General features: G+C 41.0%; 51 protein-coding genes (1 of these 51 only partly in view). 22 read left to right on the top strand and 29 right to left on the bottom strand.

The genetic code is table 11. From position 1 onward, the window contains the following. Window positions 1-595, bottom strand: partial view of a DUF1574 family protein gene (locus tag FD725_RS00730; protein ID WP_179046363.1) — the 5' end (the start) only. It extends 2,381 nt beyond the left edge of the window; the window shows 595 of its 2,976 coding nt (coding positions 1-595); the start codon lies at window positions 593-595; its stop codon lies beyond the left edge, outside the window. A 216-nt stretch (window positions 596-811) separates the two neighbouring features. On the opposite strand from FD725_RS00730, the gene FD725_RS00725 reads away from it, so the two are divergent. Beyond that, window positions 812-1,051: a hypothetical protein gene (locus FD725_RS00725; protein WP_179046362.1), complete on the top strand. Its 240-nt coding sequence runs from the start codon at window positions 812-814 to the stop codon at window positions 1,049-1,051. A gap of 314 nt (window positions 1,052-1,365) precedes the next feature. Further along, window positions 1,366-4,446 carry a phosphoenolpyruvate carboxylase gene (gene ppc, locus FD725_RS00720; protein WP_179046361.1) on the top strand — a complete coding sequence of 1,027 codons (3,081 nt, stop codon included), beginning with the start codon at window positions 1,366-1,368 and terminating at the stop codon, window positions 4,444-4,446. A gap of 260 nt (window positions 4,447-4,706) precedes the next feature. Here ppc and FD725_RS00715 read toward each other — a convergent pair whose 3' ends face one another. The 3 genes from FD725_RS00715 to egtC all read right to left on the bottom strand — a co-directional run bounded on the left by FD725_RS00715 (window position 4,707) and on the right by egtC (window position 7,537). Further along, window positions 4,707-5,360: a hypothetical protein gene (locus FD725_RS00715; protein WP_179046360.1), complete on the bottom strand. Its 654-nt coding sequence runs from the start codon at window positions 5,358-5,360 to the stop codon at window positions 4,707-4,709. A 157-nt stretch (window positions 5,361-5,517) separates the two neighbouring features. Continuing rightward, entirely contained in the window at window positions 5,518-6,774 is a 1,257-nt protein-coding gene (egtB, locus tag FD725_RS00710) for an ergothioneine biosynthesis protein EgtB (RefSeq protein WP_179046359.1), read from the bottom strand. Further along, window positions 6,749-7,537, bottom strand: a complete 789-nt coding sequence (egtC, locus tag FD725_RS00705) for an ergothioneine biosynthesis protein EgtC (RefSeq protein ID WP_179046358.1) — start codon at window positions 7,535-7,537, stop codon at window positions 6,749-6,751. Before egtC ends, egtB begins: the two co-directional genes overlap by 26 nt. Window positions 7,538-7,866: 329 nt before the next feature. Between egtC and FD725_RS00700 the strand changes: the two genes are divergently transcribed. Next, a complete protein-coding gene (locus FD725_RS00700) occupies window positions 7,867-8,661 on the top strand; it encodes a DNA polymerase beta superfamily protein (protein WP_256871820.1) in 795 nt (264 codons plus the stop codon). A 200-nt stretch (window positions 8,662-8,861) separates the two neighbouring features. Here FD725_RS00700 and FD725_RS00695 read toward each other — a convergent pair whose 3' ends face one another. The 4 genes from FD725_RS00695 to FD725_RS00680 form a co-directional block, all read right to left on the bottom strand. Next, window positions 8,862-10,883, bottom strand: coding sequence for a response regulator (locus tag FD725_RS00695; protein WP_179046356.1), 2,022 nt, complete (start codon window positions 10,881-10,883; stop codon window positions 8,862-8,864). A 4-nt stretch (window positions 10,884-10,887) separates the two neighbouring features. Beyond that, entirely contained in the window at window positions 10,888-11,460 is a 573-nt protein-coding gene (locus FD725_RS00690) for a chemotaxis protein CheB (protein ID WP_179046355.1), read from the bottom strand. Beyond that, window positions 11,460-12,290: a protein-glutamate O-methyltransferase CheR gene (locus FD725_RS00685; RefSeq protein WP_179046354.1), complete on the bottom strand. Its 831-nt coding sequence runs from the start codon at window positions 12,288-12,290 to the stop codon at window positions 11,460-11,462. The genes FD725_RS00690 and FD725_RS00685 overlap by 1 nt, the downstream gene beginning before the upstream one ends. Before the next feature lie 419 nt (window positions 12,291-12,709). After that, window positions 12,710-13,147, bottom strand: coding sequence for a hypothetical protein (locus FD725_RS00680; protein ID WP_179046353.1), 438 nt, complete (start codon window positions 13,145-13,147; stop codon window positions 12,710-12,712). Between the two features lie 198 nt (window positions 13,148-13,345). On the opposite strand from FD725_RS00680, the gene FD725_RS32230 reads away from it, so the two are divergent. The 3 genes from FD725_RS32230 to FD725_RS00670 all read left to right on the top strand — a co-directional run bounded on the left by FD725_RS32230 (window position 13,346) and on the right by FD725_RS00670 (window position 16,137). Continuing rightward, window positions 13,346-13,468 carry a hypothetical protein gene (locus FD725_RS32230; RefSeq protein WP_256871819.1) on the top strand — a complete coding sequence of 41 codons (123 nt, stop codon included), beginning with the start codon at window positions 13,346-13,348 and terminating at the stop codon, window positions 13,466-13,468. 101 nt (window positions 13,469-13,569) lie between these two features. After that, complete coding sequence (locus FD725_RS00675; protein ID WP_179046352.1) at window positions 13,570-13,896, top strand: hypothetical protein; 327 nt, start codon at window positions 13,570-13,572, stop codon at window positions 13,894-13,896. Window positions 13,897-13,953: 57 nt separating this feature from the next. Beyond that, window positions 13,954-16,137: a pentapeptide repeat-containing protein gene (locus tag FD725_RS00670; RefSeq protein ID WP_179046351.1), complete on the top strand. Its 2,184-nt coding sequence runs from the start codon at window positions 13,954-13,956 to the stop codon at window positions 16,135-16,137. 300 nt (window positions 16,138-16,437) lie between these two features. Here the strand turns inward: FD725_RS00670 and FD725_RS00665 are convergent, their stop codons facing one another. The 3 genes from FD725_RS00665 to psaC form a co-directional block, all read right to left on the bottom strand. Next, on the bottom strand, window positions 16,438-16,845 hold the full coding sequence (locus FD725_RS00665; protein WP_179046350.1) for an endonuclease domain-containing protein: 408 nt from the start codon (window positions 16,843-16,845) through the stop codon (window positions 16,438-16,440). A gap of 316 nt (window positions 16,846-17,161) precedes the next feature. After that, window positions 17,162-19,063 (bottom strand): glutamine--fructose-6-phosphate transaminase (isomerizing), encoded by a 1,902-nt coding sequence (gene glmS / locus FD725_RS00660; protein ID WP_179046349.1) that lies wholly within the window; start codon window positions 19,061-19,063, stop codon window positions 17,162-17,164. 239 nt (window positions 19,064-19,302) lie between these two features. Next, on the bottom strand, window positions 19,303-19,548 hold the full coding sequence (psaC, locus tag FD725_RS00655) for a photosystem I iron-sulfur center protein PsaC (protein WP_012411495.1): 246 nt from the start codon (window positions 19,546-19,548) through the stop codon (window positions 19,303-19,305). Window positions 19,549-19,957: 409 nt separating this feature from the next. On the opposite strand from psaC, the gene FD725_RS00650 reads away from it, so the two are divergent. Then, a complete protein-coding gene (locus FD725_RS00650) occupies window positions 19,958-20,317 on the top strand; it encodes a DUF6464 family protein (protein ID WP_179046348.1) in 360 nt (119 codons plus the stop codon). 26 nt (window positions 20,318-20,343) lie between these two features. On the opposite strand, the gene fmt is transcribed toward FD725_RS00650, so the two are convergent. Further along, window positions 20,344-21,345 (bottom strand): methionyl-tRNA formyltransferase, encoded by a 1,002-nt coding sequence (fmt, locus tag FD725_RS00645; RefSeq protein WP_179046347.1) that lies wholly within the window; start codon window positions 21,343-21,345, stop codon window positions 20,344-20,346. A gap of 883 nt (window positions 21,346-22,228) precedes the next feature. Between fmt and FD725_RS00640 the strand changes: the two genes are divergently transcribed. Together FD725_RS00640 and FD725_RS00635 are read left to right on the top strand one after the other, a co-directional pair. After that, entirely contained in the window at window positions 22,229-23,521 is a 1,293-nt protein-coding gene (locus FD725_RS00640) for a hypothetical protein (protein ID WP_179046346.1), read from the top strand. Between the two features lie 122 nt (window positions 23,522-23,643). After that, window positions 23,644-24,147: an MAPEG family protein gene (locus FD725_RS00635; protein ID WP_179046345.1), complete on the top strand. Its 504-nt coding sequence runs from the start codon at window positions 23,644-23,646 to the stop codon at window positions 24,145-24,147. A gap of 35 nt (window positions 24,148-24,182) precedes the next feature. On the opposite strand, the gene minE is transcribed toward FD725_RS00635, so the two are convergent. From minE to FD725_RS00595, 8 genes are all read right to left on the bottom strand, one after another. After that, window positions 24,183-24,482 carry a cell division topological specificity factor MinE gene (gene minE, locus FD725_RS00630; protein ID WP_179046344.1) on the bottom strand — a complete coding sequence of 100 codons (300 nt, stop codon included), beginning with the start codon at window positions 24,480-24,482 and terminating at the stop codon, window positions 24,183-24,185. A gap of 33 nt (window positions 24,483-24,515) precedes the next feature. Then, a complete protein-coding gene (minD, locus tag FD725_RS00625; RefSeq protein ID WP_179046343.1) occupies window positions 24,516-25,322 on the bottom strand; it encodes a septum site-determining protein MinD in 807 nt (268 codons plus the stop codon). Window positions 25,323-25,366: 44 nt separating this feature from the next. Further along, the gene (minC, locus tag FD725_RS00620; RefSeq protein WP_179046342.1) at window positions 25,367-26,437 is read right to left on the bottom strand and encodes a septum site-determining protein MinC; all 1,071 of its coding nucleotides are present in this window, start codon (window positions 26,435-26,437) and stop codon (window positions 25,367-25,369) included. A gap of 80 nt (window positions 26,438-26,517) precedes the next feature. Next, window positions 26,518-27,843 (bottom strand): four-carbon acid sugar kinase family protein, encoded by a 1,326-nt coding sequence (locus FD725_RS00615; RefSeq protein ID WP_179046341.1) that lies wholly within the window; start codon window positions 27,841-27,843, stop codon window positions 26,518-26,520. Beyond that, complete coding sequence (locus FD725_RS00610; RefSeq protein ID WP_179046340.1) at window positions 27,840-28,505, bottom strand: hypothetical protein; 666 nt, start codon at window positions 28,503-28,505, stop codon at window positions 27,840-27,842. Before FD725_RS00610 ends, FD725_RS00615 begins: the two co-directional genes overlap by 4 nt. Before the next feature lie 327 nt (window positions 28,506-28,832). Continuing rightward, complete coding sequence (locus FD725_RS00605; protein ID WP_218653145.1) at window positions 28,833-29,792, bottom strand: EndoU domain-containing protein; 960 nt, start codon at window positions 29,790-29,792, stop codon at window positions 28,833-28,835. Window positions 29,793-30,055: 263 nt separating this feature from the next. Then, complete coding sequence (locus FD725_RS00600; RefSeq protein WP_179046338.1) at window positions 30,056-30,454, bottom strand: hypothetical protein; 399 nt, start codon at window positions 30,452-30,454, stop codon at window positions 30,056-30,058. Between the two features lie 116 nt (window positions 30,455-30,570). Next, complete coding sequence (locus tag FD725_RS00595; protein ID WP_179046337.1) at window positions 30,571-31,389, bottom strand: DUF3598 family protein; 819 nt, start codon at window positions 31,387-31,389, stop codon at window positions 30,571-30,573. 153 nt (window positions 31,390-31,542) lie between these two features. Between FD725_RS00595 and FD725_RS00590 the strand changes: the two genes are divergently transcribed. Together FD725_RS00590 and FD725_RS00585 are read left to right on the top strand one after the other, a co-directional pair. Further along, a complete protein-coding gene (locus FD725_RS00590) occupies window positions 31,543-31,830 on the top strand; it encodes a DUF1778 domain-containing protein (RefSeq protein WP_179046336.1) in 288 nt (95 codons plus the stop codon). Further along, a complete protein-coding gene (locus FD725_RS00585; RefSeq protein WP_179046335.1) occupies window positions 31,817-32,314 on the top strand; it encodes a GNAT family N-acetyltransferase in 498 nt (165 codons plus the stop codon). The genes FD725_RS00590 and FD725_RS00585 overlap by 14 nt, the downstream gene beginning before the upstream one ends. A 178-nt stretch (window positions 32,315-32,492) precedes the next feature. Here FD725_RS00585 and FD725_RS00580 read toward each other — a convergent pair whose 3' ends face one another. The 3 genes from FD725_RS00580 to FD725_RS00570 all read right to left on the bottom strand — a co-directional run bounded on the left by FD725_RS00580 (window position 32,493) and on the right by FD725_RS00570 (window position 35,461). Further along, complete coding sequence (locus tag FD725_RS00580) at window positions 32,493-32,870, bottom strand: PEP-CTERM sorting domain-containing protein (RefSeq protein WP_179046334.1); 378 nt, start codon at window positions 32,868-32,870, stop codon at window positions 32,493-32,495. A 170-nt stretch (window positions 32,871-33,040) separates the two neighbouring features. Beyond that, complete coding sequence (locus FD725_RS00575; protein WP_179046333.1) at window positions 33,041-33,943, bottom strand: ABC transporter permease; 903 nt, start codon at window positions 33,941-33,943, stop codon at window positions 33,041-33,043. 132 nt (window positions 33,944-34,075) lie between these two features. Next, entirely contained in the window at window positions 34,076-35,461 is a 1,386-nt protein-coding gene (locus FD725_RS00570) for a PP2C family protein-serine/threonine phosphatase (protein WP_179051370.1), read from the bottom strand. Window positions 35,462-36,330: 869 nt separating this feature from the next. Here FD725_RS00570 and FD725_RS00565 point away from each other — a divergent pair. Next, a complete protein-coding gene (locus FD725_RS00565; RefSeq protein ID WP_179046332.1) occupies window positions 36,331-37,263 on the top strand; it encodes a phosphodiester glycosidase family protein in 933 nt (310 codons plus the stop codon). A 79-nt stretch (window positions 37,264-37,342) separates the two neighbouring features. Here FD725_RS00565 and FD725_RS00560 read toward each other — a convergent pair whose 3' ends face one another. Then, on the bottom strand, window positions 37,343-37,939 hold the full coding sequence (locus FD725_RS00560) for a glyoxalase-like domain protein (RefSeq protein ID WP_179046331.1): 597 nt from the start codon (window positions 37,937-37,939) through the stop codon (window positions 37,343-37,345). A gap of 197 nt (window positions 37,940-38,136) precedes the next feature. Here FD725_RS00560 and FD725_RS00555 point away from each other — a divergent pair, with 197 nt between their 5' ends. Further along, window positions 38,137-38,766, top strand: a complete 630-nt coding sequence (locus FD725_RS00555) for a sigma-70 family RNA polymerase sigma factor (RefSeq protein WP_179046330.1) — start codon at window positions 38,137-38,139, stop codon at window positions 38,764-38,766. A gap of 98 nt (window positions 38,767-38,864) precedes the next feature. Further along, window positions 38,865-39,980: a lipopolysaccharide assembly protein LapB gene (locus FD725_RS00550; RefSeq protein WP_179046329.1), complete on the top strand. Its 1,116-nt coding sequence runs from the start codon at window positions 38,865-38,867 to the stop codon at window positions 39,978-39,980. A 101-nt stretch (window positions 39,981-40,081) separates the two neighbouring features. On the opposite strand, the gene FD725_RS00545 is transcribed toward FD725_RS00550, so the two are convergent. The 3 genes from FD725_RS00545 to FD725_RS00535 form a co-directional block, all read right to left on the bottom strand. Next, window positions 40,082-40,894 carry a hypothetical protein gene (locus FD725_RS00545; protein WP_179046328.1) on the bottom strand — a complete coding sequence of 271 codons (813 nt, stop codon included), beginning with the start codon at window positions 40,892-40,894 and terminating at the stop codon, window positions 40,082-40,084. A gap of 413 nt (window positions 40,895-41,307) precedes the next feature. Beyond that, the gene (locus tag FD725_RS00540; RefSeq protein ID WP_179046327.1) at window positions 41,308-41,787 is read right to left on the bottom strand and encodes a DUF2267 domain-containing protein; all 480 of its coding nucleotides are present in this window, start codon (window positions 41,785-41,787) and stop codon (window positions 41,308-41,310) included. 203 nt (window positions 41,788-41,990) lie between these two features. Continuing rightward, window positions 41,991-43,388: a cell wall metabolism sensor histidine kinase WalK gene (locus tag FD725_RS00535; RefSeq protein WP_179046326.1), complete on the bottom strand. Its 1,398-nt coding sequence runs from the start codon at window positions 43,386-43,388 to the stop codon at window positions 41,991-41,993. Window positions 43,389-44,306: 918 nt separating this feature from the next. On the opposite strand from FD725_RS00535, the gene FD725_RS00530 reads away from it, so the two are divergent. The 7 genes from FD725_RS00530 to FD725_RS00500 all read left to right on the top strand — a co-directional run bounded on the left by FD725_RS00530 (window position 44,307) and on the right by FD725_RS00500 (window position 56,058). Further along, window positions 44,307-47,066, top strand: a complete 2,760-nt coding sequence (locus FD725_RS00530; protein ID WP_179046325.1) for an S-layer family protein — start codon at window positions 44,307-44,309, stop codon at window positions 47,064-47,066. Window positions 47,067-47,248: 182 nt separating this feature from the next. After that, complete coding sequence (locus FD725_RS00525) at window positions 47,249-47,857, top strand: hypothetical protein (protein ID WP_179046324.1); 609 nt, start codon at window positions 47,249-47,251, stop codon at window positions 47,855-47,857. Window positions 47,858-48,090: 233 nt separating this feature from the next. Continuing rightward, entirely contained in the window at window positions 48,091-48,654 is a 564-nt protein-coding gene (locus FD725_RS00520) for a hypothetical protein (RefSeq protein ID WP_179046323.1), read from the top strand. A 47-nt stretch (window positions 48,655-48,701) separates the two neighbouring features. Continuing rightward, window positions 48,702-49,658: a molecular chaperone gene (locus FD725_RS00515; RefSeq protein WP_256871818.1), complete on the top strand. Its 957-nt coding sequence runs from the start codon at window positions 48,702-48,704 to the stop codon at window positions 49,656-49,658. Window positions 49,659-49,755: 97 nt separating this feature from the next. Then, the gene (locus tag FD725_RS00510) at window positions 49,756-52,902 is read left to right on the top strand and encodes a carboxypeptidase regulatory-like domain-containing protein (protein ID WP_179046322.1); all 3,147 of its coding nucleotides are present in this window, start codon (window positions 49,756-49,758) and stop codon (window positions 52,900-52,902) included. Between the two features lie 369 nt (window positions 52,903-53,271). Continuing rightward, the gene (gene ppk1 / locus FD725_RS00505) at window positions 53,272-55,488 is read left to right on the top strand and encodes a polyphosphate kinase 1 (protein WP_179046321.1); all 2,217 of its coding nucleotides are present in this window, start codon (window positions 53,272-53,274) and stop codon (window positions 55,486-55,488) included. Between the two features lie 153 nt (window positions 55,489-55,641). Further along, complete coding sequence (locus FD725_RS00500) at window positions 55,642-56,058, top strand: response regulator transcription factor (RefSeq protein WP_179046320.1); 417 nt, start codon at window positions 55,642-55,644, stop codon at window positions 56,056-56,058. Window positions 56,059-56,199: 141 nt separating this feature from the next. Here the strand turns inward: FD725_RS00500 and FD725_RS32225 are convergent, their stop codons facing one another. Continuing rightward, window positions 56,200-56,382 (bottom strand): hypothetical protein, encoded by a 183-nt coding sequence (locus FD725_RS32225; RefSeq protein WP_256871817.1) that lies wholly within the window; start codon window positions 56,380-56,382, stop codon window positions 56,200-56,202. Between the two features lie 174 nt (window positions 56,383-56,556). Here FD725_RS32225 and FD725_RS00490 point away from each other — a divergent pair, with 174 nt between their 5' ends. Beyond that, window positions 56,557-57,105, top strand: a complete 549-nt coding sequence (locus FD725_RS00490) for a DUF2854 domain-containing protein (protein ID WP_179046319.1) — start codon at window positions 56,557-56,559, stop codon at window positions 57,103-57,105. Window positions 57,106-57,181: 76 nt separating this feature from the next. Here the strand turns inward: FD725_RS00490 and FD725_RS00485 are convergent, their stop codons facing one another. Continuing rightward, entirely contained in the window at window positions 57,182-57,442 is a 261-nt protein-coding gene (locus FD725_RS00485) for a chlororespiratory reduction protein 7 (protein ID WP_179046318.1), read from the bottom strand. Window positions 57,443-57,671: the final 229 nt, after the last annotated feature.

Raw genomic sequence — 57,671 nt, 5'->3', positions numbered from 1 at the left:
GCAATCGCTGGGCTACTGGTTCAGCTAATAAGGAAGGATCAGGACTATAGGCAGATTGACAAAATATCCACAAGCGATTTTGTACTGTCGGATCACTCTCACTGGCTTGGTGTTGCTTAACCTTGACCTCTACCGCCACACCCATAGCGCTGAGAGTTTCGCTCAGATAACGGGCAATGGCGTGAGGATCTCCCCGCCTAGCCAAACTCTCATTAGAGATGATCATCGCCCCACCAGGGGATTTTTCTGCATCTGCTAGTAAGGCTTGTTCTACCTGTTCCAGATGACGATCCAACTGATTCAGATGGACTTTGTGACACCACTGGGGACGATATTCTCCCTTCTTTCGCCCGTAAACCAATACTTGATATATTGAGGGTTGTTCGTTGCTGGTGAGGACATCTAAATCTGTTTGCTGGAGGGCATGAAGCAAATCAGAGAGAGTGCGCCAACGTTGGGGACATTCTTGCCCTTCACAAAGAATATGCAGGTCATTTCCCCTTAATCGGACTTTTACCCCAAAAGAATTTATTCCTGTTGCTTGGCTGACCCATTGCAACAAGGATTGTTGGCTATCTCGAATTAATGTTTTCATGGGCAGTTAACTTTACAGGAAGCGAATGTTTGGGGGTAGTGCCTAGGCTTGTAAACTAGAACCATAGGTCTATCACATTTTGCAGTTTTTTGTTAACAATTTCGTTACCTTTTGGGCTTGCTAAATGGGACAAGATAGTCGTATACAGTTGCAAGGCATACAGATTTTGAGTTTTGCGTTTTATTCTACTCGTTAGCCAATCACTAAGGACAAGCAATGCCTCCTATTACTCAACAGTCAAACTCTAGTCCGGGTCTGAATCTAGGTTTGTTTAGCATTCCCCAATCTCTCCTCTTAGAAATAGGTACAGCGTCTATACTACTGCTGCTCACCACCGGAAAAACTACACTAAAAGCCCTGGAATCCTTGGGGCAAGCCAGTGAGGAGGTATTTCGAGGCGATCGCTTGCCTATTTTACCCTTCCCCGAAAATCACGAATCAGGTAGTCAAAGTTAAAAAAAATACTTACAAAAAAATCATCAGGTAAATACCAAGAACATGATTTACCAAAAATAATAGGACTTACGCAGTGTCACCAAATTTTCTGGCTTTTTTGTCAATAGTCAACAGTCCACAAAAACTTGATTTTGAACGCCAGTCCGCACAACGGGGGAAACCCCCGCAAGCGTCTGGCTCCCATTGACCATTGACCATTGACCATTGACCATTGACCATTGACTATTGACCACCCTCAAAAGGATTTCTTGGTTGAGTGAGTAAGTCCTAAATAAGACTTTTAAACAGCAATTGGCTTTACAAGAGAAGCAAATATGAGTTCTATTTTATACTCTCTATCTGAATCTGCTAATTTCTACCCGGCATCGGAATTATTTTTGCGTCATCGCCTCCAAATAGTAGAAGAATTGTGGGAGTCGGTGCTAAGGCAAGAATGCGGTCAAAATATGGTGGATTTGTTACGGCAGTTGCGTGATTTGTGTTCACCAGAAGGACAAACTACCAAAGATCAAGCTACTTCTGCCGTTAAATTAATTGAACAATTGAATATTAACGAAGCAATCCGAGCAGCACGGGCTTTTGCGCTATATTTTCAGCTGATCAACATCATAGAGCAAGAATACGAACAAAAACAGCAACTAACTCGCTATTCGGAACTAGAAGCAGAATTAGCTAATCCTAACAAGCCCGAAAATATTACCTCTTCTTCCAACCACAACGAAGATGATGTCATTTTCAATAGAGGAGTCGGCACAGATTTACTAGCAAGAAACTGGACTAATAGAAGCCAAGATAAACAAAAAGGGACATTTGCGGCTTTATTTCCCCTGTTATTTAAGTTGAATGTCCCACCCCAGCAAATTCAACGCCTGATTTCTCAGTTAGATGTCCGCCTAGTATTTACAGCCCACCCCACAGAAATTGTCCGCCACACCATCCGCGATAAACAAAGACAAGTAGTAGACTTGCTGCAACAACTAGATGAGGTGGAAAATCATGCCAATAATGGGGGCGGCTATCCTTGGGAAGCGACAGAAATTCGGGAAAAATTACTGGAAGAAATTCGCCTGTGGTGGCGGACAGATGAACTGCACCAATTTAAGCCCACAGTCTTAGATGAAGTAGACTACGCTTTACACTACTTCCAAGAAGTTTTATTTGATGGTATTCCCCAACTGTATAAGCGCTTCAAATATGCCCTGAATCAAACCTTTTCTTGGCTAGAACCACCCAGCAAAAACTTTTGTTCCTTCGGTTCTTGGGTAGGTTCAGACAGGGATGGAAATCCATCAGTGACACCGGAGATTACTTGGCAGACAGCTTGCTATCAGCGCAAAATGGTGTTAGGAAGATACATCGAATCAGTGAAAAAGCTGATTGAACTGCTGAGTATTTCGATGCACTGGAGTGATGTCTTACCAGATTTGCTGGAATCTCTGGAGTTAGATCAATCCCAGTTAAGTGAAGTATACGACGCACTAGCACTGAGATATCGTCAAGAACCATACCGTCTCAAACTAGCTTACGTACTCAGACGACTGGAAAATACTCGCGATCGCAATTTATCTTTGTACAAGGGTGAAACTCCCACCAACGAAGATAGCCCCATGTATCGTTCCGGGGCAGACTTTTTAGTGGAACTGCGGTTAATTCAACGCAACTTGACGGAAACTGGGTTAAGTTGCCGGGAATTGGATAATTTAATCTGTCAGGTGGAAATTTTTGACTTTAACTTGACACAACTAGATATCCGTCAAGAATCATCCCGACATTCAGATGCCTTAAACGAGATTCTCGAATACCTACAATTATTGCCCCAACCTTACAACGATTTATCAGAAGCACAGCGAGTTGCTTGGTTGACAGGCGAACTACAAACCCGTCGTCCCTTAATTTCGGCAGAGTTGCCATTCTCCGACAAAACTAATGATGTCATTAAAACCTTCCGCGTAGTGCGATCGCTCCAACAAGAATTTGGGGTCGATATCTGTAAAACCTACATCATTAGTATGTGTCGTCAAGTCAGCGACGTACTTGAGGTGTTGCTTCTAGCCAAAGAAGCCAGACTTTTTGATCCAGCGATCGCCGTCGGCACAATTCAAGTAGTACCATTATTTGAAACCGTCGAAGACTTACAACGCTCCCGCAGCGTTATGCGCGAATTATTTGAACTCCCCCTATACCGCGCCCTATTAGCAGGCGGTTATGCAGCCATTAACGGTAGCCCAGAAAACCTCCCCCCCTCTCCCCATCTCCCCCTCCCCCCCTCCTCTTCCTCACTCACTCCCAACCTCCAAGAAGTCATGCTGGGCTACTCCGACAGCAACAAAGACTCTGGCTTCTTAAGTAGCAACTGGGAAATTCATAAAGCCCAAAAATCTCTCCAGAAAATTGCGGAAACCTACGGTGTAAATTTGCGCATTTTCCACGGACGCGGCGGTTCTGTGGGTAGGGGTGGTGGCCCCGCCCACGAGGCGATTTTGGCCCAACCAGGACACAGCATCAACGGGCGGATTAAAATTACCGAACAAGGAGAAGTGTTAGCTTCCAAATACTCCTTGCTAGATTTAGCCCTGTATAATTTGGAAACCATCACCACCGCCGTCATTCAAGCTAGCCTCCTGCGGACAGGGTTTGATGATATCGAACCTTGGAACGAAATTATGGAAGAACTAGCCGCGCGATCGCGTCAACATTATCGTGGTTTAATTTACGAACAACCAGATTTTATCGACTTTTTCCACGAAGTCACCCCCATCGAAGAAATTAGCCAACTGCAAATTAGTTCTCGTCCCGCCCGTCGTCCTTCTGGGAAGAAAGACTTAAGCAGTCTCCGGGCTATTCCCTGGGTATTTAGCTGGACACAAACCCGATTCTTGCTGCCTTCATGGTACGGTGTGGGTACAGCTTTGCAAGAATTTTTCAATGAAGAACCAGAAGAACACTTAAAATTAATGCGCTACTTTTATGTCAAGTGGCCATTCTTTAAGATGGTAATTTCCAAAGTAGAAATGACTCTGGCAAAAGTAGATATGCAAATGGCACGTCACTACGTCCAAGAACTATCTAACCCCGAAGACAAACCCCGCTTTGAAAAAGTCTTTGAGCAAATCGCCAGTGAATTCTACCTTACCAGAGATTTAGTCCTAAAAATTACTGATCACACTCGGCTCTTGGACGGTGATCCTGTACTACAACGTTCCGTACAATTACGCAACGGCACAATTGTCCCGCTAGGATTTATCCAAGTTTCCCTACTCAAGCGCTTACGCCAGTCCAAAAATAATACAGCCACCTCTGGCGTGATTCACTCCCGTTATAGCAAAGGTGAATTACTCCGTGGCGCACTGTTAACCATTAATGGTATTGCCGCAGGGATGAGAAATACTGGTTGATTTGTCAGTTGTTAGTAGAGACGTTGCAGTGCAACATCTCTACATTCATTTTCCCAGATGAATACTGAGATATTTGCAAAACTAACGTGAGTTCGACGGAGCTAAAAAATAGCAGGAGATAGAGCAGGCAAGTCTTTTGGTTGAATATCATTTTAAGGTAAATAAGTATAAGCAGCCAAGCCTGCTATCAAATTAACCTTTGGCAAATCCTTACATAGCAGGCTTTTTGCCTTTTTCACTCCGTTGAACTCACGTTAAAATTAGTTAAGTTCACCACAATTTTCTACCAAGACTAATCTACCTTCTTTGTGTGCTTGCCTGAGTGCGATCGCTTCTGCTACGATTTTTTGCACACTCAATCCTTCCTCATCCATCATTCTTTGCAGCGTTATCCCAGTTTCCTCTGTCGCCTCATGAATTGGAGGAATTTGGCAATATCTGCCACCATGCTTGAGTCGTCGCCAAATACTTGGCTTTTTCTGTTCTGTCGCTTTTGGGGTACGTTGTTTTTGGATGAGAGAGCGTACAGTCTCTTGGTTAATTACACTGATATCCAAGAGCCTATCTATAACTTTTTGATACTGATTACTTCTTTCAGCTAGTTGATATATGGTTCTTGGTTCAACTTGAGCAAAATCTTCTGGTGCAAACTTCCCAAAGGTTGACGCAATCTTTAAATATTTCTTTTCTTCACCTTGCCAACCTTGTGCAAAAAGTAGTTTTTTATACTCTTTTGTTGAGAGAGTTTGTTTCTGTTCGGCTAACCAAAAAGCATGATGCAAAATTGTCTTGGAAACATCAGCCAGCGTTTGAAAAGAAAAATCTGCCGACGCATCTGATTGTTCTCTCAAATATGGTTCAAATTTGTGTGAGTTAACTTGGGGGGCAGTCACACCCTTAATTGGTGTCATCATAGTCATCATCTCACAGTAAGGTTGTTGGGCTGATGCTTGTTGGGATGTTTCTCAACAAGGTTTGATAGCCAAGACTAAATATTTTCTTGGTACAATTGTACTATAAAATTCTCCAAAATATCCAACATGACAAAACTTTACTAGTGGCGTGTCTAGACTATCCTTTAGCACAGCGAAACCCAGCAAAAATTTGCCGTACTTGGGGATAATACCAATTACGAAAGCTAGAACGTAGTACCCAAGGACGTGTTGCCCAACTACCGCCTTTGAGGACTCGATGTTGTTGGTCGAAATAAACTTGCGAGTAACCTTTATATGGATAGCTGTGAAAACCTTTGTAGCCAGCAAACCAAGAGGCTGTCCATTCCCAGACGTTACCTAGAGTATCGTATAAACCATAAGCACTTTGTCCAGATGGGTAAGCATCAACTGGGGTAGTTTTGTTAAATAGCCTGGCGATCGCATCATAATTACAATATTGATGTGATGGTATATCTTCACCCCAAGGATATGTACGCCGACAATTAGCTGCTACATCCCAACTGGCAGCTTTTTCCCATTCCGCTTCTGTTGGTAGACGTTTACCGACAAACCGCGAGTACGCTTCTGCTTCGTACCAACTGACACCACAAACAGGGTGATTATCTCTAAGATTTTGCCAGTAAAGTGGCTGGGTTACTTGTTCAGTTTGTCGCCATTGCCATCCCTGTAATGACCACCACTCAGGGTTTTGATAACCCCCAGCTTCTATAAATATGCGATATTGTCCACAGGTGACAGGGTAGCGGTCAATCCAGTAAGTATCCAAGTAGACTCTGTGTAGAAGACGTTCATTGTCTAACGCATCTATTGAGTTGTTCCCCAACTCAAACTCACCTGCGGGAATTTTGATCATTTCTCCCACACTTACAGGAGATATCAAACTATCCACATCTAACTGTTGACTATTGACTCTTGACTCTTGACTCTTGACCAATTCCAATATCATGCAGATAATTTCAAAATGTTGGCTTTCGTGTTGAATCAAAAAACGCCAAAGTCTCTCTTGTGGTTCTATATCTCCTACTTCTAAGTATTTGAGGACTTTTTCTCTAACTGTATTTAGGTAATAGAGAGTTTCTACTAAATTTGGTAAATGAATACGCTGTGATTTAGGTAAACCATCGGCTGCAAATAACTGACGATATTGAGGAAATAAACAAGACAAACCAGCAAGATGTTCTAAGACCCACAGCGATTCTATGTAAGCAATATGTCCCAAATGCCAACCTACAGGACTAAAATCAGGATGAGGTTGACTACAAAATGTACTCGCATCCATACCTGCAAATAAAGCTAGGGTTTTGGTGCGACATTCCTCAAAAGCGAAATAGATAAACTCTCTCAAACTAGATTCTGTCAACTTGGATATCACCGTTTTCTCCTACACTGATGATGCTATTTTCTGGGCAAGCTTGCCAATTACCTAAAAATAATGGTTCAGAGGCAATGATGACAGAATTAGGAAAATTTAAATCATCTTTTAGCCAGTACAATGATGGTGGTGATGAAGATGTAGCAAATCGGGAGGCAATGAGGCGATCGCCATCACTAAATATGATGTTTGCAGAAGCGTCAACTTGATGCCGTTTTGCCATCTCCGACAACATTAATAGAGTGGTGCGTAAAACTGATTCTAATGGTCGATGTTTATTACTGTAAATTTGTGATAGCAGCAACGCAAAAATATGTTCAGAGTCAGTGCTACCACTGATTTGTTCATACAAATCTGGCATTAAGACGCTGCGGATTTTTCTATGTAAGGTTTTGCGAAAATTTTCAATTCGTCCATTGTGAATAAACAACGACTTTTGGTAGTGAAACGGCTGACAATTAGCAAAATCTAAGGCTTGTCCTGGTGTGGCACTACGAACATAAGCAAGGATACACTGAGATTCAATATAACGGCTCAGACTTGGTAAATTAACATCATTCCAAATTGGTAAGGTATTTTTGTAAGTAAAAGGCTCAGTCTTTTGGTGATTGTGATACCAACCAACACCAAAACCATCAGCATTGACTACCCCAGAAGTCATCTCACGGGGTTGGTAACTTTGAACAATTAATGAATGTTCCGGTTTATACAAAAGTTTTTCTAAAGAAACAGGTGAACCAAGGTAGGCAAGTAAACGGCACATAGTTGAAGAATTTGCTCCTAGTCGCTGTGTAGCATAAACAGTGTTACTGATAATTTGCTGAATTTTACATAAATTTTTGCTATCTTCAAAATACTTGAAGAAGAATTCAGAACTCAGAATTCAGGAGTCAGAATCAATGAGTCGGGGATTCAGACCGCGACTCATTGAAGACCACCAAATCTACGATTTGGAGAGGGTTTTAGACTCATTTATACTCCTTCTCTGCGAGAGGCTACGCCAACGGAGAAGCAAGCTACATCCGCCAGTCGCACAGAATTTATGCTGAATTCTGGCTCCTGACTCCTGAATTCTGTTCGATAATGTTCTACGTGTCTCAACGTAACATAAATTTATATTTTCATAACATGGAAATTCCCGGTTCTCTGAACAAAATTATTGGTCAACAAAAATACCCACTTTTATTTGCAAGTATTAGTGGTTCACACTTATATGGCTTTCCATCATCCGATTCAGACTATGATTTGCGGGGAGTGCATATTTTGCCATTAAAAGAAGTTTTGGGATTGGATACTGGGATGGAAACTTTAGAAAAATCTCAAGTATACGAATTTTTAGAAATTGATTTAGTAACTCACGATATCAAGAAATTCTTTTTAATGCTGCTGAAAAAGAATGGTTATGTATTAGAACAAGTTTATTCACCCTTAATCATAGCAGCTACGCCAGAATACGAAGAATTAAAATCAATTGCCCACGGTTGTATTACTCGTTATCATAGCCATCATTACTTTGGTTTTGCAGAAACACAATGGAAACTTTTTGAAAAGGAACATCCGCATCGACTTAAGCCATTGCTTTATATTTATCGGGTTTTATTGACAGGTATTTATTTGATGCAAACAGGAGTAGTTGAAGCAAATCTAATTAAGTTGAATGAAATTTTTAATTTACCATATCTTCCTGAATTAATATATCAAAAGCAAGTAGGATTAGAGCATTCTACTTTATCAGATATAAATATAGATTTTCATCGTCGAGAATATCAAATATTACGTAATAAGTTACAAGAATTTTATGAGGTGAGTCAACTACCCGAAGTACCGACAGCAAAGAATGCTTTACATGATTTACTCATCAGATTAAGGTTAAAACACTCTATTTAGGGCTTGCAGAAAAAGTCCTTTCGTGGAGGTAGGGAACAGGTAACAGGTAACAGGTAACAGATAACAGTTTTTTCCGATTAAGTACAATTTTTTAGAACCCAAAAATTGAAGCATATTTGTGAACCCGCCCCTACCGTTTTGTGAGAAATGTGGGTTTCCTCCCCTGCCTCCCCTGTTCACCAAAGTGATTGTATATTTTTTTAGTTGGCAGTCCCTAACTGGAGAAGATTGGCGACTACAGAGATTAATTGATGGGGATCAACTGGTTTAGATAGATAATGTTGGAATCCAGATTCGATCATTTTCAGACGATCTTCTGCTTGTGAATATGCAGTCAGAGCGATCGCTGGAATTTTTCCTCCTTGTTCTGGTGTTAAAGAACGCAATTTGCGAATCAGTGTATAACCATCTTGTTCTGACATACCGATGTCACTGACAATAATATCTGGTTGCAATTCTTCAATTACTGCCAAGGCTGCTTCCACTGAGGCTGTGGTAGAAGCAACTGCGCCATATTCTTCAAATAAGAAGGCGAGAAAATTGCGGGTGTCGGTTTCATCGTCAACGATGAGAATTTTGCAGCCGACGAAGAAAGAAGATTGAGACTCAGATTGTGCTGATGGCACTGGTGCTGTTTCTTGTGGCATGAGGGGTAGTCTGACAGTAAAGGTAGAACCTTTACCTGAACCTTGACTTTCTGCTAAAATTATGCCTTTGTGCAATTCTACCAGATGCCTGACGATCGCCAATCCTAATCCTAAGCCACTGTGCGATCGCGTTGTGGTGCTGTCTGCTTGTCGGAAGCGCTCAAAGACTTTAGGGAGAAATTCTGGCTCAATGCCGATGCCAGTATCAATAATTTGAATTTGGGCGTAGTTAAGATGATTGGTAGCGGTATCTGCTGGTTGAATAATTTCTAAGCGGACTTCTACCTTACCTTCCTTTGGTGTGAACTTAATGGCGTTCGTTAAGAGATTCCAGACAATTTGCTGTAACCGTGTGGGATCTCCACAAACTGAACCCAGAGAAGCATCAAGCGCGTTGCTGATTGTAATACTTTTGGCTTCTGCCAGGGGACGCACTGCATCAAGAGCCGCTTCTATGACAGTGATTAAATTGACAGCAGATAAATTCAGCCTGAGTTGACCACGAATAATCCGTGATACATCCAAAATATCCTCAATTAGTTGTACTTGGGAAGTCGCATTGCGTTCAATTGCTTCTAAGGCTCTAGCTGTAGATTTTTCGTCTAGTTTTTTAGCACGGAGGATTTTTGACCAACCCAACATGGAAGTGAGGGGTGTGCGGAGTTCATGGGAGAGAACAGCTAAAAACTCATCTTTCATCCGGTTCGCCGTCTCAGCTTCTTGTCTGGCAGTTTGTTCTCGAATGACTTGCGCGCGGATTTCTTCAGCTTGCTTGCGGGTCGTGATATCTGCTAGCGTACCGACATAGCCTAACAATTCACCCTGACTAGAAAGCATGGGTGAAGAGTTAACTTGCACCCAACGGATACTGCCATCAGCAGTTTGAAAGCGGAATTCTTGTGAGTAGTCGCCACCCTGGGCAATATAATCAGACCAACTAGCGATCGCACTTGCTTGATCTTCTGGATGTACTGATTCTAACCATCTTGTTTGTAAACTCTCGGCGGCACTCAAACTACAAATCGCTTGATAACGGGGATTTGTGTAAGTACAACGTCCTTGGGTATCAGTTTCAAAAATACCCAGAGGTGAACAAGTACTCAGAGAACGAAAACGCTCTTCACTTTGCCTGAGTTCAGCATTGATTGCTGCTAATTGTGCTGCTTGCTGTTGGATAGCTTGAGTTTTCCGAAAAAGTTCGACAAATACTGTAACTTTAGAAATAAGAGTATTAGCATCTATGGGTTTGAGCAGATAATCAACTGCCCCTAAAGCGTAACCCTTAAATAGCATTTGGTCACTGGTACTAAAAGCAGTGAGAAAGATGATTGGTGTTTGCCGGGATCTTCCTCGATTACGAATCAGAGTTGCAGTTTCAAAGCCATCTATCCCTGGCATTTGCACATCTAACAAAATCACTGCAAAATCCTGATGCAACAGACAGCGCAAAGCCTCCTCCCCAGAAGTTGCTCTGACTAAATTTGCGCCTAGTCGCTCCAAAATAGCCTCTAGTGCCAGTAAATTTTCCACTTTATCATCCACCAAAAGGATGTTTACATTGGTTTCTGGCTGCATGAATTCAGTTCCGTATAGAATAACAAAGATTTATTAATAGGGGAGAAATTTCTGAGAGTGACAAAATCCAGTCTACTGCAACAACCGATATAGCTGCGCCTGGCATAATTCCACAGGCAGCAGTAGTAGGATCTTGCACAACAGTGACACCTCCTCTAGCTTTGACTTTTTTTAGTCCGGCGCTACCATCTTGATTTGCCCCAGTCAATATTACACCAATGACCTGTGACCCATAGACATCTGCTGCTGATTCAAACAGTACATCAATAGAGGGTCTGGCGAAGGAAACAGGTTGCTCAGTCGAGAGGGAAAAATAACCAGGTTCAACCAGTAAATGATAATCGGCTGGCGCTAAGTAAATTTGTCCTGGTGAGATTTCGTCTTTATCTTCTACTTCTCGAATAGGCAATAAAGCATATTCTTGCAGTAATGCTCTCAGGGTATCGTCAGATTCCTTGTGCCGATGTTGCACAATTGCCACTGGTACTGGAAAATCAACAGATAAGTCTTTGAGAAGATGTTGCAATGCGGATAACCCTCCTAAAGAAGTGCCAATAACTACAATCTCAAAAGACATTAGTTGAGCCTCCGGTAGAGTTTCTCGCCTTTAGCTATTTCCTCATAGTACTGCTCATAAGGAGTGAATCTGATGGATTCTTGCTTGCCTAAACCCAAGATACCAAAGTTACACAGACTGTTATAAAAGAGCGTGTGTACTCGCTTTTGTAGTACTTGATTGAAGTATATGAGGACGTTACGGCAAAAGATGACGTTAAACTCATTAAAAGAACTATCCGTGGCTAAATTGTGTTGAGCAAAGATAATGTTTTCTCGTAGGGAAGTCCGAAAAATTGCATGATCATAAGCTGCGGTGTAATATTCGGAAAAAGACTGTTTACCTCCTGCTCTTAAATAAAGTTGGGTGTAGTCCTGCATCATTTTTAGCGGAAAAATCCCACTTTTGGCATTTTGTAATACTTTCTCATTAGTGTCGGTTGCATATATCCGACAACGGTGGTAAATATTTTCTTCCTGTAGGAGGATGGCCATTGAGTAAACTTCTTCGCCTGTTGAACAGCCAGCGTGCCAGATGCGGATAAAGGGGTAAGTTCGCAGTAAGGAAATTACCTGATTTCGGAAAGCTAAATAAAAGCTGGGATCACGAAACATGGATGTGACATTGACTGTCAAACTCAGTAAAAATCTTTCTAAACAAGTGCGATCATGTAGTAATTGTTCTTGCAATGCAGAAACATTCTCTAAACCCTCCAAGCGCATAAAACTCTGAAGACGACGTTTAAGAGAAGACAAGGCATAATTGCGGAAGTCATAACCGTAGTACTGGTATATTCCTTCTAATAGCAACTTGATTTCAATGTCTTCTAGGTTGGGTTTGGGGAGAATCATAAATACAGCGTTTCTGGGTTGAATGAAGTACACCTTAATCAAGTTTTTTTGGACTATTGACTATTGACTATTGACTATTGACAAAAAAGCCAGAAAATTTAGTGACACCGCATAAGTCCTAACTTAATGGAAATTAATTTTGTTTATTTACTTATGACCTGAACTAATTAAATAATTATTGACTCAAATATCTTGATTAATAACTTGATGACACACAAATTTTTGTTTTTTTGATGCGGGGGGTTGGGAAAAAACAGCAAAAACCCCCTGAATATCAGAGGGTAAGAGTTCTAGGAGGGCGTTTTATGTTTATTTATCAGCCAATAGTATAAGATTTATGCAGCTTAACAGAGTTTAACACTCAAGGCGATCGCCTACTGGTGTGGCCAGGCTAAAAAATCCCCATTCCCCAATCCCTTTCATTTTTTTGGCTGTTGTTGCGAAATGGAAAGGCTATAGTTATACTGATTTGGAGATAAATCACCTATAAACAACAGATATCTGCCAGGCTGCCAATAACCGGACAGTTCCGCCTTACCCCCAGAATAGCTATCTGCCATAACACAGAACCGTCCACCAGAGCCATTGATTAATAGTGTCGGTTTACCTGGGCTTTCCACCGTTAAGCGTAAGTAAGGTAGTGCCTCTTTAACTTCGAGAATTTGATTGGGGGTAGCAGCAACATTCCCACAATTGCTTTTAACTGTACCTCCAGACCTACCGCTTAAGACCAATGGATCTGAGGATAATTTACTGTTAATTTGGACGGGTGGTGTTTGTGCCAAACTAGCTTGAGTAAACGTCAAAAACATCGCTAAAGCTGCGGGAACAACTTTAAATAGATTAAGTGTGTTCATATTATTTATTTAATGCTCCCGATGATATCTAGAGCGATATTGAGGATGAATAGTCTGAGTTAAGAGACGTTGAGAGTCAGTTGATGTTCCTGAAGGCGTTGTATAAAATTTTATAAACTGGATTAATTATTTTATCCCTAAATATTAAAGATTAAATAAAGTATCTCATTATTGAGGTAACTATATTGAAAATAGACCATGAATGCAGAGGAAGGAGGTTTTCTCACTCACCAGCCCAAAGCAGTGGTTAGACTTGTAGTTATCTTTCCCTTGGAGATACTTTGCGAAGCCGCAGGTTACCGGACTGGCGTTCAAAATTAAGATATTGGGAATATTAACTATTGACAAAAATCTCTCACACTGCGTAAGTCTTAAATAAATGTCTCGTGATTGTTGAGTGTTTTAGCTGAGATAAAAAATTGATGAATCCTCAACCAGAAGATGATTTACAGCGTCGCCTCCAACAACTAGAGGCACAGATGAATGCCCAGCATTCAGAAACAGAGCAAAATCCCCAAACAAGTAGGCTTAATTTCCCTGCCCACGTCCAGAAATGGCAACTCTGGTTTAATGGCTTATCCGGAACAAATAAGCTCATAATATCGGGTGTGGCAGTATTATTGGGCATAACCATCGCCCAAATGGTGATGAAACTTGTGACCTTGGTGATTAGTCTGGCGCTGCTCGCTGGGTTAGTGTATCTTGGATACAAATTTTTCCTATCTGGCAACTGGAAAAATCAGCAATAGTCCTTATTTTAAGCACGCCGACATCGGCAAAAGAATAAATTTAAAGGGAACTCTGTAATGACCACGCCAATTGTTAAAAAAAGTAATAATCAACCAAATCACACTAAAAATCCAGCAAAAACCAATTCACTACCCTTAGCGACAAGGCGCTTGGCTGCTTGGGCAGCAGAAATGGCCATAGTAGTTACTAGTGGCTTGGTTCCTTACGGTATTGGTGTATATGTAAATTCTCTGGGTAACGTCAATCGTGTACCGCTTCATCCTGTATTAGTAGTCACAGAAAGAGCGATCGCCAGACCTCTAGCACTGCCCGCTAACTATGGTATTCGTAATGTAGCTTGGCCGACTAATTTCTTGTGGATGTTAGCCTTGTTAGCACCCACAACTCTGTCCTGGTGGCAATTATACCTACTGGGAAAAACAGGTAGTACCCTTCCTAAGCGTTGGTTTGGGGTCAAAGTAGTGAACGAAGAAGGCACAGCACCGGGTTTAGCCACCGTAGTCGTGCGGGAAGGCATCGGGCGCTGGACTGTACCTATGTCCATTGCTTATATTCTCTGGCGCTACAGTTTTGCTTTTCCTAACTTGGGATTATTTACATCATTGGCAGTATTAATGGTTTTAGGTGAGGGTTTAGCCTTACCAGCTCGCCGGGGACGTAAAGCATTGCACGATTGGTTGGCAGGTACTTATGTGGTAGATAGTCATCGGCCTGTGCCATCCCCAGATGTCGCCGCCAGTGGACGAGGTTTATCTGCTACTAGCCATGAAATTGAAGGTAATGTAGCCGCTTCAGCCACAATGGCCATGGGTTACACTCCATCAGAAGTTAGCAATACCAATAACGGCAGTTTGCTGTCCTTGTGGCGACGGATGCAGCAAAACCCCAGCCTGACAGTTTTTGGTGTGGCTATTACCAGTATGACGGCTGTGCTGGCAACGCTGATTGGTACGCAAATTTACATCCAAACTCAGCAAGGTCACAGAGAATCACAAAAAATCAATAGTGAGCAGTTTTTGGCATTGGTCAAACAATTGAGTCCTGAATCTGCCGCCAGTGTAACAGAGCGCCAAAGCACAATTTTGGCTTTAGGTAGCCTCAAGGATTCCCAGTCCATCCAGTTTTTAACAGATTTGCTGGTGAATGAAACTAACCCCATCCTATTAGATACCATCCAACAAGCACTGACAAGTGTGGGAACTGAAGCCATCCCCGAATTAAAAAATAAAAATCAGTTCCTGGCTGGTGAATTAGAGGCTGTGAGCAGTGCATCCTCAGAACGAGAAGTCCGGCAAAAACGATTACAAATTAATCAACAGACAATTAACAAAATTCTCAGTGTTTATGGGGGCAAAACCCAAGGACTTGACCTCAGTCGCACCCAACTAGGACAAAGTGGTACTCCTGGTAGTTCCTTCTTTAACTTGGTTTTAGACAATGCTGATTTATCAGGAGTTAAATTTAAATCTGCCAATCTTAACCAAGCCAGTTTTAAGGGCAGCCGTTTTCGTAGTCCTGGTGATGATGGACGTTTGGATACATATGATGATGCGATCGCTGACCTAAGTCAAGCCCAGATGAAACAAGCTAATTTCACTGACGCTAACCTCAGTCGTGTAGTGATGAGTGGCAGTGATTTAAGTCGCGCTACCCTCAACAGAGCTAATTTAGCCAATGCGCGTTTAGTTGGTGCAAACCTCAGCAGCGCCCAATTAGTCGGAGCTGATTTGCGGGATGCACTGCTAGAAAATGCTAGCCTAACTGGAGCCGATTTAGGTGATGCCAAGTTGAACGAAGCTAACCTATATGGGGCGCGTCTTGGTAGAGTAATAGCGATCGGTACTCAATTATCATTTGCTAATTTAACTAAAACTGATTGGCAAGGTTCAGATTTATCCGGCGCTGATTTAGAAAGAGCTAATCTCAGCAATGCTGACCTCAGTGCTGCCCGGCTGACAGGTGCGATTTTACGCTCTGCCCAGTTAGAAAATACTAACCTCCGCAATGCCGACCTCAGTCTTGTAGACTTACGCGGAGCAAATGTCGCCGGTGCTGATTTCAAAGATACAATTCTGACTCCCAATAAACAAGATCCTGCCGATCAATTCGTCCAAACTCCGGATTTAGGCGCAGTATCCGCCGTAGTTAAAGGTGTGGATTTTTCCCAAGCCAAAAACTTAGATGCTAGACAACTAGCTTACATTTGTACTCAGGGTGGTCTTCATCCCCGTTGTCCGTAAAGGATAAAAGCACAATAAGAATGTATTTCCCTAAGAGGTTGTTTGAAAAGTCTGTTTCTTTGTCATGTTGAATGCAGCGTAGCGGAATGAAACATCTCGGTATGTGCCACAAAACCTAGATTCTTCCTGACGCTCCGCTCCAGTCAGAATGACATTTTTATACCTACTGAAACTTTTCAAACACCCTCTAAGGAACCTATTTTCATAATATCAATCAGGGAGTTTCAAAAGAGCATTCAGTGGTTTTGTTCCGTCATCCTCTAACCCCTTCTCCCCAACATGAGAAGAAGGGGAACTAAATTACCCCCCTCTCCCGATGACGGGAGAGGGGTTGGGGGTGAGGGTTATTACAGCTTCAAGAATTTGCTCTAAAATTTTTTCCAATTGTTGCATAACTTCTTCATTCTGAAAACGCACAACTGTATAACCGTAAGCTTCTAAATATTTTGTTCTCTCTGCATCATAGTCTGCCTGATAATTATGAATTGCCCCATCTACTTCAATGACTAGTTTGCAAGCTGGACAGTAAAAATCAAGAATAAAACGTCCAACGGGGTGCTGACGGCGGAACTTGAAACCACCTAGTTTACCTCCTCTTAAAGCTTGCCAGAGTTGCTTTTCAGCAGGCGTGAGTTTTTGGCGTAGTTGTATAGCTGCGGCTTCTATTTCCGGTGTGGTTCCTCGGATTCTGGGGGATGATTTGGGCATGAAATTTTGAAGTTTGATTTGGGGTGTGTCTAGGTTATTTTGCCTTGATATCCTATGTTTTCCCTCACCCCCAGCCCCTCTCCCAGGTTTGAGAGAGGGGAGTAAGAGGTTTGGAGAGGGGTTTTTTAGTTCCGTCGAACTCCTAAGAAAACGTATTTTTTCTTTTGCCCTTCCCGCAGCTGCGTCTCTGTTGGAGACTCACGTTAATTTATCAGATACATCAATATTTATATTACTTAGCCACAAAAATAGCTTCTGCAAGTAATATATCTTGTTCAGAAGCCATTATCTCAAATCAAAGCTGTATGTTTTTGTACTACTCAACAGTTACTGATTTTGCCAAATTTCTCGGCTGATCAACATCTAAACCGCGACGGGCAGCAATGTGATATGCCAAGAGTTGCAAAGGCACGACTGTGAGGATGGGCGAGAGTAATTCATCTACCGATGATACAGGAAGTAAATCGTTAAAGATTTCTGCGGCTTCGCCATCACTGACTGGTGTAATACCTATTAACCGGGAATCTCTGGCTTTGGCTTCTTGAGAGTTGGAAATCACCTTTTCGTAAACACTACCAGGATATGCGATCGCCACCACCGGCACTTTTGCATCTAACAGTGCGATGGGGCCATGTTTCATTTCTCCTGCTGGATAACCTTCAGCGTGAATGTAGCTGATTTCTTTGAGTTTTAAAGCTCCTTCCAAAGCAATGGGAAAGTTAATGCCTCTACCCAAAAAGATGAAGTCTTGAGTTTCCGCAAATTCGTGAGCTAGGTGTTCTGTCAATTTTTCCTGACGTTCTAAGGTAGCTTCGATTTCTTTAGGAATCTGCCGTAAACCTTGGATAATATCTGCTAGTTTATCTGGGGCTATTGTCTGACGATGATAGGCTAAATCTAAAGCTAGGGCATAAAACGCCATGAGTTGAGCGCTAAAAGTTTTTGTTGCCGCTACTCCAATTTCAATACCAGCCAAAGTATTAATAATATGGGTGACAAGATGACCAAGACTGCTTTCTGGGCGATTGGTAATCCCCAAAAGTCGCGCCTGATATTTTGGTTCTTTCCCCTGGCGGCGTTCTTTTTCCATCGCCAAGGCTGCCAAAGTATCCGCAGTTTCCCCTGATTGAGTCACACCAATAACTAATGTATTCGGTGTCAGGGGGGATGGTGCATAGCGGTACTCAGAAGCATAGTGTACTTGAGTGGAAATACCTGCTAACTGTTCCAGTAAATACTTCCCGACTAAGGCGGCGTGCCAACTTGTACCACAAGCAACAATATGAATTTGTGCTAAATCTGCGTAAAATTCTGCACCTAAGCCCAAATTAACTGGTGATAGGAAAGATTCATCAGAACTAGCATCGGGATTAAAGTATGCTTCCAAGCTAGCTCTTACCACTCCTGGTTGCTCATAAATTTCTTTGAGCATAAAGTGTTTGAATCCCTGCTTCTCTACCATTGTAGGATGCAAATTGAGCATCCGGGGTTGTTTTTTTAATCTGTCCCCAGCAAAGTTATAAATCTCCACTCCCAAGGGTGTCAGACGGGCTATCTCGCCATTCTCTAGGGGTAATACGGCACGGGTATAGGCCACAATCGCTGGCGTATCTGAGGCGCAAAAGAACTCGCCTTGTCCAAATCCGATCACCAATGGTGCTTGCTGACGCACGACAATCAATTCGTCGGGATAATCAGCAGAAATGACAGCGATCGCAAATGCTCCTTGTAAGTGGTTAGCAGCTTGGCGAATTGCTTCTAGGAAGGGGGAAGGGGAGGTAGCAAGAGGGTGAGAAGGAGGATGTTTGAGAAATTCGGCTATGAGGTGAGGAATGACTTCTGTATCTGTTTCCGAACGAAATTCATGTCCTTTGTGTTTGAGTTCTTCTCTTAACTCGCGGTAGTTTTCGATAATGCCATTCTGAACCACAGCAATCCGCATAGCTGTATCCATATGGGGATGGGCATTATACTCTTCTGGTTTACCATGAGTTGCCCAGCGTGTATGACCAATGCCAATTTGAGCAGGTGTAGCCAATTGTTCCAGTTTAGAACGCAGGTTGTGAAGTTTCCCTTTAGCCCTGACACAATTTACTTCCCCTTCCCAAACTGTCGCCACCCCAGCTGAATCATAACCACGATACTCTAATTTTTCTAACCCAGCCAATAAAATTTCTGTCGCTGCTTGAGTGCCAATATACCCAACAATGCCGCACATGGCTCACACCACCCTTTGTTCAGGATAATTAATCCAGTATAGTTGTTAACCCAAATGTCGTGTTATGGGCAAGAAAAAAGGAGCAGTTGCTCCTTTGTCCACTAGGTATTGTTATAAATTTCTAGCTTTACACTAAAAAACTATGTTGTAGGGTGGGCAGTGAGCCTACCCTACGCAGCTAAAGATGCTTGCTATCAGACAGTTAATGGTGGGCTAATCAGGAATTACAGGTTAATTCCTTAGTAAGCTAGACCCATGCTGCGAGTTGTTTCTGCACCTAGATAAACCCGGATGCTTAAAAAGTCAGTCGGGCAAGCAGTTTCACAACGCTTGCAACCTACACAGTCTTCTGTACGAGGTGAAGAGGCGATTTGAGCAGCTTTGCAGCCATCCCAGGGAACCATCTCCAGAACGTCGGTGGGGCAAGCGCGGACACATTGAGTGCAACCAATGCAGGTATCGTAGATTTTTACGGTATGAGACATTGAAAAAACGGCTCCTTTCCAGTGTTCTTTTCTGTAAAAGAATCATAATCAAGGCATAGTTTACCGCAGTCGCTTATACGCCGTAAGTAAAAGGCTACATAACTTCAAACAATGTAATAGGCACTAGGAAAAATTTGCTTTTGGGTGATCTCTCTCTTCCCCTCTAAATCAGCAACATCCGAGCCGCGTAATTACTCGGCAAACTCTTTTTAGTTCCAGCAAATTTGTAAAGATACGTGAAGTGGTCATCGCTAATTGAGAGGAAATTCTCAGCCAACCTTGAGACTTCTTAGGCGATCGCTCTCGAATAGTCGAATATCGTAAATCATTAATTATAAGCTGAATCGAGTGAGCTAAATTAAGCTCCTGCGATACTATTTTTATAATGTAAATCACATCACATAAACTTATGGAACCAGACTCTCTACCAACCGAGGTGATTCTGACGCATCCGCGTCGTTCCCTCGGTAAAGTCCAGCTTGATTGGACACCCCAACCAGGCAACTATCTCGATTTTGAGGGAAAAACCTACGCAGTCTTAGAACGCCGCCATCGCTATCAATTTAAATCCGGGCGTTACCGTTTGTACAATATAGCCCTTTACGTCCAGTCTGCCCAGATACCATCAGAAAAAAGTTTAGTAGCTGGGCGTTGGGTAGTTGGCGATGCCAGTTGTAAATATAATGCCAATTCGGAAATTATTCGCTGTGCCGTGAATCCCACTGGCCCCTGTAAGGCTTGCCGTTTTTACGAAAATTCACAAGCGTAGCGCATTCCGAATTACGAATTCCACTACTAGCTGCCATTACCAAAAACTTCTCCTATGCCCAGGCGTGTACCATTGACAAAATCCCAGCCTGACTGGGGACGTTTACCTGGTAATTGTACTTCTCTTAAGAGTAACAGTCCCTCACCGGTTTGAGCGATCGCCCCCACTCCCTTAACTATGCTGACTACCTCCCCTGGACTACCCGATATGTTTGCTAAATCAGGCAATTTTTGATATATTTTCTCTAATTCTGGCGGTAGCTCCTCTCGGTCAGCATCAAGGGGAATAGTGGCTGTAATCTTTAGGGGTTGGTTGCGAAAAGTAGCGTAGCAATTCGGGTAAAATCCTCTGATCTGGTTGTGTAGTTTAATAGCGCTTTTTGACCAGTCTAAGCCGTAATCTTGCTTTTGAATTAGAGACGCATAGGTTGCTGCTTGATGATCTTGAGGCACTGGTTGAATTTCTCCACGTTGTAATTTCAGCAGAGTTTCTATTAATAAATCTCCACCAATCACAGATAGCCTCTGGGCTAAATCATCGGCGTTATCTAGCAAGCCAATAGGTGTAGTCGCCTTTAATAACATTGCCCCAGTATCCATCCCTGCATCCATTAACATTGAGGTGATCCCCGTTTCTGTTTCCCCGTTATACAGACACCATTGAATAGGCGCAGCACCCCGATACTTGGGCAAAATTGAGCCATGAACATTGACACACCCCAACTTTGGCATCTGCAAAATTTTCTGTGACAAAATCTGTCCATAGGCAACAACAACAAACACATCTGCGTCTAATTTTTTCAGTTGAGTGAGGGTAGGAGTATCTTTTTTGATGCGTTCTGGTTGCCATACTGGTAAATTGTGAGCGATCGCTACTGTTTTTACTGGCGAAGGTGTCATTTTATTCCCACGTTCTCGGCGTTTATCAGGTTGAGTGACAACTGCTAAAACCTCAAAATCCGGGTAAAGTAGCAATTTTTCTAATGTGGGAATAGCAAATTCGGGTGTGCCAAAAAATACAACTTTCATTAATTTTTAGTTGTTAGTTATTAGTTAATAGTCAATGGTAAGCTGTTGTGCCGAAAATTTACATTCCGTAAGTGCATCTACAAATCACTGTTAATTAAGTACTAACAATTGATAACTAAATTCACGGTGGCAAAACTGAAATTTTCTTGATAAACTGGTAGCTAAATTAGTCAGCAGTTAAACAGGTATCAACTGTATCTGCGGCTGGTTAACTCAAGTAGTTTAGCGACATCTACCCATAAAACTTTAATCACTACTTTTTCTAGCTATTCGGCTAAGATGGTAGTTGTGTTTTTTCCAAATGCGGCTTTCTGTAAACGATAAAAACTTATTAGCGATTTCTATCTGTAGGTAGATGCTAATGATGTTTTTCGAGTAATATGTATTGTGCGTCAGCTTTCCAACTTTCAAAGTAACGCCTCAATTAAATTCATATCAGGATTTGCTCTGTTGTAGGGGGATACGAACACAACGGTCTTTGTGACTAAGATGTTACTGATATTACCTCTCACAGTTCATAAATCGTGATCTACCTCTGGAATATCAAAAAACGTATCTCAACGGATACCTTTATAGCTCTTAAAACAAGACTAAATTTTCTCTTTTAGTTGAGTTATCAGAGCATCAAGTATTGCTCTTGAGTATTAATACGGCAGTAAATCTGCTGATTTTTGTGTTGACAAATTTCTGATAAAAATAGTAGTCAAAATGACGAGGTGTAAACAATGAAACTGTATTTTTGTAAAAATCTGCAAATTTAAAAAAACTATCTGATTAATTTCGTTAAATCTTAAAGTTTCCTGTTATACCTGTAATCAACACTGCTTTCTTGTCACCTAGACTTTGCTCCTCACCCAGCAATTGCCCCTCTGGAGAGTCCCCCATGCTTAAATCCTTCTTCCTGTCAGGATGGTTCCGCACACAACCATTTATTAATTACGTTGTTGTTGCCATAGTTATTGCGCCTTTGGTAGCAGCATCAGGTCATTCTAGTTCAGCAAAGCAGTCGCCAGTGATAGCAAAAACTGCTGTTGAATCGGAAAGTTCTGACTCTGTGTCACAGGAAGTAGCTGTTGTTAATCAGCCAGATTTAGCTGGAATTGTTACAGCAAGTCAAACCAACTCCACCGCGAAAGCAGTAGAAACCATCCCGCAACAAAACGTAGTTGCACAGAACACTCAAATATCATCAGCAGATAATCTAGAGTCTTTATTAGCTAAAGAATACTCTCGGTCTAATAGCAGTAAGTATCATGTTGATCCCTTGGCAGCAGTTGAACTAGCGCCAGATTTAGAGATCCCCAGAAATCAAAAATTAAAAATTGCTGATCTGCCATCACAAAAAGATCAAGAAATACTCAGACAAGTTTCTCAAGCCTACTCATTGATTGCCACTCAAGTTGCACCAAGTTTGCAAGAAACACAACCCAATTCCACTCCAGAGGTAGCGGGTGAACAACCTAATTCAGAATCAGCAGCACAAGTAGATCCCATCGGTAGTCCCCATCCAATTCCTTGGCAATGGATTGTGGCTACTCAAGAGACGATTGGTGCTAGAGGGATGTCTGGTGTACGTTATTATCGCAGTGTTCCCGTGATTTCTCCTGATGGGAAGTACGCTGTTTATAGCAGGGTACAAATTGAAGTTAAGCCCGATATGTACAACAGCAAAGTTAATAGTGTGCTGTTTGTCGAAGACAGGGAAACTAAGAAATTGCGGGTCATGGCGACAACTAACGTAACTAGCGATCCCCTACTCAACAAGCAAGCAGGAATACAAGAACAAAGCGATGGAGATGGGCAAATAGGGGTATTAGTGCCTGTAAGTTGGTCGGAAAAAAGCGATCGCTTTTTAGCACGTAAGTTTGAAGGAGTATTTAATACAGGAGATTCGACAGATAGAGCCGTAATTTGGGATCGGCAAAAAAATCAAACCAACACAGTTGCGCCTGCGTCAGATGATGAGCATGAAAAGATTGCTGTGTTATTGGGTTGGAGTAAAAATGAACCAGATCATGTCCTATTCCGTGCTGGGGAACTAGGGGAAGAAGATTGGCCTTTGGTTAAGGTTGCTGTTGATGGCAAGACTGTAACTACAACAAATACAGATCAGCCTGTGACGTTTGGCGAAAAACTCACACAAGTGTGGGCAGGGCCACAAGTCGCTTCTCGTTGAGTTGATGAAATATCTTCTAAACTCCCTTTATCAATAGTTTTTGATGATGGGAGTTTTTTGCTGAATGGATTTAATCATCGTATGATGCCAACAGAAGTTCCGCAGTATGAAAATAAGTCGAAATGGTGCAAAATTACATACCTATATCTACCCTATTCATTGGCATAAACGGTATCACTGCCTTTGCTCTTTCCTATATTGCGACGATGGAACGGGTAAAAACTAGAGTTTGGCATGGCGAATCCCCAGAAGATGTAGCAACACAGCCAGATCCACTGGCAAATCCTAATGCTTGGGCAGCTACAGTTGAGAAAATGAGTCAAAAAATCACCGCAACAAGCGATGATGGCTTACTCCAACGCAAGGTGCGCGCTCACGGCAACTTTGCGGAGTATGTGCCACATGGATTACTATTTGTACTGGTGTTGGAACTAATGCAGGCAGAAAGTTGGCTTCTTTGGCTACTAGCAATTACCTTGACAGTTGCCCGCGTTGCTCATGCTTGGGGTGTAATTACAACTTACGGCCCTTCTGTTGGTAGAGCAACGGGTTTTTTTCTGACTTGGTTTGTTTATATCGTTGGTAGTTTGGCGTGCGTATATTATGGTTTTCAGGGCATTGCCTAAAACCTGTTTACTTGATGATCCAGAAGATGTTTCTGTCACTGTGATGTATCGCTACCTTCCAACAGAGGTGTTACACCTTTGACTCGACGGATGGGTAGATTGGCAATCAAGGCGGTTGTCCGTTGATTGCTTTCTAGGGCAAATTCTAGACCATCTGTTTCTACTTCTACATAGCGACAGACAATATCTAAAATTTCTTTACGCATTTTTTCCAGAGTCTGGGGATCTAAGTCGGCACGGTCATGAGCAATCACCAGTTGCAGGCGACGTTTGACTTGAGTGCGACTGTTATCGGGGGTACGTAGAAAAAGTTTTTCTATGAGTTCGAGAATCATTGCAAATTACGTGTGCGGAGACTGGAGAATAGGTTACACAATCTTAGTCCATAACAACTTTCGCAGACGAGCGAAAATATTGTCGTGGGGTGCGTCAAGGTCTAAAAATTCGACTGTTTCTCCTTCCAATCTCCGAGCAATGTTTTCAAAAGCTAGGGCAGCGATGGAGGGGGTATCTCCTAAAACTAATGGTTCGCCGCGATTGGTGGAGACGATGACACGTTCATCATCAGGCAGTACCCCGATTAAAGGGATCGCTAGAAGTTCTTGAACATCTTGGACAGACATCATATCATTTGCCCGTACCATTGCGGGTCTGATGCGGTTAATGATTAAATGCACGCGCTTGACACCTTGAGCTTCCAGTAAGCCGACCACCCGATCAGCATCTCGCACAGCCGAGATTTCTGGTGTGGTAACGATGAGGGCTTCTTTGGCTGGGGCGATCGCATTTTTAAAGCCATTTTCAATCCCCGCCGGGCTATCGATGATGATGTACTGATATTTTTGTGCCAGTGCATTCACCAATAACTTCATCTGTTCGGGGGTGACTGCGTCTTTAGTCCGGTTTTGAGCTGCTGGTAGCAGTACTAAATTGGGTTGACGCTTGTCCTTGACTAAGGCTTGTTCTAAACGACATTCTCTAGAGAGAACTTCTACTGCTGTGTAGACGATACGGTTTTCTAGTCCTAGTAGCAAATCTAAGTTTCTCAGACCAAAATCCGCATCTACTAGGGCAATTTGCCGTCCCATTTTGGCTAAAGCCATGCCCAAGTTTGCCGAAACTGTAGTTTTACCCACGCCTCCTTTGCCGGAGGTAATTACAATAATACGAGTCATGTTAAGAATATGCCGGATTGGGGTTAAACAAATATATTAAATATTTATGGTGCTTGATTGATCCTAGTTAATTGGTTTCTAGAAAAATCGATGGCTTTGACGATGCGAATTCCTTGGGGCGTAATATGTGCCACTTCAGGAAAAAATTGCATTGGGGATTTTTCAGGCGCTCTAGCTACAGCATCAGCGATGCGTAGTTGGGTTGGCTCCATTTGCAGTGCCATAATCAGACAATCACGATTGCCTCCAGCACCAGCATGAGCAATTCCCCGTAAGCGACCCCAGACTAAGATATCTCCATCTGCCACTACGATACCACCTGGATTGATATCTCCCAATAAAATTACTGTACCGGGGTGACGAATTTCTACACCAGAACGAATTGTGCTTTCTAGATAAAGAGCATCGGCTTGGGCTTTAGCCGTGGTTTTTGGTTCAGAATTGAGGACTGTTTCTGGTTGGAGTTGTTTAACAGAGTAACCCGATGTGACAGCCGCGATCGCTGTTTGTCGGCGACTGGTGGCGACGGATTTTAGCTGGAGTTGCACCTCGCTAAAGGCTTCTGCCAGTTGTTGTAATTGTCTACCATCGAGGAGGCGATCGTAGGCTATGAGGTGAACTGCGGCATTGCGGGTGCGGAGGCGATCGCCTGCATTCAACCGCAATTTTAATTGTTGCCAAATCTCTGACCAAGCAAATTCTGAAGCTGGTAATTGTAACTCTGTTGGTAAAATTACCAACAGTCGCCCAGACTCGCTTCTCAACTGGACTTGGATATCATTCTTGACTTTATGTCTTCCTGCTGACTCTAAAGAATCGACACTCAACAAATCAGTATTTGGTTCTAAATCTAAGTCAGTGCTATTTGACTCCACATTCACTGGCGTAGTTGCTAACTCTTGTAAACTGCCAGAGTGTTGATCCCCATTTGTCGATTCAGCGTTCGCCTGTAAATAAAGCAGCACCGAATTTAACTCGGCATCGGGAATAATCGAGTTAGAATCTGCTTCAATCAAGGCAGAGTTTGACTCTTGAGCAGCAACAGTAGAAGGAGATTCTGCATCAGGATGTGCAGAATTTGACCCTAAATTGGGGATGGCAGAATCAGAAGTCATGCAGTACCAGCCAAAAGACAAGAGACAGACCCGGTAATTAACAATATTAGACTAGTTGCTAATTGCAACAACATCCTCACTTAAGTATTTTTGGTTAATCTTTGATAAATTTTTCCCAAGGCATCAGCATCACCGACATTGCCAGGGAATAGGACTACTGGTAATTTGGGAAACTGGGGATGGTCTGGGGGTGTGATCACCATCGAACAACCAGGTAAAATTTGACCAAGTAGCCGAGCTGAAGTCAAAGCTAGACCCGTACTCAACACATCGTTAGAAGTAATGCCACCTTTGCTAATGAGGAATCCGATATCAGATGGTAAGTTGCGAACAACGTCCATTAATAAGCGAGAAACCCTGATGCCAAAATCTAACCGTGTTTTAACATCATTAAATATGAGTTCTTGACGACTGGTGTAAACTACTGGTGTTTTGCCATTGTGATGTATGGTTTTCACATCCTCTGTGATTTCACTGAGTATTTGAGCATCTATATCGGGCTGATCACTAAGCAGTCTGCCTACATTGACTTCTACACCTACCGTCCCAGCAACTTCTAGCAATGCCGCTAGTTGTTGTGTTGTCTTTTTGACATGGGAACCGACTATAACTGCACCGGGTTTTCCTTGGCGCACATATTCAGCCATATTTTCGGCAGCGATCGCTTGGGGAGGTAGGGCTGCTAAAGCGGTTAAGATACTAGCAGCACTGCGGAATAAAAAGCGTTTACCTTGACTAGCGGCTGCTAACACATCGACAGCAAAGCGATTGAGATCGGTTTGAGTTTCCCCATCAACGACAGCGCACTGATTACCAGTCAACTTGAGTAAGCGTTCTAAACTCCCGTGGCGAATATCCGCGAGTAAAAACCTTTCTACTGACTCTGCCTTAATACTACCTTGAGTTTTTTCTTCCACATACTTGGGTAAGTAACTGTGATGGTAAGCAAAAACAGAATCACGGGCAAATTCAGTTTCATGAACTGGGGTGGGGACACCATCGATCATCAGGTAATGAATGCTATCGCGGGTAATGCGTCCCCCCTCAAAAAATGCCGGGACGAGGAAATGAGCATCAAATGAACCTAATTCTTGAGCGATCGCATCAGTTTCGATAGGGTAATGTCCCCGCAATGTAGAATCAGAACGGCTGACAACCAGAAAGTCAGTTATACCTTCAGCCGCTAGTGCCAATTTCAAGTTCTGACACACTTCTTTAGTTACAGATGTAGCTGACTCTGGCGGTAAAGCCCTGGTATTAGTCAAAATAAAGAAAATAGGCGAATCATCCCGCAACCCCAAGCGTAAAGTCTCCACATCCCACCGCATCAACAGCAAACAGCTATGGACTGTTTGAGAACCTGTCGGGTCATCATCCAAGACAATTATTTTGGGTTTGTTGCTCATAGAGATGATTGTAATTTTTGTACTTCTACTTGTACATCAAGAGCAATCTGCCATGATTGATGCAAAATTTGCGAGTATTCGCCAGCTTGACTACTTTCTTTTAAAGTTTGAATATTTGTGAAATTATTGACAAATAACTCTTGTTGATTACCAAGCAGTTTCTTATTATCTCGCAAAACTCGCTCACATTTGAGAGCTTGGACTAAATCTTTTCGCAGCAGTTGTAGAGAAGTGATAACTTTGTCTCTATCATGGAGACTATGATCTAAATTGCCAGAGATAGCCAATTGATCATTCACATCCACCGCAATAACCAAAGTGTGATATTGATCAACTGCATCTAAGAGCTTTTTTAGTAATTTTGGACTCGTGAGTCGCCGCCAAAGCGATCGCCCAATCAGGAGTGCGATCGCCACGACAATGAATAAAATTATACCTAAAGGAATTGCCGAACTCATAACAGGCAAAATAATCAAACCATAAACCAAGCCAACAATCACCGCAGCGATTACGAATACTAGTGATATCTCATTTTGCCAAAATTTTACTCGCTGTTGCCGATCTGCCATCACAGCAGGACGAAAGACTTGATTGGGAGACACCCCAGTCAAGCGTCTCAGTTCTCCCTGACTAATTTCCAAACCTATTAAATCTGGTTGCACAACTGGATACTCCTTTGCAAGTGGGAGTTGTGTATTTATTTTAAAGGGGAAATGCTAAGTTAGAACAATTTACCTCTCAACTATATCTACTCAAAGCTCTATATATAAACCTCATCTATGTTGAAACATAGAGTTTTTTACAAGATATATTTATGTATGTTGGGTGGAGTGACCATATATACAATTTAATAGTGATTATTACTTTTTAGCATTAAAGACAACTCGCTATAGCAATACTCAAAAAAATTGCGCCCCTAAATGTTTTGTAGAAGCGCAAGCTTATAATATCTGTAGAAATTGGTAACACCAATGACCCATTATCAAAACTTAGGAATTACATTCACCATTCCTATTAAAATCAGGTGTGGCATCGGGGAAGAAGGTACGAATTGCACCGTTTTTAGCAACGAAAACGTTAGCAAATGTTTTCCCATCATCAGTAATAGTGAGAGTGCAACCTTTGCTTGTGGATTCTGTGTTGGGGTTGTCCTTGTAAGCCTTGGCAGCGATCGCTAAAATATCTTCAGCGTTGAGTGTATAACCGTATCCCTTGATGGGTGCTTTGACGATGCGATCGCCTACTTTCATCTCTACACCCAATGTATAAATAGCACCGTCTTCAACTTCGGCACGGTTATCTGCATTGGGTAAGCGTCCGGCGACACCTTTTTGTTGTAAATCTAAATAACGTCCAACGAAGTGTAATCCACCGATGTTATTTTGTCCTGGTTCACCGCAGAAGACATGATCGAAGCCGTGAGCATTAAACCAAATATCCGTTAAATCATCGATAAAATCATCATCAGCAGTGCGTCCATCTACAAGAGAATTGCCAACTGTTTCTCGAATATTGGTGAGAACATCGGGAAATTCTCGGAGTTTTTCTTTAAAACTATCAGGACTGACAACTGTTCCCACTTCCCCACAAATTTGATTCATTGCTTTATCAAAATCGTTAAGCTGAGGAGGTAGGGGAGTTAAGTCTTTTCTACCACCAACTTTGACATTAACAGGATTGTTGATGTTGTCAAAGAAGGGGAGAAATCGGGAACTAACTGTATTTGTAGGACGACTTACAGGCTGGGGTGTATTTGCTGTGATGATGGTATTGCTGAGTTGACCACAACTCAATGCTACCCAACGACTACCGACATCAGGAACTTTGATGTACGCATGGGTGGGATTTGGCTGTTTATTAAGGGCGATCGCTTCATAAGTTTGGTCAACATTCAAATCTACAGGATTTCTGCCACTGATGGAAGTTGTTGCTTCACAGGGTTGGTTCAATTTGAATGTTCCTGTATAGGTGGAAAATGCCCATACTGGACTGGGTGAAAAACTCAGAAAAAGTACCCCAGTCAGAATTATTAGACACAGGGTACGACTGAATTTGCTGACAAAATTTGCAGTTGCTGTTTTGCTCAGAAGATTAAACATGATTAGCAGATTTAAGTTTAATTGTAGCCAGCCAACAAATTATATTCCTTGATGTTTATGAGCAAGTAAAAAATAACTTATGCAATTGATGAATTCATAAATTGTAATTACTCTTAAACATCACCACAATATTTAGTCGCAATTAATCGATTATTTCTGTATACTAGTACTCTGCCATAACCAGCATCTTTGATAGCAGCATACAAATAATTATTATTTTTAAATCTGTAAACTATTTCTCCGTTTTGATTACGTTTGGATGTACCACCATTAATTAAGAGATCAGGACGTTGGAGTGTCGTAGGAATATTGTATGCTGCATAACGTAGTTTGCCACTGTTCAGTTGTGAAACTTCAATATACACACCTTCAGCACTACAGCTAAATATGGGTGTCGTGGCGAGTGCGGAGGCTGGGTTTCCTAATGTGGCTGTGAGGATAGAAGCAGTTCCTGTGGCTGTTGCGAGAATTCCCCAAAGGGATTTTGTAACTTTGGTGGTTAAGTTTTTCATTGTTGTTTCCTTTAAGTTTGGATGTGTTTTATCTACAAACTTAAATTGTGGTTTTTCGGATTTGGGGTGAGTAGAGATTTGTTTTTTTAACGCAGAGGAAAGAGGAGGGAGGGAATTTAATAAGTTTTAATGCGATGTTCTTGTACTAGAGTTAGGCTGACCCATTCGCCTTTGTCGTTGTAGCTGCGAATCATGCGTTGGCGTAAGTTGGGTTGAATTAACCAACCAACCTCTAAAATTAGGCTTTGGCGTAGCTGTACTTTTAGGGGAGAAGTTGCAGAAGCACCATTGGGTAGCAATAATACTTGTATTTGCTTTTGGGGGTCTTGGTCAAAGAGAATGATAGAGTTTTGGACTGTGGCTGTTGAGGTGATTGTGTGTCCGGCAAAATTTAGGCTTTGAATTAAGCGATCGCTCTCATCTAGGTGTAATGTGAGATTTGTGGGAATAATATCGGGCGATCGCCAATCAGGATATATTGTTGTCGCTTCACCTTCCCACTCACCTAATAAATCATCTATTTGCAAGGGTGGGTTTTCTGTTAGTTGTGTTCCTGCTAAATGTTCTCTAATTAAGGTTAGTTTATCTAATTGACCATTTTTATCAAATAGTTGCACAAGGCGGAGGCGGCGGTTATCGTGAATTAAGCCCAGTTCTGCACCAAATTCTGTAAAAGGTGCAAGCTGAATCGAACCTTGGGAAAAAGCACCGTTTTCAAAAAATAAGACGTTCCGTCCTAGAGAACTATATTCTAAAACTAAATCTTGTTGGTTTTGGCGACTGACAACCTGACGGATTGTTTGGTTGTGGTTCAAGCCTTCTAAGGAAACAACACTTTTGACATCATCGAGTAGTTTACCCTGGGGTGAAAATCGAGTGAAGGAACCTTGCCATTCACCAAGGTTCTGCAATAAACATTCCCATTGTGATTTCATAGCATTTATTCATATTGAATCCTGAGTAGGATATCAGTTAGATGACAGGTGTATTGACTTCAAGACGAAAAACTTAAGGTTAGTTCCAGGATTTATGGTGTCATTTTGACACCACTAAGCTAAAATATAGGAGAATATGACACTTTGTTTTCCATGTCTAACAGTCACGAAAATACCGTTCGGATAACTGCCAGAATTCCTGTCAATATTCAAGAAACTCTAAAAATAGCGGCAGAATTATCGGGTGCTACCTTGAATCAATTTATGATTCAAGCGGCGTTGAAAGAAGCAAAAAAAGTGATAGAAGATGAACGAGTAATTCTTTTGTCACAAAATGATGCTGATCTAGTATTTAGCCTAATTGAAAATCCTCCTGTACTGAATGCAGAATTAAAAGCAGCCTTGAAAAAGCACAAGGAATTTTTCAGTGAGAGCTATTGAATTGCTGGGTAAGCAACATGACCGAGATCGCTTTGATTGTGGCAATGAAGTATTAAATCTATTCCTTAAACAAATAGCAAGACAACATATCCAAAAAGGTGTTTCCCGTACTTTCGTTTTAGTTGATACAGAACAGCCAGATATCATAATTGCTTTTTTTACATTGACATTGTGTGAGGTGCGTGTAGACAAATTTTCAGCGAAATTCTTCAAGAAATACCCTGATAAAATTCCTGGTGTAAAGCTAGCAAGATTAGCAGTTGATCAAGCTTATCAGAGGCAAGGAATTGGAGAAGTTTTGATGATTGAGGCAATGCAGCGTGCTTTAATTGTTGCAGAAAATGCAGGAGGAATTGGCTTATTTGTTGATGCAAAAGATGAAAGTGCCAAAACTTATTACTCTCGCTATGGTTTCGTCAGTCTTGAAGATACATCTTTGGAACTTTTTTTGCCATTGTCTGTAATTCAGCAAATGCTTGAGTAATGGTGATCACAAACAGTTCAATACTCAATACTGATCGGTTAAGGAACGTAGGCGTAAGCCTTCTCGCAGAGTAACCCAACATTTCTGAGGCTTAAGGTTATTGTATCTTCTCAATCAACTTTTCCCTGCGCTTTTCTTTACGCCTCTGTGCGTTTAAAACATTGATTCTGTACCTCAGTTAACTGGGAACCGCCATACAGGATAAAGGAGTAAACTTGTTTTTTCGCTTAAGTACTGTAGCAACGCCAACACTACCAAAAACTAAAAGACCTAATGTTGAACTTGGTTCTGGAACAGTAGTATAGTGAAGCGTAAAATTTTGGTTTGAGTGCGGAAACTCTTGATTTACAAGTGGTGGTACTGGTGGCGAAATCGTCCATACTGAGTTTAACGGTACTATTGGCAAGTTTACTAATTGAAGTGGTGGTGTTGGTGGCTCGTTATTCTCTTGTGGTTCAATATTTTGGGAAAGTCCAGTTGTAGCTGATAAAGCTAATGTCCCAAATACAACCAAAGACTGAATAGTTAATCTTTTGACAGTAGTTAGACTAATCATCGACATAAATCCTAGTATTACTGAGAGTTAGGAGTTTTGAGTAAAATTATACCTGATTATATAGTATTTCCTAATCTGCTGAGGTACTAAGGTAAATGATCAAAAAGCCTTAGATTAGTCCAGAGTCAATAATCAAAGAGCATTGGAACAAGCTTACTCAGGACTAATCACTAACTTTTAGCAAAACGTCGGACAGCGAATAAGCTACCCATTAAACCGACAACTGCACCAAAACTTAAAATGATTAGGGGTAATAATAAGATTTGTGCCGGAGTGAGTTGTAAACCATTGGTAATAAACTGAATAAATTCTGGTTGATTGGTGAGTAACTTACTGATAAATTGCTGAATGATCGAGATAAAACCCCAAGCGATCGCACCACCAAATAAACCAAAGGCGATTCCTTGTAAAATAAACGGTAGGTAAATCCAGGCAGTAGTCGCTCCTACCAACTGCATAATTTCAATTTCTCGCCGACGCGCCATCACAATCAGACGGATGGTGGTAGTGGTGACAGCGATCGCTGTTACTGTCAAAATAATGGTAATCGTCAAAGTCAGCCAATTCAAACCCCGATGTAATTGGGCAATTCGTTTCACCGCTTCATCAACATACTTTACTGCATCTACACCTGGTAATTTTGCCAGGCTAGTTGCTAAATTTGGCACTGATTGAGAATTTCGCGCTTTGACTTTCATTTCATCAACTAAGGGATTCTCTCCTAACTGTTGGGTAGCACCTTCAATATTAGAAATTCCCAGTTCCTTGACTAACTTTGTCCAAGCTTGCTCTTTGGTAATGATTTGCGTTCCCACCACATCAGGAATTTGCCCTACCAATGGCTCAATACTTCTCGCACTCGTTCCCGAATCGAGATAAACAGATACTTCTAACTGGCTACCGAACTGGTAAAGTAGCTTTTCTACCTGCCAAGAAGTTTGCAAACTCAAGCCAAATAGAAACAGCAACACTGTCACAGTACTCACAGCAGCCCAATTCATCCAGCCACCGCGTAACAAACCCAAGAAAGTTTCCTTGAGCAGATAGTCAAGTTTCGTGAAAAATTTCAACACAACTCACCCCAAGAGTTCAATTAGAGACTAGAGGCTAGCCCGAAATCCTTGTAGAGACGTTGCACTGCAACGTCTCTACATTCATTTTCGGAAATGTCTATTACCCATTACCCATTCTTTATACTCGACAGATTAAAGAATTTGTAAAACCACTAACGTCATATCATCGTTATTTTGTCTCTCAGCACCGATAAATTGCTGCACTTGAGTAAATAGGTAATCGACAATTTCTTCTGGCCCGTTACAGTATCTACAAGCTGCACTAAAAGCAGCAACGAAGTTTTCTTCATCGAAGCGATCGCCACTAGCAGCAGCAGCATCTGTCAAACCATCTGTATAATAAATAACTATATCTCCAGGCTCTAATTGGGCTTGAGCATCTTCGTATTGGCTATTAGCATCTAACCCAATTAACATCCCTAAAGTATCTAAACGGGTGACACTTTTTGTTGCTGCGTGCCACCATAAAGGTGGGTTATGAGCAGCGTTGCTATAAGACAAAATCCGTTTATGGGGATTATATTCTGAGTAAAACAGTGTCACAAAACGGTGAGAATTTTCTAAATCGGCGTACATAACCCGATTCAGGTTTTGTAAAATCCCCGATGGGGAATTACTATGCAAAACCTCTCCCCGCAGCATCCCGCGCATCATCGTCATGATTAATCCCGCCGGCACGCCCTTACCCATCACATCGCCAATTACCAAACCCCAGCGCCCGGAATCTTGCCCAATTCTGTCATAAGGTAAAATTTGACTATGACTAGTGGGAATAAAATCGTAATAATCTCCACCAACACGATTAGCAGGTTTACAGCGTGCTGCCAAGATAGCTCCAGGAATATTAGGACATTGCCGAGGAAGTAACCGACGTTGAATCTCTGCCCCAATCTCTAATTCTTGATCTAAACGTTCTTTTTTCCGCAATTCTACTGCTAGTTCATCATTTTCGATCGCTACCGCAGTTTGATCTGCCACGAGACGCACTAACTTTTGTCGAGTTTCTGTCCAGCTATATTCGGGATCTCGGCTTAATACGTACAACCAACCCCGTTCTGTATGCTTCACTAAAATTGCTGTGCCAAAAATTTGTACATCTGGCCCCAAGTAGCGGTGCATCTGATCATCCAACATCCCTGTGGCACTGGATATGGGCGCAGTATTAGGTAATAGAGTAATTTGGCTACTAGCTGTTTCTAAGGCTTTACGAATATTTTTGCGCTGGCGACTGTCTTGCCAGTGTAGCTGCTCTAACCTAACTTGCCCATTAGGTTTGTAGAGAAATAAAGCGCTACCATCGGCATCTGTCACCCTTGTTGCCATCAGGGGAATCAGTTCTAAAAACTGATTCAGGTTATTAAAGCTTCTCAGGGCAAATCCCAAAGAACTGAGCAAATCTTGAATTTTGTTTTGTTCCCGGTGCAGTCGTGCCACGAGTTCTTTGAGCGCTACGACTGGTGTGACATCTGTCGTAGCACTGTTATTGTTGTCGGTTGGTTGAAAAGGCACTTGAGACACAGACACGGGTGTTATTGCACTGGGAAAGGACAAATTTTTGATTAACTACTTATAAATTTTCAGTTTAAACATTGTTAAACAATATTGGGTCAAGATTTGTGGCTTTAGCAAGAGTAGAAAGACGTAAGATGTAAATCAATATACGTATTACATTTACTTATAGTATTTACATCCTCAGATAGAAATTTCCGTTATTCACCTCAGCCTACTGACACCAACTTAGATTATGTTAATTTTTCATCAAGAAAACTGCCAAGTACTTTTTATGTGAGAAAAGCTTGGGACTACATACCCAAAACCTTTCATGCTGTATTAAATCACTTTAAAGCAGCATTAGAGTGAAATCTTAGCAGATATCACCCAATTATGTTGTGGAAAAGTGAGGAGATTGGCAAAAAAGTTGTGGAGAATGGGGGATGGGGAGATGGAGAGAGCAGGGTGGTTTCATACAAACAAGTGTATTAGTAGGTTGGGTGGAGGCTTTGGGATAAACCAACACCAATATCCATACTGGGTTTTTAAGATCGATGTTGGGTTGCGTTGTACTCCACTCAACCTACACTTAGAGGACGTTGGAAAAGTCTGTTTCTTTGTCATGTTGAATGCAGCGTAGCGGAATGAAACATCTCGGTATGTGCCACAAAACCTAGATTCTTCCTGACGCGGAGCGTAAGGAAGAATGACATTTTTATACCTACTGAAACTTTTCAAACACCCTCTTAATTCACTAACTACTTTTCCAACAAACTCTAAAACCTCGCCCCTAGTGGGTGAAAAAAATTAAAATATTCTCGCCTTGAAACTTCATCCCTTTATGGGTGGAGTATTCTGTATTCTGACTCCTGTATTCTGACTCCTGTTTATTTTGTATGATTTTCAAAAAAATAGTTGCTCTCTCTATATTTGTGATCATTGCCAGCTTGTTATCAAGTTGTAAAAAAATCGATGCTAGTTCCGCATCAAAAGTTACAAAAACTTGTCCTGGGAAAGATGCTCAATTTAGTATGGAGTTTTTTAAGACCAATAATCGTGGTAAGAAATTTGCTAAAGGGATTAATCATGTGATTATTTTTAATCCCAGATCAGCAGCATTAGATTTTAAAGTCAATGTTGGTTTGTCTCACAAAATTTATGCGAAAGATGCTAAAGGTAAAATTCGTCGAGAATATATTCCTAAACAATTTCGGGAACTGATTGCTGATAGTAACTCTACTCTCAATGGCAAACAACCAATAGCCGCAATTAATGCCGATTATATAGATACTAATGATCAACCCCAAGGTTTAAATATTTCTCGTGGAGTCGAGTATTCTGGAGATTTTAAAAATAAGCGTTCTTCCTTTGGCATATCTGGCGGTAAACCACAAGCACGCAAAGCTACAATCCAAGCTGGTAGAAGAGAAGCTAATATACTTAATTACAACTTAGTAGGTGGTAACGGCAGATTTTATCGCCAGGGTAAGTTTAAAGATATCTGCCAAGATTTAGGAGAATTCGCTTGCAGACAAGCCACTAACCGTTCTATGGCAGCTATTACAAATCAAGGCTATGTGATTCTATTAGTGAATGATTTAAAAGCTAATTCCAGTATTGAACCATCGGGAATTAATCAAGAGTTACTTCCAGAGCAATTTGATGATGTTTTAGCAGGTATTGCCCGTAATAATTGTTTAGGAAATATTCAAGAAGGTATATTATTTGATGGTGGGATGTCACCAGGATTGTATTACAACAGGAAAATATATGTAGAAAATGGTGGTGCGATCGGTTCAGTCTTTTTAATTTATCAAAACGCCAACTAAATATTTGCAGATCAGTAAAAAAATAGAGTGCGTGATAATTTTCGCAACGCACCCTATTTTTAACAACTAGTAATAATTACTAATTTGCTACTTCTGCTACCTCAATAATCCGCCCTTCATAGTCTTTGATGAGAAAATTTAAGGGCTTTTGGTTACGAATTTTGAACTTTAAACCGCGTGTTTCTACTCGCATTAAAATCATTTCTAAACAATCACGGTCAAAACAAACGTGACGCTGTTGATTTTTTACACCTAAACTTGCACCAGTAATCACATGGAGTTGAGTATTTTTCTTCAATTGATACCACAGTCCATCGTTGGCACTATTCATTGTCCTACCAGACAAGCTGGGACTGGTGGACATGTATAGCGGATCAATACCTGCTGCGCCTATGGTTTGTTCATAGTTGTAGTAGTAATGTAATGGCACTTCTGCGGCTGGCAAATCTAGTAGCCCTTCATATAATTGTCGGGCAATCTCTAAATCAGACACCATCACAGTATGCACTTTGGGCGCACTGGTGAGGAATAGCCACATAGCGCCAGCATAGGCTGCTAGCAAAATCACCATAATGCCTTGGGTGGACATCAGGCTATCCAGTGGGAGAGAGGGTAAAAAAGAGCCTAAAGTCAAAGGAGTGATTAAGAAAGACATCACATTAACTGCTATAACCATGAACAACTTAAGAATTATATAAAGGAGTGGCTTTTATCATTATCGATTAAAGACTTGAATTGAGTCCTTATTCTAGTGTACCAATACTAAACTGGTCTGAGTCGTACCTCACTACAGACCAACATGAAGATATTATACGGCTGAGTCTCAAACTCTTATTGGTAACTTTATTTTAACAAGTATCAACTGCCTGACTTATGCAAATTCCCCATTTTCCTGAAACTAATCATCCCCTGGTGAAGTCGCTATTTCACCACACTGACCAGGAATTACTGGATCTGTTTCAGCATCATCCGGATGCTGGTAAATACTTTACGGTAATTTTTTGTCGTTATAGCCCGATAGTTTACACCTTGATTCAACATTCGGCGCGATCGCCTGTACAAGCTGACTATCTATTTGCTCTGACTTGGCGACATATCTATTATGAACTCGGCGGACTGGATTTACATAACCCCCCACCAGGACAGGAAGCTTTAACTCTCCAGAATTGGCTGATTAATATCACAGCTGTCTGTATCAATGAGATTAAGTTACCGCCTACGGAAGCCATTCATTATTCCTTGCAAGCAACTTCACCCCCATTGTGGTGCTATGTCGAACAAGCATTAGACCAATTACCACCCATGTTACGGTTAATGGTTTTGATGGCACAAACTTTCCACTGGAGTGAGACTCGCATCGCTGCTTATCTCCAAGCTGAAGGTGAAAAGGTGACACCTGCCGAGGTAGCCAATTTTCTCCAGGAAGGTTATCGTATGCTAGAGGACAAATTACCCGCAGATATTCGCGCCATCTACTTGGGAGAGGATTTAGTGCCGTCGTAACCACAGTATATCCGCGTATATTGCTAGTCTTCATACTCACAAATTAAAACTTTTTCTAAAAGCTTTTACTGAAGGCTAAAATTTCATAGGTAAGTTTTATGACACAACGGCATTTGTTGCTAGAACAAACTGTTTTAGATTTCGTTCCTAAAACTAGACGTAATGGGTTGTTGGCTCTGGGCCAAGTTAAAAAATTTCCATTTTTTTGCTTTTATTTGTTAATTGTCACTTCTGTGCTGCATCCTCTAGCTGCAAACGCAGTTGATATTACTGAACAACTCCATCGTCCTTTAAATAGTTCTTTTGGCAGACAATCTAGAGATGAAGCAGACGCATTATTGCGGGTTGGTGAACAACAATACGCCTCTGGATATCCAGACAAAGCCATTGACTCTGGTTTACAGGCGTTGGATATTTATCACTGGCTGAGTGACTATAAAGCCCAGGGTTTAACTTATGATTTATTGGCAAGAGCGTATATTCAACTTGGTCGTGATAAAGAAGGTGAAAACGCTTTACGCCGAAGATTAGCGATCGCTCGTGATACTCAAGACTTTCAAGCTCAGATTTTTGCACTGAATAATCTGGCTACTTTGCTCTTACAAGCTGGTGAAACCGTAGCCGCAGGAAACACTGTTCAAGAAGCCATCACCATTGCTCACAATGTTAAAAATATTGCAGGTGAAGGTTTATCTCTGAGTAATTTCGGTTTAGTTACAGCTAGACTAGGAGATTACAACAAAGCCATTAAACTTTATGAGAAAGCTTTAACATTCCGCCGCCAAACCAGAGATACCCAAGGCGAAATCAATACTTTAAATAACTTGGGTGATGCTTACCTAGCAGCTGGCAATTATCCAGACACCATCGGTACGTATGGCGCAGCGATGGGTATGGCAAAAATTCTTGGCGATCGCACCAATCAATTACGATCAATTGATGGCTTAGTCACAGCTCACAGCGCTGTCGGACGTTATGAACGCGCCTTTGAATTACTCCAACAACGCCTCATCATCTCCCAAGAACTACAAAATCAGCAAGAAGAATTAAATTCTTTTGCATCCTACGCCCAACTATACGAGCAGCTAGGAAACTACCCAACCGCCCGTAATTTTTACGAAAGAGCCATCATCCTCTCACAAACTCTAGAAGATAGCAAACAAGAAATATTATTACGCGATCGCTTAACTCAAATGCTCAAGAATCCAAAGTGAGTGAGGGAGTGAGGGAGTGAGGGAGTGCTGAGTGCTGAGTAGTGACCAATGACCAATGACTATTGACTAATGACTATTGACTATTGACCATTGACCAATACCTAATTCAAAAATACCGAACCATTACCTTCAATTCTCAACGCACTTTTATCTTGACCCACATCAGTAGTCTCTTTCAATCTTACTTCCAACATTCCTGATGTGGATGAAGGCTGGGGAGTGGCTTGTAATAATCCCCCGTCTTCCCGTTGGAATGTGACCGTTACTGGTGTGTTGAGACGTTGCAGTGTCACATCAGTTTTACCTTGTAGCGATCGCGGTGGTGTGTCACCAATGACTTGATAGGTTACACTAGCCCCAGTATCATTAACAAGCTTGATATTAACCCTACCACTGACTAGAGCGATCGTTGCACTGGGGGTTTGTCTTGTTGGCGTTACTTGGGTGGTGCTACCTGGTGTAGAAGTTTGCTCAGTGGGAACTGAGGTTGATGGTTGAGTAATTGTTTCTGTGGTTGAAGTTTGTACGCGAGGTTGAGAGCGATTGTAGGGAGCTTCATTTAAAATACTGGGATTGGGATTAAGTGCTGAATTTCTTTCACCACCAACACCCAAATTGGTTTGCTCTGTTGTCGAGCTAGTGGGAACATTACTTTGAGGCAGCGATCCTTGCTCTATGAGTCTTTGAGTATAGGCATTAGGAGTACAACCTTGAGGTACGGCAACTCGATTATTATGCGGTTCTTCGTAGAAAATTTTGGGACAAGGATTAACTTTAGAATTGGGTGAATTAGTTGGTTGTTGAATTGTTGGTTGTTGAGCAAATATTGCTTGTGGAACTGCTGAAACTCCTATCAACAATCCACCACAGACGGCACTCAATAATCCAGCGTGATTGGGAATATGTATACTCATCGGTTTCTCCTAAAAAAAACAACAATTAATTTAATTTGTAGGGTCTATTTTTTTGCTTACTTAGTTAAATCAATAAAAAAACAACTTAATTGACCATGACAAAAGATTCAGCATTGCTAATCTAGCAAATAGTGTTTTTGTCTTTGTCTAACTTTAGGCTGGAAATTGCAGACAAAAGATATCTATGCCAATTTATATCTAGAGCATGATGTAAAACCTATAAATACCCAACTTCGTTAACAAGTTGGGTATATTATTAACAATCAATGATTTTTGGACATACGCAGTGTCACTAAATTTTCTGGCTTTTTTGTCAATAGTCAATAGTCCAAAAAACTTGATTTTGACCATTGACTATGGACTATTGACCACCCTCATTTATGGTTTATTGGTTGAGTGCGTAAGTCCTAGATTTATGCGTCTTGCCAAAGTTGAAGAACTTTATCTGGTAACCAGCTAGCAATTTCTGCAATACGTTCTGGTGATAGTTCGTCTTTTGTTGCAGAAAATACAGCTTTTACTACTTGTTCTCTGTCCACATTTGGCGGCATTCCCCCTTCATTAGCGACTCGGAATAAAAAGCGATCGCTATCAATTTTAAAAATACCAGGGCCTTGCCAAGGTGGACGTACCCGACTCAAAAATCCGACAATAGGATTAGTATCATGCCACAAATCAGCAATTTCCATTTGTAGTGATTTATCATCACTTACTTCTGCTGGTTCGTGTAATTCTGCTTCCACTCTATCAGCAGCTTCTGTCGTCATCAAGTCACGCATTACGCGAAAGACAACTTCTGTTAAGTCTCTAGCATCATAGATATCAGATAAACCACTCTTGGTTTTTACCTTTTCTAAAAAAGGCATATCTTTTTGTGCAATGGAAGTTGTCATTCATCCCTCCAAAAATTTCATGTCTCCTGCATTTCTCAGCCTAAAGCTAAAAATATTTTTTACTAATTCCAGAAAAATACAACAATCATTTTCCTGTTAGCTGCAAATATTTATGGCGATTGAATGCAGGTATTAATAAATAAATTAGTAGTTAAAGGTACAATGATTCATCTGTCACAAGAAACAAAATCTGAATGACAAAATTAAGACTCAAGAGTTATAGGTAATATGACAATAAAAGTAGTACCTTGACCAACAGTACTTTCAACTTGAATTTGTCCTTGGTGATGTTCCACAATCGCTAGAGCGATCGCTAGTCCTAATCCTGAACCAGTAGCGCTGTCTGTGGCGATATTTCTCGACTTGTGTGTGCGCGCAGGATCAACTCGATAAAAGCGATCAAATAACCGTGGTAGCGCCTCAGAGGGAATCCCTACCCCCGTATCACTCACCTTAATTTGTAAAAAAGGCATACTGTAACGATTTTTATCCAGGCGTGCTAATTCTACATTTACCGCCCCACCAATGGATGTATATTGCAAAGCATTACCAATCAAATTGGTAAACAATCGCACCAATTGATCCCAATTACCCATCAATGTAAACCAATTCTCCAATAATTCCAGGCTAGTTTCCGAAGTCGGCGGATCAATTAAATGCAGATTCAATATTATCGCTTTCTCTTTCGCTAACAATTGCTGTTCTTCTACAACCTCCATCAACAAAGCATCTAATGGACAAGATGAAAATCCGTCTCTGCTAGTACCACTGTCTTGTCGTGCTAAAAACAGTAAATCATTAACTAATTTACCCAAGCGCTGCGTTAGTCTTTCCACCACCTTTAACTGTTGACGATAGTTAAAAGATACAGCCGCTTCCACCTCAGCCGATTCCAAATCTGCTAAAGCAACTTGGACATTAGTTTGAATCAAAGTTATGGGACTTCTCAGTTCATGGGAAGCATCAGCCGTAAATTGCTTGAGACGTTGATATGATTCCCCTACAGGTTCCATCGCCTTACCCGACAAAAACCAACCACTTGCACCCACAGACAACACCATCAAGCCAGTACCCAACGCCAAATCCACAATTAACTGCCGACTAGGTTTAGTCACCTCAAACCACGGATGGCTGACACGCAGATATCCCAAAACTTGCCTTCCAACTTCTACTCTTTGGGTAATTTGGCGTAATAATAGTTCTGAGTCTTCCCATCTTTCCTTTGCTTGTTTATTTATATGTACAGTTTCGGCATTGCGATCGCTATGAATGGGAATATTTAGAGGCTCAGAAAAAGTAGACCACATTAACTCACCAGTCGGACTAAACCACTCTAAATCAATGTGGTCATCCTCTACGGTATTGGCATTGTTGCGAAAACTGACTTCAACATTAATCCGAAATTTCTCAAAGTCCCCGTCAATTGGCTCAATCACCAAAGAACGCTCGACTATCTCCACCACATGATTGAGGGTATCGTCAATCCGTTCTACTAGAGTACTGCGGACATACAAATACACACCACTAGCGAACAGCAGCAGCAAAACAGCCGTTACAGCAGTATACCAAAGAGCCAGACGGCGGCGAGTAGCTTGGAACATGAGCCAATGTGGGGAAAATCTGATGTTATCAAATTGCGATGATGAGATGGGCGATCGCGCCACCAATCTTGGGGAATGCTAAATTATGGTTGAGATCAAAACTTCGACGATAGTGTAATGTCATTTTCCTGATGAAGCAAATCGGCCGAAAGCAATTAGACTCCATATGTTCCCGTTCGCGTAGCGTCTCGTAGAGAAGGGTAAGCCGCCTACGTGGACTAACACAAAATTAAGTGTTTGAAACCCGCGCAGGCGGGTTTTGCCTGTGTAGCCGCGACTTCCAGTCGCTTGGTGCAAGATATGAGGAAAGCAATTAGATTCCATAATGTCCCCTAGATAATTGAGTACATCCTCAGTTGACTCAGTGAAAATACTGGAGATATATAAACATACTCATTCAAAGGTAATTACCTTGCACCCCAGCAAGAATACATTATAAGAATTTTATATATAAAAATTTATCACAATTTTCCTGGCAACTTATGTGACTCTTCCTCATAATTTTAAGTATATTTGCGGAGGTAAACTATTTTACCTAGAAGTTAAATTCTAGTTGCAGTGAATCTAGAAGGAGATAACTCAACAAAAAACCAAAATATAGAACATATTCATAGATAAACCACAAATTATTTTTGGCAAACATTTAGAGATTGGTAACAAACTATCAAAGTTTTCAGCACTCACTCAAAATCAACATTTCTCACCCTTACCTTTACTAAGTAAACCTCACACAAAAACTTAGTTACCAAAGAAAATTATTACTTCAGGATAATCGCATCTTTACACATAAGCCAGGAATTTAGCGATCGTCACAACAAATTCTTGGTTGGTTAACCCACAAAAACTTGTTGTCAATGGCTATGAAAAATTTGTAGCCAGCATTTAAATGTTGAATCTCTATAAAAAATATTAAATATTATGCCAAGTCCTTATTCAGGATTCCCCGATCCAGGAAGTAACACAGCCACAGCTTTAGATACCACATCTGCATCTTATATTGGCGGTTCTCTCACTAGCACATCCAATATCTTTCAAGACTCCCTCAGCAGTGCTGACAGGAATGATTATTACAGATTTACTGTTAGCAGTTCTAGTATCGTCACCCTTAACCTCACTGGATTAGCTGCGAATAGTGATGCTGATTTATATTTACTCAATAGTAATGGCAGCAATCTGAAAGTTGCCAGTACCTCTGGTAACGCTTCAGAATCTATCCGCTTTACCCTCAACAACCAACCTGCTAACACCTCTTATTACGCCCAAGTTTATTTAGTCAATAGCACAGTCAGCACAACTTACAATTTAAGTTTATCAGCAGAGGCTATTTTAGATACGGGCATATCTGACAACTCCACTACAGATGCTAATGCTAATAGGGATATTAGTACATCTGTAAATGGTAGCGGCTACACCGCAACCGATTTTGTTGGTAGTCCAAATACAGGACTTGTTCAAGATAGTAGCGACTTCTACAAATTCACCTTAACTAACAGTGGGACTGTTAATATTAATCTCACCCCTTCCAGTGGTAACGCTGACTTGAGGTTGTTACGCGGTAATGGAACAACTCTTAAAGATAGTTTTTTCACAGGTACAACACCAGATGTTATCAGTAGTTATCTAGCATCAGGCACTTACTATATCCGGGCTTATACAAGTTTAGATACCACAAACTATAATTTACAGGTTAATTTTACTGCTGATGCTCCAGATACCGGAGGAAATACACTAGCGGCTGCTACTAGCATTACACCTCCTACCACCATATCAGATTTAGTCGGCACTGCTGATAACCAAGATTATTACAAATTCACCTTAGCTTCATCTGCTTTAGTTGACATTAAATTCACCTCACTTTCCGCAGATGCTAACTTGTTTCTACAAGATCAAAATGGTAACAATATTCAAGCTTCTGCTCAATCAGGAACAACTCTAGATTTTATTCGCCGTAGCTTAAATGCCGGCACTTACAATATCTTAATTACTGCTGTTTCTGGTGTTACATCAGCCAACTACACTCTGAGCGTAGCCACGCAAAATATAGCAACAGATCAAGCTCCCAATATCGGTTCAGCTCAAAATTTAGGTAATTTAAACGGTTTTATCACTCGCAATGAGTTTGTAGGCAATATAGACATTAATGATTACTATAAATTCACTCTTGGTAGCACTAGTAACGTCAATCTCAATCTCTCTATTTTGAGTAGCTATGCAGATACCCGATTAGTGAATGCAGATGTCCAGATACTCAATAGCAGTAATGCACAAGTAGGAATATCTAATCAAGCCGGAAATAGTAGCGAAAGCATTAGTAATCTAACGCTAAATGCTGGTACATACTATATTCGTGTCTACACCATTAATACAGCTTACGATAATAATTCAATCAACACATTCTACACCCTAGATATATCAGCCCAAGGACAAGTTAAAAAACTAGAAATTAATCCAGGTGCAGGTAGTTCTAATCCTAGCAATCTTACTGCCTTGGGTAATACCTTGTACTTTACCTCTGATGATGGTGGTGCAAATGGTGTTCAGTTATGGAAGAGTGATGGCAACACAAATACTCGTCTCACAAATATCAATGGTTTTAACCCCAGTAATCTCTTAGTATTTAACAATAAGTTATACTTCACGGCTAGTAATAGTACATTTGGTAGAGAGCTTTGGGAGTATAACGGTACAACTGCCAGTAGGATTAGTGATATTAATCCCAACACCGGTAATTCTGATCCTAGTAACTTGACTGTTGTTGGTAGTCAACTTTTCTTGACTGCCGTAGATAGTAGCGCCGTCAGGAAATTATGGGTGTATAACGGTACAACTGTTAGCCTAGCTGATATTAATCCTGGTTTTGCTAGTAGTGGCACACCCACTTTTACCACTGCTTTTAACAATCGGCTCTTGTTTACAGCCCAAAATAATAATCAATTGTGGTCAACTGATGGCACAGTAGCGGGTACACAAGTTATCAATGTGGGAGGCGTAACTAACTCCACTCCACGTAGATTAACTGTGGTTGGTAACACCTTGTACTTCACAGCTAATAACGGTACAAGTGGCTTTGAAATTTGGCAATACCAAAGTGGTACAACAGCCAGCTTAGTGAAGGATATTACAGCCGGGAATAATTCATTTGCACCAGACTATCTCACGGCTGTTGGCAATACGTTGTACTTTGTCACAGATAGTAATAATGACTTTAATTTTGAACTATGGAAGAGTGATGGCACTAATAGCGGCACTGTTAGAGTTAAAAATAACACCGCTCAAGCCCCCAATCTTGGACTTGGGCCTATTAACTTAACATCTGTTGGTAACACTCTTTACTTTGCAGCAAATGATCCGGCTACGGGTTTAGAACTATGGAAAACAGATGGTACAGATGCCAACACATCAATAATTAAAGATATTTGGACTGGTACAAACGCTGGCCAGCCCAACAATAGTACTCCTACTAGTCTCGTCAACTTCAATAGCACCCTGGCTTTTGCTGCTTCTGATGGCACAAACAGGGAAGTGTGGTTCAGTGACGGCACAGCTAGCAATACACAAAAGGTCAGCAATATTTACGCTACAGGAATTGCTAACCCAGATAAGCTAACTGTCGTTGGTACAAAACTGTTCTTCACTGCTACAGACGGAGCTAGTGGCACAGAATTATACGTGATTTAAACAGGAGGTGATTAGTCAAAACAAAATCTATCTAAACAACCAAACTTAATTGCTTGTATTTGCACTAGTTTCTGTCAGTTGTAGGTAAACCGAAACATTGTTTACCGCATTAATTCCACGAGATTTGCTCATAGTCAAGACGACTTGACACAAACACAAAAAATAGGGAGATATTTTCCAATATGAAGAACAAATTTTTAGCTATTGTTGCTGTTGGTGCTGCTTTGGGTGCTGCTGTTGTTTCTGCACCTGCCAACGCTCAGGTTACTCAGGGTAATGGGCCATCTAAAGATATCACCGTTAACATTACTGTCCCTGAGATTCTCTTTTTGAGAACTATTGATGTTGCAGATGTAGACATTACTGCGGCTGAATTGGCAGGTTCAGGAGTAACATTAACTCAAGTAGGTACTACTGACACTTACATAGGCAGTGACCAAACAACAACTAGTCCAGGTACAACTACTGTTAATACTGCATCACCTTTTGTTCTACCCACTGGTGGCGCTCTGGCTAAAACTATTGCTAGCGCCTACGTTGTTTGGTCTAATAGCCCCACAGGTACTTACGAAGTTGCTATCACACCTCCTAGTGCTGGATTTTCTAGCACAGTAGGTACTACTACGAATACCCTCACAGGCGTTTCAGTCACTGCTGGTGCTGGGCAAAAAACTGCTACAGGTTTGACTACTGCACCTGCTCAAGACATTACTTTGAGCATCCCCTTAGATGGCTCAACAAAAGCCGGAACCTACTCAGGTTTGTTGAAAGTTGAAGCTTACAGACCATAGTCTAATTGATTTGCTGTTAATTGGTATTGGAAGAAGAAAATCTGGCTCAAACCTTGGCAAGCAAAAGGCAGATTACTCTCCCATTACTAACTAATTCAGTCAACTAACTAGATTAAATATCCCCCTTCATCCCTGGGAAATTGGGGGATATTCTTCATACTAAATCTTTTAGCAATGAATATCAGTAAAGATTTGACTTGTCTTCATGACTGGAACGTGAATAATTAAACAATATGTCATGGCCTCAAATTCAGAGTTATCAACACCGCTTATTTAGCTACTTAGCTATCAGTATAGGTTTGTTATCTTGGTCACAAACACCTACTCTAGGTCAACTTACTTCCCCCGTTGCACCTGTTGAGATTTACCAATTAGCTACTCCTCAAAAGCTGACAATTCCCCCAATAGCACAATCAGAACTGAGCCTGACTAGTAAGAGTGAGTCAGTCAGTAACCCAGGTGACTTATTCGCTCCGCCTTCATTTAACACATCAATTGTGCGGGAATTTCCTAATGTCTGGCAGATGCGAGTCCCTGTAGATCAAGTTGCTTCACTCTATGCTACTTATCAACTAAAAGCCGAAAACGGCAACGGTAATGCAGTCAGCAGTGAGCAACGTTCTGATGCAAAGCTACCAGTGATACTAGAGTCATTACCAATTATGGAAGTTTCACGCGATCTCAACAGTAATACAGCTGTAGTTCAAGGTGGCTTTCGATTAAAAATGGATATTTCCGGCGCTCAGATTGCAGGTATCTACGCTGGGGAATTAACGGTGGTTGTAGAGCGTCGTTAATTTGCTTTTACTGTAATGAGAAAATAATTATACTGTGGTGTACAGAAGTGAAAAATCTTATTCAGTTTTTCCCAAAACTTAGCACAATCTCTTTGGGTATATTAGGAGCGTTAGCTTTAAGCACAATGCCAGCATCAGCAATTAATGTTGGTGTTTCTCCGCCAAGATTTCAAATCGATATTAAGAGCAATAAGACACGCTCTCAAGCTATTAAGGTGATAAATTTTGATTCTAAACCAGTTGAGCTAAAAGTTTACGTACGCTCATGGGTGATGAATGAAAAAAATCAAATACAACCAATTCCTCCTAGTGAGCAGTCTTTAGACCAATGGATTGTTTACACACCTTCTCGCTTTATCATTCCCCCAGGCAGTTCACAAACCATTCGCTTTGCTGTTCGTCCTCGTATTCAACCGCAAAATGGTGAACATCGAGCGATGATCTTTATCGAAGAAATTCCTGGTAATAATCCCTCATCAAAAGGATTACAAGTAATTGGTAAAGTAGGTGTTGCTGTCTATGGTTATGTAGGAGATATCAAGAGAGTTGGTGTTTTAAATGCTGTGAATGTAGACACAAAATCGAATGCGCTGAACGCTATTTTTGATATTTCTAACCAAGGTAATGCTTCCATAAATCTGAAAGGTCAATATGCTATCTGGCCAGCTACTAAATATCCTGGTGCTGACGCAACAAAACCGGTGGTTAACATAGAAAAACCAGGTTCAAAAATTGCTGAACCTGTAGCAGATGCAGGCTTTTTACCTTCAGTACCAGTTTTACCTGATAATCGTCGTCGTGTCTTGCTACCAATCACTAAAAATTTACCTCCTGGTGACTATGTATTAGATATCAATGGAGAATTAAATGGTGTAGCAATTAATAAAGGTATACCTTTTACTGTGCCATTTAATAGTCCAGTGGCTAGTAATAGCAGGTCACGTGTTCAGCCAAATTCAACAAAACTGAGAGATTCTTTGAGAAATTCTCAGCGTCGCAAATAGATTTTGTAAATTCAAAAGTAAGTTTTTTATTCTTCCCAGTAATTATTTGGAGCCGGGAAGTTTCTTGGGCTACCTATAGGAATTTGTGTGCTTAAATATGTTCTACCAACCTTCTGCACTTCCCCCATTAGTTACAGTTGCAAAGTCTGAAAATGAATCTTGTAAAACTCTGTTAAATACTATCAGTACTAACAAGAAAAATAAAGTAATTGCAGGAACAGTAGCGACTCCCACTCCACCAGAAAATCTACCTCCTGAGTTTTCTTCAGATGGCTCAGAATATTCATGTGATAAAATCAGCATAAATGAGACTTTAAACAATCAAGATATTATTGTTAGTAAGTCTAAAAATCTCACAGATATTGGTGAAGATTTGCCGGATATTCAGGAAAGCCAGCCTCAGCAATCTTACTTTTCAAGAGATATAAATTATATCTCTGATGATATTAAGCAAGATGATTTGAATTTTACTTTTCCAGAGTCTAATAGAATAAAAAATACAATGATTTTGCCAACTGCTACAGCATTGGCAATACCTCAAGATGCTTCTAACAACTACATCACAGATACAGTAGCAGATGTTAATACGGAAAGTGTGATAGTAGCAGATTTACCAACTCAACCTACTAATAACTTAGTAGCTCAAGAAGATAAAGCATCTATACCAAAAGATAATCATAGTGTACCTAATCTTCCTGCTGATAACATTTTGGCAGCCGCTAAAACTTTATTGGTGGGAGTATTTATTAATGAAAAAGAAGTTGGTAGTTTAGAAATTATTAAAGAAGATAATAGCCTCTTAATTCCCCTTGATAGTTTTGCTCAAATTACCGGATTAGAACTTGACAAGACTGACAATAAGACTCAAATTAAAACTCCTTTAGGGGTAGTAACTATTACAGAAACAGACTTAAAGAAAATTGACGGTATTAATTATATTAGTGATACCTTCTTAAAGGAAAAATTACTAACAACCTTAGAACTGAAAACTTCAGACTTAGCTTTAAATATTGATTTACCTTGGCGCAGGGGTAGTGGACAATCTAGAAATCAAGCTATTGACTTAAAACCTGAAGTTAGACCTCCTAGCAGTGGCTTATCAAATTTACGGCAAGAGTTAAATTATTTCAGTAGTTCTGGTGATTCAAGTTGGCGTAGTTCTACTCTTTTAGGTGGGCGTTTAGGTGGCGGCGCATGGCGTTTAAGGTTAGATAATAATTTTATTAACCAACCCGAATTGAGTGAATACTTCTACTTTAAACGCTCAGGAAGATTGCTTTATCAGGTTGGTAGACAACAACTGAGTTTAAATCCTGTGTTGTCGGGATTAAATTTAACAGGGTTACAGTTTGGTTACACTAACTTACCCGCAGATAGATTTAACACTAATTACAGTGCATCTGAACTTTTTCCTCGGCGTTCTCAGCCCACACAAGCATTTCGTGGTGTAGTTCCTCCCGCCAGTTTTGTACAGTTACGAGTTGGTGGTGTTGTATTTGCTCAACAGCAGGTGGGACTAAGTGGAGAATATGATTTTCAAGATATTTTGTTGCCCATAGGTCAAACTAGTGAAATTGAACTTTTGGTATACGATCGCAATAATCTCAATATACCTATCGAAGTTCGTTCTCTAAGCCTGAACTCTTCAGATTTGTTGTTACCGTCTGGTGGTAATGTGCAGTTAGCAGGTCTAGGTGTCACTGGTAACTGGCTGCAAAACACTTTATTCGATGATATTAGTTCTACTCAAGCTGGTAAGTTTGCTGGCTTCTATCAGGTACGTCAAGGTATTTCTGACAATTTAACTTTAGAAGCTGGGGTACAAGTACTTCCAGAGACGACTCAAGCTCAAGCGGGTTTTGCTTGGCGTTTAGCTAGTCCATTGATTTTATCCGCTAACGTAGGGACTTCATCTGGTGAATTAGCTTACAGAGCAGACTTAGATTTTCAGTTAGATAAGTGGCGGATTTTAGGAACTTCTGAGCTTTATCCTCAGCGATACTTCAGTGGTGTTTCGAGTAATGGTGGACGCGATCGCAATAACCATAGTTTAGATGTTAGTTATAAATTTAATAACAATTTCACATTAGGATTTGTTGCACGCAGCTACCAAAATCAAAATATAAACTCTAATTATATTCTGCCTACTTTTTCTTTCCGTCCGGCGGCTAACTTATCTTTTAGAAGCACACCTAGTTATGACGGTGATTACGTATTTAATGCCTCATATCAACCTACAAGAAATACTAGGTTGTTGTTTAATGCTTATAGTAATGTATACACATCAGATTTTAGCTATAACTTGAACCGAGAGTACCGTTTATCTTTAGGGACTGAATCTGGTGGTGATTTAGCTACTCGTTATACTTTAGTACTTGGTCGTACTGCACCCACTTTATCAGGTTTAAGCTGGCGCGTGGGTCTGGGATATAGAGAGGGAGAAATTGGCCCCTTTGTGGGTGCTAGTATGCGAGTACTTCCAGGATTATTTTTATCTCTTGATTATCAAGGCATTCCTTCTAGAAATAGAAATTTTGTTGGTGGTTTTGGGGATGACCGCCTAACTATATCATTAGTATCAGATTTATCTTTTGCAGGCGGTAGAGTAGCACCATCTGAATACAGTTCCATTGGACGAGACACAGGTGCAATATCTGGACGAATCGTAGTTGAAGGCGGTAGGAATGGTGCAGACTTGAGTGGTGGTTTAATCCAAGTCTACAATAACCGTGGTCGCCAAGTTGGGGGAGGGAGAATCGACTCTGAAGGTAACTTCTTTGTGGGTAACTTGCGCGAAGGAAACTATATAGTTCAACTAGATCCAGATGAATTACCCATCGAATTGAATGTACGGAAGTCTTCGATTGTGGCAGAAGTTGCTGGTGCGGCTGTGACGCAGTTAAACTTCCCTGTCAACTTAGAATATGGTATGGCTGGTAGAATTACTGATGTGGCAGGTCAACCAATCCCAGAAGTAGAGATACAACTCATTAATGCTGAAGGTAAACAAGTCGCTACTACTACAACTGATCAGTTTGGTCTTTACCGTCTAGATGGTATCCCTGTTGGTAAGTACACACTGCGAGTTCCTAAACAAGAAGGCATAAATATAACTAGTACCCAAACCCTACCACAACTCGACGTGGCAGTGACTAAAGAATTTGTCTATGATCAAAACTTGCAATTACCAATTTCTGCCGCCGTTAAACAAGCACCAGAAAAATCAGATACACCTAATCCTTAGAGGCTAGAAGTTAGTATTTTGTACTCATCACAGACTAAACCTGGATTTCTCACAAAACAGTAGAGGCGGGTTCACGAGACATTCGTAAATGATTGAAGCATATTTGTGAACCCGCCCCTACAGCCTCTGGACTTCGGTTTGATAAATTTCGGGAGAAATTCGGGTAAACCCCTGCTACTACTAACAGCACACATCACTTTTTTAAGTTAATAGACAGGCTAGAGTAATTACGAATTACGTAGCTTGCTTCTCGCCTTTGGCGAGTATTACGAATTACAAATGAAGTTGCTTCCCTTGTCAGCCTATATCATTTACTATGTGTATTGTTCTCCAGCTATATGGGCTGCATCAGGCTAGCCTGCGATCGCCATGCCTAAATCAAAAAAAAGCTCTACTCCGCTAAATTTAAACGAACCTCAATATTATATTAACCGAGAGTTAAGCTGGTTAGAATTTAACAATCGGGTGTTACATGAAGCCTGCGACTCTCGCACACCACTGTTAGAAAGACTCAAGTTTTTAGCCATCTTCAGCTCTAACTTAGATGAGTTTTTTATGGTGCGGGTTGCGGCTTTAAAGCAACAGGTAGAAGCAAAAGTTAGTCAATTAACTCCCGATGGACGCACACCACAACAACAGCTAGATGATATCCGGCTGAATCTGATTCCCCAATTTACCAAACAGCATCAACATTTTGAGCAAGTTGTCCGTCCGTTGTTAGCTAGTCATGGTATTCATATTTTGGATTACATTAACTTGACGCAAAAACAACGAACTTATTTAGACAACTATTTTGAAGAACAAATCTTTCCGGTTCTGACTCCTTTAGCAGTTGATCCTAGCCATCCTTTTCCCTACATTTCTAATCTCAGCTTGAATTTGGCTGTAGTGGTGAAAAATCCCGACACAGATGAAGAATTATTTGCACGGGTGAAAGTTCCGAATGTGCTACCGCGATTTTTGCCTTTACCTCCAGATTTAGCCACTCAGGAAAACGGACAACAGAGTTACTGGACGGGTGTACCATTAGAGCAGGCGATCGCTCACAACCTGGATTCTCTATTTCCCGGCATGAATATTCAAGAGTACCACCCTTTCCGCATTACTCGTGATGCTGATTTGGCTCTAGAAGAAGATGAAGCCGATGATCTGTTACTAGCCATAGAACAAGAACTGCGAAAACGGCGCATTGGTGGTTCTCCTGTGAGAATTGAAATCCAATCTCAAACACCAGAACCTATCCGCAACAGGTTGCTAGAAGATTTAGAACTCACAGAAAGTGATGTTTATGAGGTTGATGGGCTTTTAGGACTGCGTGATTTGATGTCTTTTATGGCTTTACCGTTACCAGAACTCAAAGATCCACCACGTCAGTCTGTAGTACCTACACGCCTGCAACGTCTACGGGAACCGAGTTTAGATGCAGATACTGATGTGATGGAAGTAGAGGAAGGTAGAGATTTTTTTTCCATAATTAGAGAAAAAGATTTATTTGTCCACCATCCCTATCAATCATTTTCTGCCACCGTCGTCCGCTTTATTACCCATGCAGCTCATGATCCGAATGTCTTGGCAATCAAGATGACTTTGTATCGGACTTCTGGAGATTCGCCCATAGTTAATGCCTTAATTGCGGCGGCGGAAAATGGTAAGCAAGTCTCGGTTTTAGTGGAATTAAAAGCGCGATTTGATGAAGAGAATAATATTTACTGGGCCAGGAGATTAGAAAGAGTTGGTGTCCATGTAGTTTATGGTTTGGTTGGGCTGAAAACTCACTCTAAAACTGTCATGGTAGTGCGGCGAGAAAAAGACCGGATGCGGCGTTATGTACATATAGGGACTGGGAATTATAATCCAAAAACAGCGAGACTCTATACAGATTTAGGATTGTTTAGTTGTCGTGAAGAATTAGGCGCTGATATTACAGATTTGTTTAATTTTTTGACTGGTTATTCGCGGCAAAAATCCTATCGAGAATTGTTAGTTGCGCCTGTGAATATGCGCGATCGCTTTTTGGAATTAATTCGTCGGGAAATTGCCAATGCTCAAAACGGATTCTCTGGGCGCATTGTGGCAAAAATGAACTCCCTTGTCGATCCACAAATCATTGCCACTTTGTATGAAGCATCCCGTGCTGGCGTGCAAATTGATTTGATTATTCGCGGTATTTGCTGTTTGCGTCCAGGACTCCCAGACATCAGCGAAAACATTCGCATCATCAGCATTGTCGGTCGCTTTTTAGAACACTCCCGTATATATTACTTCCATAACAATGGTCAAGAAGAAATATATATCGGTAGTGCTGATTGGATGCGACGTAATTTAGATCGACGAGTGGAAGTAATTACTCCCATCCAAGATCCAGACATAGCCAAAGATTTGCAAGAAATTTTAGGAATTATGCTAGCTGATAACCGTCAAGCTTGGGATTTACAAGCTGATGGCAGTTATATTCAACGTCGTCCAGGAGAAGATTGTCCAGAAGCCAATTCACAAATAACTTTCATTAATATGGCTTTGCGTTCAACTAGTATAGCCACAAATCTGGTTGATTCACCAAAAGGTTCTCTACTCACAGAAAGCTAGGTAAATCTAGTTTTTCATGAGAATTTACTTTTCCAACAATTATCCTCAATAATTCGTATGGTTAGACACCAATTATTCAACCATAGGATAGAGTAATTGTTGGTACTTGTTCCCATAAACTATTAAAAATATCGTATCTAGTCTTTTCCGGGAATGTTAATGTTCTCCTGTGAGTCCTCTACCTTAAAAGTTCTAGTGGTTGACGATCATGAACTGACTCGTTTAACCCTACAACTTGCTTTCTCTAGTCAAGAAAATATTCAAGTAGTGGGATTAGCGAGTAACGGTCAAGAAGCAATAGAAATGGTAAAAGACCGCCATCCTGATGTCATTGTGCTGGATTTGCAGATGCCAGTTATGGATGGTTGGTGTGCTTCTGGACATATTAAAGCTATTTCTCCCAATACGCAAATACTAGCTTACTCGTCTGTAGAAGATGCGAATCTTCCAGACAGTAAAACAATGCCTAACTTTGATGATGTTTGTAAAAAAGATGTTTCCACCAAAGAACTAATTGCTCTAGTTAGACAGTTGGGAAAGCGTGCAGAGGATATTTCACTTCCTAATTAAGCACGTATCTCAGTTAATTAAATAACTTGAGCGTAGCTTAACATTAAGAAGATGAAAAGATTCTGGATTTCAGAAGCGTCGGTAGAGTCATGGCTTGAGATTCATACCGACACGTTTGGCGATCGTGATTAACAATTCAGCTTAATTACTATCTGCTTCTGGAATAGTACGTTTATATTCTTCCACTAATTCATCTAGTTCTTCTAAGGCTTGATTCACATCTACTCTTAAAATCCCTAGATTTGGTTGCTCTAACAAACTTAGTAAATACTCCCGTTTACTTTGAACTGCGGCAATGCGTTCTTTAAGAGTTGGTAAATCCATTATTTTTTAAATCCTTGAGTAGCTCCAAATTTAAACTTAACCCAAAAAAGGTGATACTTTTCACTATCCTGAGTGAGAAACTCAAAATTCTCAGTCCAGGCTCTTCCCTAAGTTGTTGCTTATAACCGATGATAGTAAAACTCATGTGATCAGAATTTATACCATACTCGAATCATGTTACGCCAAATCTCCTTGGGAACACTCGGTTTAAGCGTCGGTGGCCTGTTAACTATCATTGGCTTTGTGGCTTATGCTGCCAATAATGCCACACTAAATCTGGTGGGATTTTTTTATGGGTTTCCTCTTTTACTGGGAGGATTGGCACTCAAAGCAAATGAACTTAAGCCTATACCCTTTAGTCAGCCAACAACGCCATCAGTTTTGCGCTTGCGAGAGCAGCAAGCAACTGTGACGCAAAATAAAATTCGTAAGGACATCACGCGCTATTGTTATGGACAAGATGCTCATCTAGATGGAGCGCTTTCTTTCTTGGGTTTAAGTCCTTCAGATGAAGACAGGCCAGAAGTGACGGGTTTGCGGGAGACGGAAACTGATGGTGCTTATACTCTGATTTTAGAATTTGACTCACCTGCAATACCAATTAGTGTTTGGCAAGAAAAACAAGAAAAAATGACCAAATACTTTGGACCTGGGGTCATAGTGCAAATCACGCAAGTTGATGAAGATGAAATTGAATTAGCTTTGGTTACTGATGGTCAATAGTCAATAGTCAATAGTCAATAGTCAATAGTCATTGGTCATTAGTTAGGCAGAATAACTAAGACTGATGACTAACAGCTTATTTTTCTAAGCGTACTGCGTACCACTGGAGATATTTTCCTGCACCAACATCTAGGTTGCAACTTGTGTCTATTAAATGTTGGGCTTGGTCTGTTAAGGAGTCAAATCTTTGCAACTCTTGTGGTAAGTCGGAAACATCTATTTTTTGAAGTTCTCCTTTGAGTTTATCTAATAATTCTGCTGTAGTTAGGAATTGTTCTGGTTGGTTTGTTTCTAAGACAACAAAGTTATCTTGTTGGTACATTAAAGGATCTGGCATAAATATTAGTTATTAATTTTTTGAGTGGATTTTATTAATTGTAATTGAGATGGTGGTTTGTAAAACTTGATGCCCAGATTGTTTAAGTCATGATACACATAAATTGTGTAGAGACGTTAGAGGGTGTTGGAAAAGTTTCAGTAGGTATAAAAATGTCATTCTGACTGGAGCGTAAGGAAGAATCTAGGTTTTGTGGCACATACCGAGATGTTTCATTCCGCTACGCTGC

The organism is Nostoc sp. TCL26-01 (assembly GCF_013393945.1).
Classification (GTDB): domain Bacteria; phylum Cyanobacteriota; class Cyanobacteriia; order Cyanobacteriales; family Nostocaceae; genus Trichormus.
The sequence above is the reverse complement of the archived record's forward strand: the minus strand, read 5'-3'. Positions and strand labels throughout refer to the sequence as shown.

Excerpts from the sequence above, each read along its gene's own strand:
- FD725_RS00650 (WP_179046348.1), top strand. The coding sequence starts at position 19,958 with ATGGAACCAGACTCTCTACCAACCGAGGTGATTCTGACGCATCCGCGT.
- FD725_RS00595 (WP_179046337.1), bottom strand. The coding sequence starts at position 31,389 with ATGAAATCACAATGGGAATGTTTATTGCAGAACCTTGGTGAATGGCAA.
- FD725_RS00715 (WP_179046360.1), bottom strand. The coding sequence starts at position 5,360 with ATGATGACACCAATTAAGGGTGTGACTGCCCCCCAAGTTAACTCACAC.
- FD725_RS00560 (WP_179046331.1), bottom strand. The coding sequence starts at position 37,939 with ATGGTTATAGCAGTTAATGTGATGTCTTTCTTAATCACTCCTTTGACT.
- FD725_RS00600 (WP_179046338.1), bottom strand. The coding sequence starts at position 30,454 with ATGAAAAACTTAACCACCAAAGTTACAAAATCCCTTTGGGGAATTCTC.
- FD725_RS00540 (WP_179046327.1), bottom strand. The coding sequence starts at position 41,787 with ATGACAACTTCCATTGCACAAAAAGATATGCCTTTTTTAGAAAAGGTA.
- FD725_RS00615 (WP_179046341.1), bottom strand. The coding sequence starts at position 27,843 with ATGAGCAACAAACCCAAAATAATTGTCTTGGATGATGACCCGACAGGT.
- FD725_RS00565 (WP_179046332.1), top strand. The coding sequence starts at position 36,331 with ATGATTTTCAAAAAAATAGTTGCTCTCTCTATATTTGTGATCATTGCC.
- FD725_RS00590 (WP_179046336.1), top strand. The coding sequence starts at position 31,543 with ATGTCTAACAGTCACGAAAATACCGTTCGGATAACTGCCAGAATTCCT.
- ppk1 (WP_179046321.1), top strand. The coding sequence starts at position 53,272 with ATGCCTAAATCAAAAAAAAGCTCTACTCCGCTAAATTTAAACGAACCT.
- FD725_RS32230 (WP_256871819.1), top strand. The coding sequence starts at position 13,346 with ATGAATGCAGAGGAAGGAGGTTTTCTCACTCACCAGCCCAAAGCAGTG.
- FD725_RS00725 (WP_179046362.1), top strand. The coding sequence starts at position 812 with ATGCCTCCTATTACTCAACAGTCAAACTCTAGTCCGGGTCTGAATCTA.
- FD725_RS00665 (WP_179046350.1), bottom strand. The coding sequence starts at position 16,845 with ATGCCCAAATCATCCCCCAGAATCCGAGGAACCACACCGGAAATAGAA.
- FD725_RS00520 (WP_179046323.1), top strand. The coding sequence starts at position 48,091 with ATGTCATGGCCTCAAATTCAGAGTTATCAACACCGCTTATTTAGCTAC.
- FD725_RS00635 (WP_179046345.1), top strand. The coding sequence starts at position 23,644 with ATGGTGCAAAATTACATACCTATATCTACCCTATTCATTGGCATAAAC.
- egtC (WP_179046358.1), bottom strand. The coding sequence starts at position 7,537 with ATGTGCCGTTTACTTGCCTACCTTGGTTCACCTGTTTCTTTAGAAAAA.
- fmt (WP_179046347.1), bottom strand. The coding sequence starts at position 21,345 with ATGAAAGTTGTATTTTTTGGCACACCCGAATTTGCTATTCCCACATTA.
- FD725_RS00675 (WP_179046352.1), top strand. The coding sequence starts at position 13,570 with ATGAATCCTCAACCAGAAGATGATTTACAGCGTCGCCTCCAACAACTA.
- FD725_RS00670 (WP_179046351.1), top strand. The coding sequence starts at position 13,954 with ATGACCACGCCAATTGTTAAAAAAAGTAATAATCAACCAAATCACACT.
- FD725_RS00525 (WP_179046324.1), top strand. The coding sequence starts at position 47,249 with ATGAAGAACAAATTTTTAGCTATTGTTGCTGTTGGTGCTGCTTTGGGT.
- FD725_RS00490 (WP_179046319.1), top strand. The coding sequence starts at position 56,557 with ATGTTACGCCAAATCTCCTTGGGAACACTCGGTTTAAGCGTCGGTGGC.
- FD725_RS00510 (WP_179046322.1), top strand. The coding sequence starts at position 49,756 with ATGTTCTACCAACCTTCTGCACTTCCCCCATTAGTTACAGTTGCAAAG.
- FD725_RS00680 (WP_179046353.1), bottom strand. The coding sequence starts at position 13,147 with ATGAACACACTTAATCTATTTAAAGTTGTTCCCGCAGCTTTAGCGATG.
- minC (WP_179046342.1), bottom strand. The coding sequence starts at position 26,437 with ATGACTTCTGATTCTGCCATCCCCAATTTAGGGTCAAATTCTGCACAT.
- FD725_RS00580 (WP_179046334.1), bottom strand. The coding sequence starts at position 32,870 with ATGATTAGTCTAACTACTGTCAAAAGATTAACTATTCAGTCTTTGGTT.
- ppc (WP_179046361.1), top strand. The coding sequence starts at position 1,366 with ATGAGTTCTATTTTATACTCTCTATCTGAATCTGCTAATTTCTACCCG.
- FD725_RS00640 (WP_179046346.1), top strand. The coding sequence starts at position 22,229 with ATGCTTAAATCCTTCTTCCTGTCAGGATGGTTCCGCACACAACCATTT.
- FD725_RS00685 (WP_179046354.1), bottom strand. The coding sequence starts at position 12,290 with ATGATTCTCCCCAAACCCAACCTAGAAGACATTGAAATCAAGTTGCTA.
- FD725_RS00500 (WP_179046320.1), top strand. The coding sequence starts at position 55,642 with ATGTTAATGTTCTCCTGTGAGTCCTCTACCTTAAAAGTTCTAGTGGTT.
- FD725_RS00695 (WP_179046356.1), bottom strand. The coding sequence starts at position 10,883 with ATGCAGCCAGAAACCAATGTAAACATCCTTTTGGTGGATGATAAAGTG.
- FD725_RS00555 (WP_179046330.1), top strand. The coding sequence starts at position 38,137 with ATGCAAATTCCCCATTTTCCTGAAACTAATCATCCCCTGGTGAAGTCG.
- psaC (WP_012411495.1), bottom strand. The coding sequence starts at position 19,548 with ATGTCTCATACCGTAAAAATCTACGATACCTGCATTGGTTGCACTCAA.
- minE (WP_179046344.1), bottom strand. The coding sequence starts at position 24,482 with ATGATTCTCGAACTCATAGAAAAACTTTTTCTACGTACCCCCGATAAC.
- FD725_RS00545 (WP_179046328.1), bottom strand. The coding sequence starts at position 40,894 with ATGAGTATACATATTCCCAATCACGCTGGATTATTGAGTGCCGTCTGT.
- FD725_RS00535 (WP_179046326.1), bottom strand. The coding sequence starts at position 43,388 with ATGTTCCAAGCTACTCGCCGCCGTCTGGCTCTTTGGTATACTGCTGTA.
- minD (WP_179046343.1), bottom strand. The coding sequence starts at position 25,322 with ATGACTCGTATTATTGTAATTACCTCCGGCAAAGGAGGCGTGGGTAAA.
- FD725_RS00530 (WP_179046325.1), top strand. The coding sequence starts at position 44,307 with ATGCCAAGTCCTTATTCAGGATTCCCCGATCCAGGAAGTAACACAGCC.
- FD725_RS00485 (WP_179046318.1), bottom strand. The coding sequence starts at position 57,442 with ATGCCAGATCCTTTAATGTACCAACAAGATAACTTTGTTGTCTTAGAA.
- FD725_RS32225 (WP_256871817.1), bottom strand. The coding sequence starts at position 56,382 with ATGGATTTACCAACTCTTAAAGAACGCATTGCCGCAGTTCAAAGTAAA.
- FD725_RS00550 (WP_179046329.1), top strand. The coding sequence starts at position 38,865 with ATGACACAACGGCATTTGTTGCTAGAACAAACTGTTTTAGATTTCGTT.
- glmS (WP_179046349.1), bottom strand. The coding sequence starts at position 19,063 with ATGTGCGGCATTGTTGGGTATATTGGCACTCAAGCAGCGACAGAAATT.
- FD725_RS00690 (WP_179046355.1), bottom strand. The coding sequence starts at position 11,460 with ATGTCTTTTGAGATTGTAGTTATTGGCACTTCTTTAGGAGGGTTATCC.